The following is a 57671-nucleotide window of genomic DNA, read 5'->3' as shown; positions in this document are numbered from 1 at the left end:
CAGATAAAAGCGCCGCTTGGCGTAAATGTGACGAGCTCCTGGCTTGAGCGTCGCCTCGACCACCCAGACACGATGTTTTTCCCAGCGAACGAAATCCGAAGCCAGATGGTTCGGGGTCATCATCGGCTTCAAATCGTTCTGGTACGTCACACGGTAGGCGTTATATGGAACGATCATTTCCTGCTTGCCCACCAACTTCCAGTCATAGCGGTCCAGCGCACCGTTGAATACAAACGCATCATCCCAGGTGGCGGTGCCGGCGGTACCCGGGTTCGGCGTATCGTAGGCCAGGCTCGGAGCCAGCTTCACGCGGCGTTGCCCTGGCAGGTATTGCCAGCCACGGCGTGGTTGTTCCAGCGGATTGACCGCATCGCGCAGCAGCACAGCCTCACCGGCACGACGGGCCGGACCGGTGTAAGCCAACTTAATCTGATAATAGGTGTCCGAGGCCGCGAGCATCTTGGACAGGTCGTCATAGGCGGCATAGTTGATCTGCGCGCTGCCGGTTGTGGCCAGGCTGGCTACACCGGCCGAGTCGACGTTCCAGTTGTCGTATTTGCTCTGGATGTTGACGCCCTGGTAGCGCAGCAAGTGGTTCCAGATAGCCTCGGCGCCTGTCTTCGGGATCGGAAATGGAATGCCTGGCAACGCATTTTCGATGGTATTGCCGCCGTCGGTCGAACGCGTTGCGGTGGCATTTTTTACCGTGTTGTCCAGCACACCCTGCGGCAATGCGGCAGTACGATGGGTAGGGAAGACTTCGATTTTAAAGCTGGGATAACGCTTGGCCAGTTCGGCGGTCACCGCGGTCAGTTGCCCCTTGTACTGGTCGACATTCCTGGCATCGATCACCACCAGTGGTTTTTCTGCAGCGAACGGATCAGGACGCACTTTGTCGCCCACCTTGAAACCGGCTGGAGGGGTGGTCAAGCCCCCCTCATAAGCCGGAATGGAACCGTCGGCATTACCGGCTTTCTCGGCGCCGATCCGGGTCAACTGGTTACCCAGCCTGGCCGCTTCGGTAGCGTCAACAGCTGCGTGGGAAGGCCCCGCAAGGGCCAGGGCCAAGGAGGCGGCCATCAGGGTGTAGGCGAATTTCATTTTATTGTGCTCCTGCTTGCGCATGGCAATGGGTGGATCAGAAGGTGGTTTTCAGGGTCAGGTAGAGGGCTCCCCGATCCTCGGTGGCACCGGCACCGGAAGCGGACGCATAACCACCCCCGTAGCAGGTGTAGCGCTGTGTGCCATCCAGGGCGTTAGGCGTTGCACCATCGTTTGCGCCGTCGTCGCATTGGGTGGTTTTGCCGAAGGCGTCGACGTACTTGAGGTCGACGTAGTACTGGTTGTAGATGGCAGCGCTGATCCCGACGGCGTAGTTACCGGCATCTTCCGCACCACCTGCTACCACAGGCGAAACGCCGTCGATGCCGACGTTGACCGACATCGGTGCGCTCAGGTCCACGCCGGGAAACACCTGGTACCAGGTCGGCGTGAAGTTGACGGCGATACCCCAGTTGTCTCGGGTAGGTTTGTCGATGCCGCGATAGGTGTCTTCACCCTTGTAGAGCGCCTTGTTTTTGCTATCGAGGCTCAACAGGTTGCTGTAATACAGCTCGCCCAGCAGGCTGGCCGAATCGAAAAACGGAGTGTCGGCGATCGCGACCAGGCCATTGATGGTCCAGTGCAGCGTGTCGCCGGTGGCGGCGAGGCTGTCACCGTCCTTAGGCACATCTGTGATCACGCCGGTAGCCGGACTACGGGCAGGAAGCAGGCCAAGACCTGCCGCCAACCCACCGGCTCCCGGGGCACTGATAATCGCCGGAATGCTGGCCAGAGGCATGTTGTGGCGAATGTTCAAATCACTGCCGATGCTGACACCGCCCACCTCCTTGGACAGACTCAGGCCGTAGATGTCGATGTCATCGCCATAGGCGAATTCATAGGAAGTGGTGCCGATCGAGTTACGCAGCCCAGCGACTCCGCCCACACTGGTCAGGCCGCGGGTGTCCAGGACGGCTTGCGGGAGAATGTCCGAGGTTCTGCGGTAGTAAGCGCCCAGTGTTCCGTCCAGCCACTCGGGCGACCATTTGACCATCAGCCCCCAGTCACCCTGATTGTCCGGAGTGAAGTCATGGCCGCGTCGAACGGTCGTCAGTGTGCCGTTCGGACCCGCCAGTCCCGCGCCACCAGTATGCCCCAGCAGAAACGACTGAGCGCCGAAGCCCACCACATCGGAACCGCTGTAGAAGGTACCGGCCTCAGGCAAACGAGCGCCTTCCCAGTCAAGGAAATACTGGGCACCGAAGGTCAGTTCGGGGGTAAGGGTGAAGGTGGTTGAAATCTGGTTGCGCGGAACGAACAGTTCCTTGGCTTCTGTACCGGGCGATGCTGCCGCCTTGGCCAGATCGAGGGACGCCTGGCCATAGCTCAGCGAATGCACCGGATTGAGAACTGTCTCGCCCCAGAACACATTATGTTGGCCGGCCTTGATACTGAGCTGGGAATCGTCGCCAACCTGGGTGTTGTAGAACACGAAGGCATCAAGGACTTCACCAGAAGGGCCATTGTAGTAACGCTGGGCATAATTGCTCAGGTGCGGGCTACCGAAAATAGCGGGCGCGACGGGACGCCCGCCAAACCCGGAGATCGACGAATAATCATCGTTGCCATTGACGAACGGGTTGGAGTTCGAGCCGGTATTTTCATAAGCCTTGTCGTACCAGCTTGCAGTGCTGACACGAAAACCCGTCTTGCCTTGATAGACCACATCCAGTTCAGACAGTAGATCGACACGGTTGGAGATGTTGGTGCCGGCCTTGCGGAAGTTGAAATCACCGTCGTTACTGTTGGGCGTACCCAAGAGGCGCTTGTCGGCACTTTCCGTACGCACGCCATAGTTGTATTTGACGGTGTTGTCGAAACGGACGGACCAGTCTTCGCTGCCAGTGTCCAACTCGAAAGCGTGGGCGGCCGGCAGGCTCGTGGCCAGGATAGCCGTGGCGAGCAGCTGGCGCCGCGCAGACAGGGGATTGCGACTCTTCATCGGGTGATACACCTTTATTGTTTTTGTTGTGGCTTGACGTCAGGCATGGCGGACGTGCTCCTGCCTTGCAGCAAACGAAGGGTAATAGGGGTTCATGCTACGGGTGGGTACGCGCTGGTCCCGGAACTCACTCTAAGAGCCCGGCCTCGATCCGGATTGACTTATCGGGGCATCGGTTTGACATTTCGGGACGCCGGACAGGCGGTCCGGAAAAACCCGAATGCGGGATGCATACGGACCCGATCAGGCCGGTCGGTATCGGCAAGACAAAAGATCGCCGCCTTCGGCAGCTCATGAAGCTCGTGGGGACCATGCGATATCGGCGGTGAACCCGATCAATGTAGGAGCTGCCGAAGGCTGCGATCTTTTGATCTTGATCTTCTTGCCCCTCGAGAGGCTTCGTTCCGGTTCTGCGCAGTGAGCACCTCGGCATGAATGCCGAGGTAGCCGCGCACGGCCAGGGATGGTCGATCACGGCGGGCCCACGGTGCAGGACCGGAGCGAGGCACCGAACGAAAGGGGCAAACGCGCTTGATTACTTGGCGCTTTTCCAAGTGACCCGCTGTAAAAGCGGAACCAATAGTGGCCGTTACTGCAGGAATGGTTATGGACACCTGACAGGACAAGGCACCTGACAGACCATCGCGAGCATGCTCGCGCCTACAGTACATGGGGGCATTCGCTAGCGACCGGTCAGGTCGACGAATCGCTGGCAACCTGTTTGCTGCGGTTGCGCCATTCCCGGGGCGAACAACCGAATTCGGTGCAAAACCAGCGAGTAAATGACGTCGGAACCGCGTAACCAATCATCATCCCCACTCGTTGCAGGGAATAATTTTTGTTTGCCATGTAGTGCAAAGCAAGTTCGCGGCGCACAGCATTCAGCAGCTCGGAAAATGTCTGGCCGGCTTCGTCAAGTTCTCGTTGCAGAGTTCGCACGCTGACGCCTTTGGCATAGGCAACCTGATGGATGGTGGCGCGCCCGACCGGCATCAACAAATAGATTGCTTTGCGCACATCGAAAATCACCGAAAGCTCACTGGCTCCTGCCATTGAGTCCATGAACTGGCGAGCGTAAATAGCCATCGCCGGGTCGGCTTGCGGATTGAGTTGATCGATATCCGCGGCATTACAGACGATGCCATCGAACTCGGCGTCGAACACCACCCGGCATCGAAAGAATCGCGTGTAGTCCTGCAGGCTTGCCGGGGCTTCATGGCTGAAATGGATGCTGCGCGGATGCCAGCCGCTACCCATAAGCGATTTACAGGTGCGGTGGAGGATGCCAATCGCCAGTTCGGCGGCTTGACGCTTGGGTACGCCCGCCTCGGCCATGATTTCATCGCGGATCAATACCGTGTTTCCCATCGTTTCCAGGTTCATGACCAGCGTCCGATTGAGCAGATGCCGATACTCGATGCTGGTGAGCAGCATATCGCGCAGCGTGCGCTGATGGCTGAACAGCAAGCTGATGGCACCGAGATCCGACAGTCGTCGGGCCTCTGCCATGCGCAGGCCAAAGGTCGGGCAGGATGAACGCTCTGCCGAGATTTCCAACAGCTTGAGCGCCGCCTCCAGCGGCAGCATGCACTCCGGGTCGTTCAGCGTGGCCGGCGTCATACCGACACCTTGCAGCATCTCGGTCGGATTCAAACCAAGGCTCTGGGCCACCTCCCTGTAATTCTTGAGTGTTGCAGCTCTTACGAATGCTCCCATCGCACATTCTCCAGTGATGTCGGCCGCAATATCAGTGAGGCCTGCAATCGACTATATGGCACCGATTGAAAACTCACGCAACGCTGGCGCTGGCACGTAATGAAAGGTTTTTGGCACGCATTGAGAGGTTCTCACCTGTCAGCAGCCTCAAAGTACAAGCCATGAACCCGCGTCATCAACGCCTTGAAAAGCATAAAAACAACAACAGACTGGAGACATGCATGAACTTTCTCGACGGCTCCCTGCACCCCGAAAATCAACAGAAGCTCGTCATCACCGTTGCTCCCTACGCACCTGAATGGATGCCTTCGGATTTCCCTGAAGACATTCCCGTCACCATGTCAGAGCAGGTTCAGATGGCGGTCGACTGTTACAACGCGGGCGCCACTGTGCTTCACCTGCATGTACGCGAACTGGATGGCAAGGGCTCCAAACGACTGTCCAAGTTCAATGAATTGATCGCCGGCGTCCGCGAAGCGGTACCCGACATGATCATTCAGGTCGGAGGCTCGATTTCCTTCGCCCCGGAGCACGATAGCGATGTCGCCCAATGGCTCTCCGATGACACACGGCACATGCTTGCCGAACTCTCGCCCAAGCCCGACCAGGTGACGATTGCCATCAACAGTAACCAGATGAACATCGTCGAACAAATGTGCGAAGCCGATCTCGCCGGCACCAGCATTGCCACGCCCGAGATTTATCGCGCCTACCGCGAGATGACCATTCCAGCCGGCCCGGAATGGGTTGAAGAACACATCAGACGCCTCTCGGCCAATGGCATTCAGACGCAATTTCAGCTCGGCAACATCCCCTCGTTCGAAACGGTCGAACGCATGATGCGCCGCGGCGTGTGCAATGTGCCGCTGGTCCTGACCTGGGTGGCGATTGGTGGTGGCTCCGACGCGCCCAACCTCTACAACCTGGCGAACTTCGTGCGCGCCTGCCCGGACGGCGCCGTGCTGACGTTGGAAACCGCCATGCTCAACGTCTTGCCGCTGAACGTCATGGCGATTGCCATGGGGATGCATGTGCGTTGCGGCACCGAGGACAACCTCTGGACGCAAGGTCGTGATCGCAAGATGAGCAACGTCGAGCAGATCGAGCAACTGGTGCGCATTTCCAGGGAAATGGGTCGCGAAGTGGCCAACGGCAAAGAAGCCCGCGAGATCTACAAGATCGGCACGTTCTACAAGGACGCCGAAGAGACGCTGGCCCAGAACGGTTATGCACCGAACCGCAGACCCGGCCAGAAGGGCTTCACCCAGTTCGGCTGAGTCGAACCTTGCGGTGCGCACGCTTGCAGTACCTGCCTGCGCCCCGCAAACCCTCCTACACGTCATTTCAACAGCTGCGATTGAACGCCGCCGCAACAAGAGGAAAGACTCCGTGACTGTGCATGCGCCAATGGAAGTACGCAGCGACACCTGGCGACGTGTCGCCCGCCCCTACGCCTGGGTGGTCTTCGCCCTGACCTTCGGACTGCTGCTGTCAGACTTCATGTCCCGGCAGGTATTGACGGTGGTTTTCCCGCAGCTCAAGGCTGATTGGGGTCTCTCCGACTCCGAGCTTGGCGCACTCTCCGGTATCGTGGCCCTCGCCGTCGGTGTGCTGGCTTTTCCCCTTTCGGTCGTCGCTGATCGCCTGGGTCGCATCCGCAGCCTCGTCCTCATGGCCGCTCTCTGGAGCCTGGCCACCCTGGTGTGTGGCTTCGCTGCCAACTATCAGGAAATGTTCGTGGCACGCTTCTTCATCGGCGTCGGCGAGGCGGCCTATGGCAGCGTTGGGCTGGCTGTGGTGCTCAGCATTTTTCCGCCGCAGCAACGCGCCACGATCACCGGCGCGTTCCTCGCGGGGAGCATGGTCGGTTCCGTGCTGGGTATTGGGCTGGGCGGAGTACTCGCGACATATTTTGGTTGGCGCGCGTCCTTCGTCGGCATGGCCATTTATGGCACCGTACTGACAGCTGTGTATGCGCTGGTCGTCAGGCCTGCTCGCCTTGAACTGTCTCGTCAGAAAGCTGGCTCGGGTCTGCCCGAAACCCATCCTGCGCTCAAAACCCTGTTCTCGACGTCGTCGGTGCTTAGCGTCTACATCGGCAGTGGTTTGCAGTTGTTCACCGTCGGCGCCTTGCTGACCTGGCTGCCCAGCTACCTGAATCGTTTCCATGACATACCCCTGACGAACGCCGGTGCAATCGCGGCCATTTTCATGCTCTGCACGGCGATCGGCATGCCCCTGTGTGGCGCCATCGCCGACCGGTTGTGCCACGGTTCTCCAACGCGAAAAATCAGGTTGACCATGGGCTACTGCCTGCTTTGCAGTGCCCTGCTCACGCTGGCTTTTCAGCTGCCGGTGGGCATGGCACAACTGGTGATGATTGGCCTGGCCCTGTTCGTTGGCGGTGGCATTGTCGGCCCGTCCGGCACGATGGTCGCCGACCTGACACCGCAAGCCCTGCACAGCACCGCGATGGCCACACTGGCCATTGCCAACAACCTGCTGGGAATGGCCCCCGGCCCCTTCGTCACCGGTTGGCTCGCCGATCGCATTGGGCTGGCCTCAGCGCTGCAATTGCTGCCATTGGTTGGCGTTGCCGCCGCGCTGGTGCTGATGGTGGGGGTGCGTAACTACCACCACGATCTTCAGCGCGTCTGTGCTCAACCCTGTTCCTGAGACAGGTGCCATCGCACGAAGAGGCCTTGCCATTGCATCGAGGTCACCGAGGGCAGTGTTCGAATCGCTCTACCCACCCCTAATCACCCGCCACCAATAACTTCAACAGCAGGTTGATCATGACCCAGACATTCACCGCCGCCCGTCATTGGCAACAGAGTTACGACGCCCGCGTACCGGCTGATATAGACCCCGACGCCTGGCCTTCGGTGGTCACGATGGCCCAGGACGCAATGCAGCGCTATGCCCATCACACCGCATTCCGCTGCTTCAAGCACTCACTCAGTTACGCCGATGTCGACCGGCAGTCCTGCGCATTTGCCGCCTACCTGCAGCACAACGGCGTGCAACGAGGCGATCGGATTGCGGTCATGCTACCCAATATCCCGGCATTTCCTGTGGCCATGTTCGGCATCCTCCGAGCCGGCGCCGCTCAAGTGAATGTCAATCCGACATACACCTCGCAGGAGCTCTTGCACCAGCTCAACGATGCAGGGGTCCAGACCATTGTCATCATCGCCAGTGCGCTCCCGACCCTGGAAGCGATACTGATCGGCACCACCATCAGAAAAGTCATTGTGGTAAACCTCTGCGATACCCTGGCCGGGGCAGTGGCGGGCGGCGCAATGGATATCCAGTCCTCAATGCAGCTGACACGTTTTATCGACGCTTTGCGTGAAGGCTGTACGTTGCATCTGACACCGGTCAACCTGACGGGCGATGACTTGCTCTTTCTGCAGTACACCGGCGGCACCACCGGCCCGTCAAAAGGAGCCGCCCTGTCTCACCGCAACCTGATCGCCAACATCATGCAGGCGCGCGCTTTTCTCCCTGACATGTTCGACACTGACGGCGACAACGTGGTGGTCACCGCACTCCCGTTATTCCACGTCTTTGCTTTGACGATCAATCTGCTGATCTGCTTTTCGGTCGGGGTCGAAAATTGGCTGATCCCCGACGCACGCAACAGCGATGATCTGGTCGACACCCTGATCGGCGCCCGGCCGACACTGCTGACCGGGGTCAATACTCTGTACGCCGCGCTGGTTCGCCATCCACGCATCAGCGAAGTGGATTTCTCGCGCTTGCGTCTGGCCATTGGCGGCGGCGCCGCCGTACTGCCGGCGACTTCGGCACAATGGAAGCACATCACCGGTCAGGAAATCCTCGAAGGCTACGGGCTCTCCGAGACCTCGGCCATTCTGTGTCTGAACGTGATGGGGCGAAGCAAATTTTCTGCGGCAGTCGGTTTACCTTTGCCATCGACCGACATCGTGTTGCTCAAGGACGATGATCAACCCGCCGCGCTCGGCGAGGCCGGAGAAATTTGCGCCAAGGGGCCACAGATCATGTCTGGTTACTGGCAAAAGCCCACGGCCAACGCCAACGCGTTTACCACTGAGGGTTACTTTCGCACCGGTGACATCGGCATTTTTACCGCCGACGGCTTGCTCAAGATCGTCGATCGCAAGAAGGACTTGATCATTGTCTCGGGTTTCAACGTCTACCCCAATGAGGTCGAGGTTGTTGTCGCCAGTTGCACAGGTGTCAGCGAATGCGCCGTGATCGGCAGACCGGATGAACGCAGCGGTGAGTCCGTGTGCCTGTACGTTGTCAAGGTCGCCAATACCACGCTCGATGAAACCATGCTGATCCAGTATTGCCGCGCGCACCTTGCGGCCTACAAAGTGCCCCGCGAGGTGCTGTTCCTGGAAGCGTTGCCCAAATCCACGGTGGGCAAGATATTGCGTAGAGACTTGCGGGCTCTGGCGATATCGGGCGCGTCGACTGAAACGTCCTCGGACAGTTAAGCAACCTGCGTCAGATCCGCAGCGGTTGGCATCAAATGAAAGGTGGCTGGCATCAAATGAGAAGTTCTCAAGCAGCCATCGCCCTAGAGTGAATCATCTCAATGCAGGACTGTTGAGGTAAGTAAGCGAAGGCCGTTTCGGCCTTCGCCTTGGATGGATGAAATCAGTAAGTGCCCTGAACCGGGCCCTCGGCGGCCAGCTTCTGCGCTTCCTCGATAAGTAGTGGCGCGCCGAGCGCCATGCTGTGAATGCCCAGTATCGAGGTCAGTTGCAGCACCGCCAGTATTTCCTCGACGCTGGCGCCAACTTCCAGTGCCTTGCGGATGTGGCGACGGACACCCGGAGCATACATATGGGTGCAGGACGCATCGACGGCGATGGCGATCAGCTCGAAGGTCTTGGGTTCCAGAACCCCCTTGCGGATCGGGTGTGTGGCCATGCCGAGAAACTTTTCCACCCACTCGGCGTCCAGCTCGGTCAGCGAGTCCCAAACGGGATTCCAACTTCCAGCATGACGCATGGCATCGCAGGTAGGCGTGTCGGGTTTGGTCTTGTCTTCATTCATTTGCAGCGCCTCGAGGGTCAGGGGTTGCTTTCAACTGTAGGCGTGCAGACGCCATCAGTATTGACTATAGGGGGCACAGCCATGACATCTCGGGACACGTGCAACGGAGGGGCAAATCCTCAATGAACGGCCTTGTTCGCAGTGCCAGCCTCACCAACTACGCGGAAATAGCCCGCTCGTTAAACGTCGACCCCTTGGAGCAAATGCGCCTTGTCGGTCTTGACCCGCGCTGTTTGCTCCAGCCAGACCTGAAAATATCCATCGAAGCAGTAACACGGTTGCTGGACAGTTCAGCGCGTGAGGCCGGCGTTGAAGATTTCGGCCTGCGCCTGGCAGAATACCGCAGTGTTTCCAATCTCGGCCCCTTGGCCTTGTTATGGCGCGAACCAACGCTGCGTAAAGCGCTGGGGGCGCTCCAGGAATTTCTCTATCTGCACAATCAGGGTTTGGTGCTGGATATCGAAGAAAGCGGCGGCGTGGTGGTACTGCGGCTAGAGCTGGTGACAGCCTGTCAATTGTCTGTGCGCCAATCGGTGGAACTGGCGGTAGCGGTTACCCATCGACTATTGAAGACGTTACTGGACACCCACTGGCATCCTTCCGCGGTCTGTTTCCGTCACGGCGCTGCGATGGACGATAGCCGGCACCAACGTGTGTTCGGTACCGCAGTTCAGTTCAACTGTTTCATGGACGGCATTATCTGCCGCAGCTGCGATCTCGACCGGCCCCTGCCCAGTGCCGATCCGCAAATGGCCCGCTACGTGAATCAATATCTGAAAAGCATTCGCGAAGATTCCCGCACAGCCCTGCGGGCGCAGGTACAGCAGATGATCTGGACATTGCTGCCCACTGGACGCTGCTCGGCAGAGCAGGTGGCGGCTCACCTGGGACGTGACAGACGAACGCTGCATCGGCAGCTTTTGCGCGAGGGCGAGACGTTTTCTTCACTGCTGGATCAGGTGCGTGGAGAACTGGCCACGCGTTACCTGGCAAACCCCCAACATCCTTTGAGCGAGATTGCTGGCGTTCTGGGTTTCTCCGAGCTAAGCGCGTTCTCCCGCTGGTTCAGTCGGCTCTTCGATTGCAGTCCATCAAGCTGGAGAACACTCCCCTCCTCGATAGCCGTAAAAAACCCGAGACCTCAGTTGTTCAATTCGGGAATGCCTGGCATCTAAGTGTGGCGTTAACCAGTCTCGGCTGACACAACTGCAAGGCGTTTCTTGCAGATGTATGGCTCGTACCTGCTCATATGCTCATACAAACTGGAAACGCCGACATTTCGCAGGGTGCCGCCCGGCATTTTGCCCACACATAATGGACTTACAACAATAAAGGGGCTCACCCTGAGGCACGTAAGCCATGTACAAAGACCATATCGTCAAGGCTCGTATGACTGACAGCGCCGTGTTCATGGGTGCGGTCGCTGTCGTCATTTTCATCATCACGCTTGTCTGCGGCGCGGGCGAAAGCCGCCTTTCCAACATGATGGGACCGATCGTTCTTGACCTGAAAGCGCCTCTGGCGCGTGACATTGCAGTCGGGGGCACTTTCACCATCACGGTTGTGCTGAACCTGTTCATCCTTGGCCGGTTCCCCTTGCGAGCGCAGATCATTACGGTCTGGTGCGAATTGCTGGTGCTGTTCCTTTTGTTCTTCGACACCTTCAATCTTTCCTACAGTTTCATCGCGACCAAAGTCGGCTTCATGATTACCCAAGGGGTTTTCACTACCGTCTACGTGTCGGCTATTTCCATTGCCATTGCGTTCGTCCTGGCCTTGTTGGGAGCAACAGCCCGCTTATCTTCCAATGGCTTCGCGATTGCTATCGCCAGTTTCTACACCTCGTTCTTCCGTGGTGTTCCGCTACTCATCCAGATCTATCTCATTTACCTGGGTATTCCTCAACTCGGCTACGTGGTCGGGGCTGTCCCCGCAGGGATCCTGGCGCTCTCGCTTTGCTATGGCGCCTACATGACAGAGATTTTTCGTGCCGGGATCAGCAGTATCTCGAAGGGTCAGTGGGAAGCCTCACGTGCGATTGGCCTGAACCCGTTTCAAACGATGACCCGGGTCATTCTTCCTCAGTCCATGCGCCTGATCATTCCCCCAACGGGCAATCAGTTCATCTCGATGCTCAAGGACAGCTCGCTGGTGTCTGTGATCGGGGTCTGGGAGTTGATGTTCCTGGCGCGGACACAAGGACGTGCCGAGTTCCGGCACCTGGAAATGCTCATCACCGCAGCCGTGCTGTATTGGCTGCTATCGATCGTGCTGGAAACCGTCCAGGCCCGTCTGGAAAAGCACTTCAATCGCGCCCATCGCTGAATCAGGAGCATTACGATGAATCAGCCGTCAGCTGCAGCAGCACCTGCCCCGTCTCCCGCCATATCGATTCAGGACATGCATAAATGGTATGGCGATTTTCATGTGCTCAAGGGCATCGACCTGCACATCTCCAGCGGCGAAATAGTGGTCGTATGCGGCCCCTCGGGCTCCGGCAAGTCCACGTTGATTCGCTGCCTGAATCTGCTGGAAGACTTCCAGAAGGGCAACGTGTTCATCGACGGTAACGAGTTGACCCGTGATGCCTCATGCGTGGCCAACATACGGCGCCAGGTCGGCATGGTTTTTCAACAATTCAACCTGTTTCCGCACATGACGGTCCTGGAGAACCTCATGCTCGGGCCGCGCCTGGTGAGCAAGCTCAGCGAGTCCAAGGCCCGCGAACTGGCCTACGAATACCTTGATCGAGTGCGGATCAGGAACCAGGCAGATAAATACCCGGGCCAACTCTCGGGCGGCCAGCAGCAGCGCGTTGCCATTGCCCGGGCACTCTGCATGCGCCCACGCATCATGCTGTTCGACGAACCCACTTCCGCGCTTGACCCCGAGATGGTCAAGGAAGTGCTGGATGTGATGGGCGAGCTCGCTCAGGACGGCATCACGATGGTATGCGTCACCCATGAGATGGGGTTCGCCCGACGGGTTGCCGACCGAATCATCTTCATGGACCAGGGTTGCATCATCGAGCAAGCCAAACCCAACGATTTTTTTGACAATCCGCAGCACGAACGTGCCCGGGAATTCCTGTCGCAGATTCTCAGCCACTGAGAAGCATCGTCATACCTTCCCAAGTCATCGACAAAAACAACAAAAACCCGCACCCAAGATACCTGGAGGCTTACTCATGATCTCACTCACTCGCTTCTTTACTGCAGCCGCTGTCGCCACCGCCGTCACGATCACCACCGGCGCCGCTTGGGCGGGTTCAACCCTCGACCGAATCCACGAAACCAAGGTGATCAAAGTGGCCACCGCCGCCAACTGGCCACCGCAATCGTTCCTCGGCCCGGACAATAAACTGCAAGGCTTTGACATCGATGTCGCCAGTGAAATCGGCCGGCGCCTGGGCAGCAAGATCGACTTCGTGACGCCTGAGTACGGGATCATCACCGCAGGACGCTGGTCGGGTCGCTGGGACTTGTCGGTCGGCTCCATGACGCCAACCACCGAGCGTGCCCGAGTACTCGACTTCCCCGCCATTTATTACTACACGCCGTATGTGTTCGCAGTGCACAAGGATGCAGCCGGGACTAAACCGGTGGATCTGAACGGCAAGATTATCGGTGTCGAAGCAGGCACGACTTCCGAGGACTATATCAACCGTCGACTTAAGATCGACGCTGCCGATGTACCCCCCTTTACTTATGACGTCACACCCGGCGATGTGCGGACCTATGGCGACAGCATGGGCCCTCTGGATGACCTGCGCATGGGTAACGGCGTCCGGCTGAATGCGACTTTGTCGGCGCTTCCAACCATCGTCGCTGCCGTCAAAAATGGCTATCCCATCGTGCAAGTGGAAGGCAAACCCGCCTACTACGAACCCTTGGCCATCGCCGTGGACAAAGGCGATGAGGCGTTCAATGGCGCGCTGACCAAGATCGTTGCCGACATGAAAGCCGACGGCACGCTGAAGCAACTTTCCGAGAAGTGGTACGGCGCCGACCTCACCCAGGTTCAATAAAACCCATGTAGCGCAGGCGCCCGTCCTCGACGCGGCGCCCTGCATGCCTGCGCCTCGAAAAAGGACAACGGACTTCATGTTCACCTATAACAACAACTACTACACCGCCACGATGCACGACACGACGCAGCGCGCGGCGCTGTCCGGCAGTGCCCAGGCCGATGTGTGCATCATCGGCGCAGGACTGGCAGGGTTGAGCACCGCCTGGGAACTGGTATCGCGCGGGCAGTCGGTCGTGCTGCTCGACGCTGGCCGTGTTGCCTGGGGAGCGTCCGGCCGTAACGGCGGCTTCGTCCTGCAAGGCTGGTCCGAAGGGTTGTCATCCATCGAACGACGCTGCGGAAAACCAACGGCCGCCGCGCTGTTCAAACTGTCGCTCGAAGGCGTCGACATCGTTCGGGATACCATCGCCCGCCATCAATTGCCAGGCTGTGCATCAACACCGGGAAAGCTGAGCGTGGTTCGCTACGAGGATGGTGACAACCTCAAGCGCATGCGCGACAAAATGGCGACTGATTTCGACTTTCACCTCGACTACCTGGATCGCCAGGCCGTGCGCGATAAGCTCAAGACCGACAGATACTTCCAGGCCCTGCGCGATACCCATGGATTCCACTTCCACCCTTTGAACTATTGCCTCGGCCTGGCCCGGCTTATTGAGCGCGGTGGCGGAAAAATCCATGAACAATCGCCTATGGTCCGAGTCGAGAGCCGGGACGGACGGCACCGCGTCTACACCAATCAGGGCACTGTCGATTGCGCCAATGTGGTGTATTGCTGCGGCGGCTATGGAGGCCCTGAGTTCGGAAAATTACGCCGCGCCTTTCTGCCGATCGCGACCTACGCGGTGTTGACCGAACACTTGGGCGAGCGCCTGGCAGATGCCGTCGGCACCACCGATGCCGTGGGCGACAATCGCCGGGCCTCGGACTATTACCGAATCGTCGATGGTGACCGCCTGCTCTGGGGCGGTCGTATCACCACCCGGAACCTGCAAGATGAAAAACGCCTGGGGCAACTGCTGACCGACGACATTCTCGACGTCTATCCGCAATTGCGCGGCATCAAGATCGACAAAGCCTGGTCCGGGCTGATGGGCTACGCGCGGCACAAAATGCCTCACATTGGCCCGCTCGGGAAAGGACTGTGGGCATGTACATCATTTGGTGGCCATGGTATGAACACCGCGCCTATCGGCGGACGCGTCATAGCCGAAGCCATTTGCAGCGAAACAGATCGCTACCGACTGTTTGATGCTTACGGCCTGGAATGGAACGGTGGTCCCCTCGGTCCGGCAGCTGCGCAAACGGTCTATGCCGGCCTGAAGATCATGGACATGTTTCAGGAAACGCGTTCGCAACGCAGGGCAACCCATAAAAACTGAATCCGAACGAGGTCAAGGAAGTGTCCATGGATGCGCAGAATCCCGGTCCATTGTTTAATCTGACCGACAAGGACAGGCAATTGCTTGGCCTCCTGCAGGCCAACGCACGCGAGCCTACCGCTTCACTGGCACGTAAACTCGGCGTCTCGCGCTCTTCGGTGCAAGAGCGAATTACCCGCCTGGAAAAGGCTGGCGTCATCACCGGCTACAGCGTGCGCATCGACCAGGACAAACTCCAGCAGACCATCAATTGTTTCACCATGACCTCCTGCACGAACAAGAGTTACACCGATGTCATGACCGCTCTTCGCAAGATGGACGCGGTTCAGGCCGTATATGCGGTCTCGGGCGAGTCCGACTTCATTATTCATCTCTCCACCTCGACCCTGAGCGAACTCAATGCCGAGCTCACCAGGATTAACATGGTCAAAGGCGTGGCGCATACCGCCTCCCATATTGTGATGGAAACCAAATTCAGCCGGAAATTGACGGTGTGAAGTCTTCTCTGTCATCAAATCGTCACGCCCAGCAAGCACAATGCGATCAGCCAAAGGGATTTGGCCCATCTACAGAAAGCCCGGACTGATTCCGGGCTTTTTCGTTCCTGCGACATGCTTTTCACGAAGTGCTCACAAATCTGAGCGCACATTGAGCAGACAAAAGGATTTGACCCCAACACAAGAAGCCTGGCCCTGCGCCGGGCTTTTTGCATTTAGTGACGCAGGTTCCCCAGGAATCCCCCTGCTCAGAGGGTCAATCTCTATACATTCATGGCACTCGATTCTGGATCGTCACGCTGGGTGACGCGTCAAAATGAGAACGCGGCTTCATCCATAGCCATCAGGCAATGGGCGCCGCCCAGTAAACTTTCACGGTGACCGCTGGCTCGGGGCAGCACGCGGCGCCAATAAAAATCAGCTGCTTGCAGCTTGGCGCGATAGAACGCAGGCTCGTCGGTACCTTCGGCCAATGCTGCATCGGCGCGCATGGCGGCCTGCAACCATAGACCGCCCAGTAGCACGTAACCGGAGTAGGCAAGGAAATCCACCGACATGGCACCGATTTCCTGCGCATCACGCTGACACGCTTCGACAACCTCGACGCCCAGTGCACGCCACTCGGCCAGACGCTGGCCCAGTGCCCCGGCCATCTCTCTGAGCGCCGATTGTGAGGCGGCGGCTTCAACATGCACGGTAAGTTCGTCGATCAAGGCGCCAAGCTCTGCGGCGTTATCGCCCAGCACTTTGCGCCGAACCAGATCAAGCGCCTGAATACCGTTAGTGCCCTCATACAGCTGTGTGATGCGGCTATCGCGCATCAACTGCTCCATGCCCCATTCGCGGATATAACCGTGGCCGCCGTGCAGTTGAACGCCCAGGCTAGCGACCTCCTGGCCGACATCCGTGAAGAATGCTTTGACGATTGGAATCAGCAACGCCGCCCGACGGCCCGCTTGCTGGCGCCCCTGTGTCTGCGGGTCGCCGTGTTCGAGGTCCAGTTGCATGGCGGTATAGGCCGCGAGCATACGGCAACCTTCGCTCAAGGTTTTTTGCGTCAGCAGCATACGGCGTACATCGGGGTGCACGATGATCGGATCGGCACTTTTTTCCGGTGTCACCGGCCCGGTCAGGGCTCGCGACTGCAGACGCTCGCGGGCATAAGCGAGACCGCCCTGGAATGCGGCCTCGGCGATACCGAGTCCCTGTAAACCCACCTGAAAGCGCGCATCGTTCATCATCGTGAACATGCACGCCAGCCCCTGATTAGGCTCGCCGACCAACCAGCCTTGTGCGCCATCGAAATTCATCACGCAGGTGGAAGCGCCCTTGATGCCCATTTTGTGTTCCAGCGCGCCACAGCTCAGCGCGTTGCGCGCCCCCGGTGTGCCGTCATCGGCAGCGATGAATTTTGGCACCAGGAAAAGGCTGATGCCTTTCACTCCCGCCGGGGCATCAGGTAACCGGGCGAGCACCAGGTGAACGATGTTCGAGGTCAGGTCCTGGTCGCCGCCACTGATGAAAATCTTGTTGCCACTGACCTGATAGCTGCCGTCGGCCTGAGGCTGGGCGCGGGTGCGCAACAAGGCCAGATCAGTACCGGCCTGGGGCTCGGTGAGGCACATGGTGCCCGACCATTCACCGCTGACCAGTTTGCCCAAATAAGATCGCTTGAGTGATTCACTTCCATGCCGGTGCAAGGCCAGTACGGCGCCCTCGGTAAGGCCGGAATAAATGCGGAAGGACAAAGACGCGGCCATCAGCATCTCGTGGAAGCTGGCCGAAATCAGCTGCGCAAAGCCCTGCCCCTCGTACTCTTGCGGGCCGGTCATGCTCGCCCAGCCATTGTCCACGTACTGCTGATACGCCTCGCGAAAACCCTCCGGCGTGCTGACGCGTCCGTCGACCAACTGGCAGCCTTGCTCGTCGCTATTACGGTTGAGCGGCGAGATCACCTCGGCCGCGAAACGGGCCGCTTCCTCCAGTACACCGTCAATGGTTTCCCGGTCCAGCCCATTGTTCAAACGCTCGCAGTGGCCGCAGGCGTCGAACAGCTCATGCAGGACAAAGCGCATGTCGCGCAACGGCGCTTGATACTTCATACACGCCCCTCGTTGAAATCGGGAACGTGTTGGCCGGTTTCTGCCAGATACTGGATCACATTGAACGATGTACTCACGGTAAGCACTCCTGCATTCGAGTGGAAAAGACCAGGCCCCACCCTAAACAGGTACTTACTGTTTTTGAAATTTCATTTTCATATGACGGACATTTGCGGGGTGAATGCGAAGAACTCGACCTGAGTCTACGGGGTGTATTCGGCAGGCTGCTGCACGAGGTGATACACGATCGCTTCTTTGTTTGGAAAAAAGCGCAGCGGTGACCGGTTGAAACCCCGTCACCGCCCCGCTTCAATGCCTGGCGACTTACTGCCCGCTTCTGATCATGTCCGCTACCTTTTCACCAATCATGATGCACACCGAGTTAGGGTTCCCCGAAATCAGCGTCGGCATGATCGATGCGTCGGCAACGCGCAGCCCTTCGATGCCGTGCACCTTGAGATCCGGCCCCACGACCGAGCGATCATCCACGCCCATGCGGCAGGTGCCCGACGGGTGCAGCGCTGCGTGAGCCTCTTCGTGGCAGAATTTCTTCATTGCGTCGCGAGACCTGACTGTAACGTCCGGTACATGACGCTTTGCAATGAAGGGTTTGAAGGCGGCCTGGGACATGATTTCCTCACCCACCATGCAACCATCCACCAGGCTTTCAATATCGTAAGGGTCGGAGAAATAGTTGGGCACGATCCGCGGTGGCGACATCGGGTCTGCTGAATAGAGCTCAACATAACCTCTGGACTTTGGACGAATCTGGCCCAGGTTCAAGGTGCAACCATTGCCGCCGGGAACCGAATCAACGCCCTCTTCAATGCCCGCGCCAACCACCATGAAATACTGGATATCCGGATTGGTTGCAGACTTGTCCCCCCACCAGAAGGCCCCGCCTTCAATCAGGTTCGACGCCGCCGGGCCTTGCCTGAACAGGGCGTACTGCAAGCCTGCCATGATTTTCCAATGGGCTTTTTTGTACTTGTCGTAGCTGTGCGGGCCCGTCAACTCATAAACCAGCGACACCTCGATATGGTCCTGAAGGTTCTGCCCCACACCGGGCAGATCCTTGACCACTTTGATGCCATGTTTATCCAGCTGCGCGGCAGGGCCAATGCCGGACAACATCAACAATCGGGGTGAGTTGATGGCGCCGGACGATAAAACGATTTCCTTGTCGGCATGCATCACATGCCTTACGCCCTTCTCGATGTATTCAACGCCAATGGCTTTGCTGCCCTGGGTCAAAATGCGGATCACGCGACAACCCGTCTTGACCGCCAGGTTCTTGCGCGACTTGGCAGGTGCCAGATAGGCCACCGCCGCGCTGCTGCGAAACCCGTTTTTGGCGGTGATCTGATAAAGCCCACAACCTTCGGGTTTACCGGAATTGAAGTCTTCGTTGTACGGCAGGCCGTATTGCTGGCAGGCGCGAAGCCAGACTTTGGTCAATGGATGGACATTGATCGGATCAGAAACACCCAACGGCCCGCCAACACCATGGGCTTCGTTACAGAAGCGCTCGTTGTCTTCGGCTTTTTTGAAGTAAGGCAACACGTCTTTGTAAGACCAGCCGGTTGCGCCCTGCTCGGCCCAACCATCGTAGTCGGCCGGAACGCCGCGGATGTAGATCATTGCATTGACCGAGCTCCCGCCACCCAGCACGCTGGCCTGGACCATTGTCGGGGTTTCGGTCCGGCGCTGGTCTTCGGTGGGCTCCCACGCATAGCGTTTCAACAACGGGCCTTGCGCGGTTTTGTAGTAAGCGCCGGGAATATGGATGTAGGGGTTGCGGTCGCGAGGCCCCTCCTCGAACAGGACGACGGATGCAGATGCGTCTTCGCTCAGTCTCGAAGCCACGGTGCAACCTGTCGAGCCGCCTCCGATTACGATGAAATCCACCATTACGACCTCAAATCTTCTTGGTATTCAAAATAAGGCTGCCTGAAGCAGTGCCCGCCAATAGTTGTGCGCAAGCGTTGACCCGACCACCGCACAGTGACGAACTGATCGAAATCAAACCTGTAAGAAACAGAACTTTTTATCGCATTGAAAAAGCGGCTTATCCGCCTACGAGTCGGCTCAACAGTGCCTGCAACTCTTTGGCGACCTGGTAGCTGTTCTGCTGTTGCTGTTTCTTGCAAAACAACTCACAACTCCACCATCCATCGTACCCGGTCGCCTTCACCGCAGCCGTCCACTCGGCGAGGTTCAAGACCCCGCTTCCCGTTGGCACATCCCTGAGGACGTCTTCATTCGGAATGCCTCCCGCAAAAGGCAGCGAGTCACACACATGCACGCCATAGATCACGTCTTTATTCATTGCGGCAATGTCTTGCGGCTTCACTCCGGATGTAAAGCAATGCCAATAGTCGATGACCATCTTGACGTTACTGCGCTCGGTGCGATCAATCAGTTGGCGCTGATGTTCCAGGCTATTCAAGGGCGTCCATGACAAGGCTTCAAGATAAAGCAGGAGGTCATATTGCTGTGCCAGGTCAGCCAGTAAAGCGAGGTTCCTGGCGGTCAAGGCGTACTGTTCAACTTCATCAAACCCCAGCAAACCCGAGTAATGAATGCTCTTGCCTTGATGCTGAAAATCGATAACCGCCTGAACGTTGATCGGCCCGGTGAGTACTTGCACACCTTTGGCGCCCGCCAGGTTGGCCAGTTGAAACAGACGCTCGGCCTCTTTCAACAAGTCATCCCGTTCGGCGCCCTGCCTCTCGATATCCCGCAGGTAACCGATCCCGGTCACGTGGACATCTTGGAGCAGGTGTTTGAGTTCCGACTCGGAATAACCGGCCTGCAGATAAGCTTCCAGTTTGGCGCTGTTGATCTCCAGCGCGTCGAATCCCACAGCCTTTGCGATGTCGATGTCCATCGCCAGGGTCGAATGCTTTGCGACGGTGGAATGCAAGGCCAGAATATTGTTTTGGGTGTTCATATGACGCTCCTGCCGTTGTAATTCATTGTAGAGCGATCAAATTCGGGCAGTCATTTCGCAGCCACAAGAAATAAGGCGCAACCTGACGCAGTCACTGCGTCAGGTTGCGTGGCTCAAGCGTGCGCGAGGCGATTGGCCAAGGTAGCGACCGCCAAGGCAGCCGCATCCAGTCGTTCCTGGGGCAAGGCCCCACAAGCGACAGCGGCGACAATCGCACGAACGATCTGCGCGATCTCAGGTATTGCCTTTGCGGATATCAGCAACAGATCCGCCCCGGCATTGAGCGCCGCAACCGCCACCTCGCCCAGTGATGAGTTGCCGAGGGTAGAGCGATGGTCCAGGTCAATGGTCATGACCAATCCCTTGAACCCCAGTTCATGCCGCAGCACACCGATGAGCTCGGGCGAAACGGAGCCGGCAATAGGAGGTTCGCACGCCGCAAAAATTGCCGGCCCCATCATCACCGCGTCCGCGCCGGCATCCACTCCAGCCTGGAACGCTGGCCAATACGCCCGTAGCTGGTCCAGTGACTCGGTCACTACCGCTACCTCAGACGACGGTTGTCGCAGCAATACCGGGTGCCCGGGAAAATGCTTGAGCGTACTCGCCACTCCGGCCCGTCGCACACCGCGCACATACGCCCCAACCATGGCGGCAGCCTGGCCGATATCATCGGACAACGTGCGCCCCTGCAACCAGACATTGGTGCCACCCACCACATCGGCGGTCGGCGACAACAACAGGTTCACCCCGGCATGGCGTACGGCCGTTGCCACCTGAAAACATGCCTCTTCCAACTCGGCAAGCTCCATGGCCCTGGCCTGATCAGGCTCAGGCAGCGCCGGGGCAACGCCTTGCAATCGGTGAACGGCGGAAATGTCCGCATCGGCTGCGAGTATCAGCGGCCCGGCGATATTTTTTGCTGTGGCGGTGAATCGTTGCCACTGCTCCAGCGTTTCCGACGCCAGACGGCTGGCGCTCATTTTTCCGCTGCCGTACTCCTGCGCGGTCTCGCCAAAGAGCAGGCTGCGCCCGCCCCTATCGAGAAATCCACGCACGTCGTCACTCATGTCCAGATCAAGCAAAACCGGAAACAGGACACCGTATGCCTTGCTTTCATTTGAGCTCATGATCAGTCCCGGTTTGCAGCGTTCTGGTCGTGCGCCGTATTGGCCAGCTCGCGCACTTTGAATGAGGCGTGCAACAGAACCTGACGGTCCAGAACGCCCTCATGGACGGCCGCAACAATGGCATCGGCGATGGCATCAAGACCTGACTCACTGGACACCAGCAACAGATGTGCGCCTGCCGCCAGCGAAGCAACCGCCGTGTCCGTGATCGAATTGCCGCGCAGAATGGACACCGCATCGAGGTCATCGGAAATGATCAAGCCATCGAAGCCAAGGGTGTCACGCAGAATGCCAATGACTTTCGCCGAGGTAGAGGCCGAGTGATCAGGGTCGATCGCCGGAAACACCGCAGGCCCTGGCATCACCGCTTGCACACCAGTAGCAATGACCTCCTTGAACACTTCTAGGTTGTCATGCAGCAATTCCAGTGGCCCGGGAACTATGGCCTCAGCAATCGCCGGATCAGCTTCAGTGATGTAATGGCCAGGAAAGTGTTTCGCCGTGGCAATCACCCCTGCTCGTTGAACCCCACGGATAAAGGCACAGGAAACCCGGCTGACCTCAATCGGATCGGCGCCCAGATGCCGATTGACCAGCCACGGATTGGCACCGGTCACCACATCGACGATCGGCGCCAGAAACAGATTAACCCCCAGGCTTCGGGCCACCTTGGCCATCTCGAAGCAGCGATGCTCGATGTCCTGTGAACTGAGGTCCTTGAGTTGTTCCCTTGATGCAATTGCAGGCACCAGTTGATGGAGACGTTCGATGCCGCCCAGCTCCTGATCGACCGCTATCAGCACCGCCGCTCCCGCCAACGCTGCAGCCTGGCGCGCGACGTTGATGAAGTCCGCCGGGGATTCCGCGCTTTTTCGTTGCTGGGTCATGGCTCTGCCCACGTATTCATCTCGTGTTTCACCCAGCAAAATGGAAACACCACCACGGCTCAAATAGCGACGGACATTGTCGTCCAGGTTCAAATCCCCGAACGCGGGAAGCAGTACCGAATACGCAGCTCTATGCAGTTCGCTAGACATCGATTTTCCTCAACGGGGTAATTTTGAGCAGACCGCTCACTTTTATTGATGCGAACAAAACCGTTATTTCTCGAAGCAGGACAACTCCCTCGCTGTCGAAATTACGGTCTTAGCTTTTTGGAAAAGGCACCCAGGCACGCCGTCGACTGGACTCGACACACGCCTGGGACAAAATGACGCCGCGCACGCCTTCATAAATATCCGGGAGCGGGATTTTGGTTGCCGTGCGCCAACCCGCGCCGGCATCGAGCGCCTCGGCGAAATCGGCATAGAGAACGGCAAGCGCTTCCAGGTATCCCTCGGTATTGCCCGCAGGCAAACTGGTAAAGCTCAATGTCTGGGCGGCGTTATCACGTTGGCCGCGACGGTAGATGCGTTCGGCAGCGTCGACAGGTGTAAAGCGCAGGGTTTCCGGGGACTCCTGACACCATTCAATCGATGCCTTGCTGCCGATGATCTTGAAGCGCAATCCGTTACGATGACCGGGCGCCGCAAAACTGGCCCACAACAAACCGTCCACGCCGTTCTCAAATTCAAGTTGCACCACACAGGTATCGTCCAGCCCCCAATCGGGAACGACCGTGGTCAATTTGGCATTGAGATTGGTGCAGCGACGCCCGGAGAGGAATTCAAGCATGTTGAACGCATGCGTTCCGATGTCGCCCAAAACACCGGTCGGGCCGGCCTTTTCAGGATCGCCCCGCCACGCCAGGCTTTTGTTCAAGCCGGACACACCGGGGGCCAACCACTCCAGCAGGTACTCGACGTACATGAAGCGAATGTCACCCAGCTCCCCGGCCTGAATACGACTGCGGGCGTCCCGGACCATGGGGTAGCCTTGATAGGTGTAGGTCATCGCAAAAAACGTATCGTACTGTTCGGCAATGCGGCCCAACTCAAAAGCTTCTTGTGGACTGTTGACCAACGGCTTGTCGCAAATAACCGGGATTCCCGCCTGCAAAAACAACTGACAGGGTTCGAAGTGCAGATGGTTGGGTGTGACGATGACGACCGCCTCAATGGGGTCGGCACGGCGCGACTCGGCGGCCGCCATGTCCTCGAACGACAGGTAAATCCTTTCGTCCTCGAGGCCAAAAGCCTGACCCGCCTCACGGCATTTATCCGCATCCGAAGAGAAGGCACCGGCGACGATATCGAAGCGATTACAAAGACGCATGGCCGCCCGGTGATAACTGGCGAAGTAAGCGCCCTGTCCGCCGCCAACCATGCCGACCTTGAATCGCCTTTGCCCAGGAATGTCGCCTGTTAACCTTGCCATCGCCGAAATACTCCAATAAGTAACGCTCACTCGCGCAGCCTTGAGAAATCTTCGTCGTGCCCGTTTCCAACTGCGCGACGTGAAGTATCGACGGCAGTCTTTTCTTTCACCATTTCGCACAACATCGATACATGACGCGAACTGAAGCACTCGTAAATGGCACAAATAGCCAACGCTTCACATTGATTGGCAAATACCTGTTACCGAGGGCCTGGCAAAGTGTTACTTGCCCGCGCCCCGGTAACCGCTGGACGCTCTGGCACGCTGATTCGACCACGATGAATTACGCCTCCTCCAACATTGTCAATGCATGAAGCCTGCGGAAAAGCGCTTACAATTTGACGCATTGACTCATTTGAACGGATTAAACTTGAATATCAGGAGTGGGCATGGAACATGCTTAGTTAAAACATTGAATATTCAAATACTTGAGTCGGCAAAGGGTTATATCCAAGGTTATTTTTGATCATTCTTATATAACCAATACATATAACTTATATAACCACGCACTCTTACGCAGGCCCACATCGAGATAACAAATGCCCAGTCGAGGAGATCCGCCCCCCATGTCGTTAACTGCTGCCACCTCGCACCCCGAGCGCCAACAGGTTCGCAGTGACTTGCAAGCCAACGTGCAAAAAAACCTGAGTACGCTGGTTGAGTCTTGCCGGTCGGTGGCGGACATGTGCCGAAAAGTTGATGTCAATCGCCAGCAGTTCAACAAGTACCTGGTGGGCCAGCACGTTCCTTCACAGAAGATCCTGCAGAAGATCGGCCGCTATTTCATGATGGAAGCCGAAGACCTTTTTCGACCGCCAGCCGAATTCAAGAAATTTTACGAAGGCTACGAAAACGAATTGCCGACAGACTTGCGTGCCTCGGCGCAATTCAATCATTTCCTGCCCTTGGCCAAGCAGTCGGCGGATCTGCTCGAAGACTATCTGGGTGTCTATTACCGCTACCACAACTCATCGATCTATAAAGGCAGGATCCTGCGCTCGGTCACGTGCCTGTATCGGGCCGATTCGATGGTCCAGTACGTCACAGTGGAGCGTTTTCCGTTGCTCGATGGCAGCGGAAAGATTGGCTATTCATTCACTTATCACGGTTTTTGCCTGCTGCTGGGAGATCGCCTGTTCATGGTGGACTTCGAAGGCAAGCAGCGGAACGAGATGACGTTTTCGATTCTGACGCCACAACATCGCCGGCCGATCCGGTTCCTGTATGGCCTGGTCACCGGCGTGGCGTCGTCCTCTTTCCGCCAGCCCTTCTCCACCCGCATGGCGCTGGGACTCGTGGACAAAGGCAAGATCCGTAAACATCACCTGCGCAATGCAACCGCTGTACTTCCCAGCGATCAGTCGCTGCCGCTGGAAGTGCGCGAATACATGACGGGCGACAACGCCACCATCGTCTGGGGCGGTCAGGATTGAGGCCGGCCTGCATTTGCCAGCGCTGACTCAGTGAACGTCGTGGGTCACTAAGCGCCGTGACCCACGCGCGAACCGCGTGCGGTAATGACCTCTACCAACGACGGCCCCTTGCTGTTGAGGGCCTTGATAAACGTCGAATGGAGTTGTGAGGCGTGTTCCACTCGCCACGCATCCAGACCGAAATTTCTGGCAATACCGGCAAAGTCGGGCGAGTACGGTTTGCCATCCGGCAGGTTGAACTCGCGGGTGCGGTGCTGCTCGATCGCAGGGGTTTGCACATCGCTCAATGACACGTACCCGCTGTTGTTGAACACCAGGAATACCACGGGGATGCTGTGCATCACGCACACCGCCATTTCCTGCATCGACTGCAAGAAATCGCCGCTACCCACGGCGCACACCACCTGGCGCGCCGGCATGGCGAGCTTCGCGCCAATGGCCGCTGGCACCGCCCACCCCATGGTCCCGACATTGCCGGCGCAGAGCAGCGTGCCAGGTTCGTAGACGGGGAACATCTCGCGTGCGATTGCCTGAATGCTTCCCGCACCGACCACCACAATGGCGTCTTTTTCCAGGATCGCCCGCAGTTCGGCCAAAGGCCTCTGAACAATCAACGGCGGGACGTCACTGGCGCTCTCGTCGATCCCATGCACCGTTTGCCCTTGATGCAAGGCGGTTATTTTCAGCCGTGGGTCGATCCGCTGCACTTCGCTGGTCGCGCGCAAACTGGCGGGCGCCAGGCTGACGTCAATCGACGCGTTCTGTACCGCCGCCGGCATCGCCAGACTGACCGGACCGACGCGATCACTGAACATCGAATCGAAGGACTGACGCAGGGCCTCCGGTAACTGTTCAATGTGCGCGACGCATACATGTTCTTTGGTGACGCCGCTGGAAGCCGTTACCCGCGGGTCAACTTCGCATTGAGCATCGTCACCACTGATGACCAGCATGGCCGATGACTGCGCCGACGCCGCCGCGATCCCGCCGAGCGCCGTCGAAATGCCCAGCGGGCCCGCAAGTAAAACGGCCATTGGGCGACCGCAGGCACGAAAATAACCGTCGGCAAGATGGACGCAACTTTGCTCCTGCATCACTTGAATGAACGGGATATCCGTTCCGGCGCTCAGCAGTGCCTCTACCAACCCCCATGAGCCATCGCCGGGCATGCCGGCAACGTAGTCGACACCATTGGCTTTCAGCGCTTTCGCAACAATTTGACCACCCGTGAGCTTCACAGAAAAACCCTCATCAAACAAACGCTGGCGTCAGGGCGGATGCCCCTCGCGTCGTCTCAAGACCGTCACCGGAGTATTCGCCGGGAGCCAGCGCGGCTCAATTTCGCACCCCCCGCAAAAGAGACGCACGTTGACGCAGCTGAACACCGCCCATCCCCCGCTCAAGCGGGACTATCGTTATCAAGAGCCAGCTGCGCCGATTAGGTCACTTTGATGCGTCAGAGTGCGTCGCTTTTAAAGATGCTGCGAAATTGAGTGCTCTGCCCGCCAGGCCAATACTCGATCCATGAAAACAACAAGCCGAGCCTATCAAGCGCTGGGCGCGCCACTTGAAGCCTTCACCTTGCTACTTGAGGAAAGCGGCGCGCCTACAGCCAAGGAAGAGTCGATCGGACCAGTGGAGGCCAACTGCGCAATGCTCTCTCTACCAGCCAGCACAGCGCCACAACCTCCCCAGCCGCATGGAAACAACGCTGGCCATAACTCTGCCGATGTACATGACTGCATGCATATGGACATGCCCGGCGACACCGCCGAGCCAGCGCCATTGCAAGTCGCTAATCGTTTGAAAACAACCACCCTGGGCAGGAACTCAAAATGAAAAAAGAAATAGAGACGGGTTATGGATCAGTCGGCATCAAGTTGGACTCGATTAGCCTGAACCGGCGCACGTTTATGCTGGGGGCTGCTGCATCTGCCGCGGGGTTGTACATCAGTTCGTTCGTGCCAAGTGCATTTGCCGCTACCTCCGGCCATCTGGAGATTCTCGGCTGGGAAGGTGAAACCGGTGATGCGGAATTGGCCGATTGGCGCAAACAGCGCGACATCACCGTCCGTTCAAGCTATGCCAGCAACCAGGACGACATCACCGCTCGCCTGGCCGGCTCCGATCCCGTGCAACTTGACTTGACCATGTATGCGCTGGGCTACGAGACCATCTATAAGGAAATGGGCCTGCTCAAGGCGATCGACACGTCGAAGATCCCCAACTACTCGGCAGACAATACCGTCCCGCTTTTCTATAAAGGCAGCCGCTGGTACTGGGATGGCAAGCAATGGGGTGTCCCGCTGTTGTGGGGCATGAACACCATTGTCTACAACCCGAAAAACGTGAAGAAACCAACCGAGTACAAAGACCTGCTCGACCCGAAACTGAAAGGCAGGCTGACCTTTGTCGATGACGGCACCTCGAACTGGTCGCTGATCGCGATCATTGCCGGCTATGGCGACAAGTTCCCCAACTTGACCCGTGCCGAATTCGACGATGCTTTCGAGAAGCTCAAACCTTACCGTGATCAATGCCGAGTCTTTGCAGCTTCCTCGGGAGACGCAGTTTCCCTGCTGGTGTCGGGCGAAGTGGATGCGGTGTTTTCGGCGTCGGCCAACACGCCCAGCGAGACCAAGAAGCGCGGCGTAAATACGGAGCTGTCGGTTCCCAAAGAAGGTGCGGCCCTGTGGTGCGATGCCTTGTTTATCCCGAAAACCGCCAAGGACATACCGCTGGCGCTGGAGTTCATCAACAAGACGCTGGAGCCTGAAACCCAGGCCAAAATGGCAACCACGATGTTCTCTGGTGTCGTTAACACCAAAGCCGTACCGCTACTGCCTGCCGAACTGAAGAACACCTTCGACTACGCGAATCTGGACAGCTTTTTCGAGAAATCAAAACTGTACGGCCAGCCGCCCCTGAGCTCCGACAAGTACGTGACCTATGCTGAATGGATCGATCAGTGGGCGAACTTCAAAGGCTCGTTCTAGAGCATCGGCAACCCGGTGTATTGAAAGGCCTGTTTGAGGGGACTGGACGAGTGAGTGGGTGCTTGCGAGCACGCACTCCTCTGCTCGATGGGGGCTATGGAATGGCCTGTCGACGCCGTTCGAATCGCTCAGGGAAAGCACACGTCACACCGTGTATGTGCGGACCCGGGCGCCCTCGTTATCGAAACAAAAAGCAAAGGCACAATAATCATGAACGTAGTCAACAACAGCGAGCCCATCCTCCTCGATGACAGGGATTCGAAGGCCGGTAAACACGTGAAAATCGACAAGAAAACCCTGAGCGGGTATTTGCTGGCGTCGCCCCCACTGTTCTTCCTGGTCGTGTTCTTCCTCATTCCTTCGCTGCTGCTGCTGGTCGCGAGTTTCTGGACCGCCAAAACCTTCAGCATGGAACCGGCAGCAACCATTGCCAACTATGCCAAGGCATTGAGTGCCAGCGGGTTTTATGACTCGCTATGGATCGCTCTGCAAAACGGCTTCTGGACCGCCGTGCTGTCGACGGTCATCAGCGCCCCGGTTGCCTATTACATTGTTTATCGGACGCGCTCCAACGCCGTTCTGTACCTGGCCTTGATCTCCTGGTTCTCCAGCTATCTGGTACGGGTCTACGCCTGGCGCTCGATTCTGGGCACCAACGGGGTGATCAACTCCACACTGCTGCACTTCGGACTGATCGATCAACCGCTGGAGTGGCTGGTTTTCAGTAAGTTTGCGGTGGTGTTGACCCTGGTCCACATCATGCTGCCTTTCACCCTTCTGCTGCTGGTGTCGGGCTTGCGCGATATCAAGAAGGATTACCTGGAAGCCGCCGCGGACCTGGGCGCCAGCGGTGCCACCATCTTGTGGCGAGTGATCATGCCAATGGCGCACAAGAGCATCGTCAGCTCGTTCATGTTCACCTTCGTGCTTGCCGCCAGTGACTACGTCACCCCCCAGTTGCTGGGTGGTAGAGACGCCATGACCACGGGCCTGGTAATCGCCAATCAGTTTCGCTCGGTCGGCAACTGGCCGCTGGGTGCGGCGATGGCCTACCTACTGCTGTTGGTCTTCATGCTGGTCTATGTGCTGTTGCTGGGTGTGTTGCGGGCTGCAAACCTGGCACCCGGCAAGCGTTACCACGACTGATTGCCGCCAATAAAAAAGGTAACTCGCCATGATCAGGCTATTCACTTACGTTTACATGCTGTTCCTTTATGCGCCCATCGCGATCATCGCGCTGTTCAGCTTTCACTCGTCCGCCTCGCTGTCGTTCCCGTTCGAGGGCTTTTCGACTCAATGGTACGAAGCGCTGTTCAACAGCTCGGACTTCATGACGGCATTGACCAACAGTGCAATCGTCGCCGCGGGCTCGGCCATACTCACCACCGTGCTCGGGACCTTCTCGGCACTGGCGCTGATGCGCATGAAAGGGCGGATCAAATCCGTTTTTGCCTTCATGAACTTCGCCCCGATCGCCTTGCCCGGTTTGTTCCTCGGGATTGCGCTGGTGATTTTCTTCTCGTTGATCGGCCTGCCCCGCTCGCTGCTGACCGTGGTGATCGGCCATACGCTGTTCACCTTTCCGTTTTTCGTCGAGTCCGTGCGTTCACGCCTGGAGTACTTCGATCTGTCGTTCGAAGAGGCTGCTCGTGACCTGGGCGCGTCGCCGCTCAAGGCATTCTGGCTGGTGACGCTGCCCATTATCGGCCCGACGATTGCCGGTGCGGCGATCCTGGCGATTGCCCTCTCCATGGACGAATTCCTGATTACCGTCTTCGTCACCGGCAGCGACACCACGTTGCCACTGATGATCCTTTCGATGATGCGCCGCGCCGTCAGCCCAACCATCAATGCCGCCTCGGTATTCATGCTGGTCGTGACCATCGCCATCATCGTCATTGCCGGCCTGGTCATGACCCTGCGCCGTCGTCGTCTCGAACTTGAACGTGCTGAAACTGCAGAGTAATCACCATGACCAACAGTATTGAACTGACCGGAATCTCCAAGAGCTACGGCAATCTGACCGCCCTCGGCAAAGTCGACCTGACCGTAAAACGCAACGAAATCCTGACTTTGCTGGGCCCTAGTGGCTGTGGCAAGACCACGCTGATGCGCATCATCGCCGGTTTCGAAGAGCCCACCACGGGCAAGGTCGTGATCGACGGCAAAGACTCGACGGCGCTGGCGCCGGAGCATCGCCCCGTCAACATGGTGTTTCAGAAGTACGCCCTGTTCCCGCATCTGGATGTCTTCGACAACGTCGCGTTCGGGTTGCGCCTGAAGAAGAAACCACGGGATGAGATCAAGCGTGAAGTGACCAAGGCGCTGGAGCTGGTGCAGCTTGAAAGCTTCAAGAACCGCTGGATCTCCGAACTCAGCGGCGGTCAGGCACAACGCGTGGCGCTGGCGCGGGCCCTGGTGAATCGCCCCGCCGTGCTGCTGCTGGACGAACCACTGGCGGCACTGGATCTGAAGATTCGTCACCACATGCTCAACGAAATCAAAAGGATCCACGAAGAGACCTCGACCACCTTCGTTTACGTCACCCACGACCAGGACGAAGCGATGATCCTGTCCGACCGTGTGGTCCTGTTGAACAAGGGTGGCATCGAACAGATCGGTGGACCGCAAGAAATGTATTGGTCGCCGCGTACGTTGTTCGCCGCGAAATTTTTCGGTGACACCAATATCGTCAACGGCACCTATGGGCTGGGCGATACCAGCAATGGTTATGTCGAGCTTCCATTCGGGCGTTACGCACACACGGCCAAGACCGGCATGAATGCCGGGCCGGTCAATGTGTCGATCCGCCCCGAAACCATCGGCCTTGAGGCTGCCCAAGGCAACGCACTGGCCAACGGGGCATTCGCCGGGAAGGTCAAAGACACTTCATTCATCGGCAATCGGGTCATTTATCGAGTCGCTGTGGCGGGTGGAACCCTCGATCTCAAATGCCAGCAGTTGCCCACGCCAGGCAGCCACACGTTGCCGCCAGGTTCGGATGTTGCGCTGACCTGCAAGCCAGAGAGTTTCGTGGTGATACCGGCCTGAGCCGCTATCAACTGAACGACGGCCCCTGCTGATTTTCGCGCAGGGTTTGCCCGTAACTTCAACGCTGGATCAGCTCGTCAACAAGAGTCTGATCCGGCGTTTTTTTTGACCAGAGCGATGAACAACAGTGATCCAATATATTGTGGTCGGGGGCGGGTCAGCCGGGTGCGTCGTTGCGGCGCGACTCAGCGAAGATGCACAGGCATCCGTAGTGCTGCTTGAAGAAGGGCCAAGGGACACCAACCCGTTTATTCATCTCCCGGTCGGGTTCTATAAAACCAGCCAGGGCAATCTGGTCGAACGCTACCCTTGGGAACCGCCAGCCGGCTATATCGGTGCAGCCAATCCGACAATGGTCCAGGCGCGGGTACTCGGCGGCGGGAGTTCAGTCAACGCCATGGTTTACCTGCGCGGGCAACCTGCCGATTACGACAGTTGGGCGAAGGGCGGCGCCCAAGGCTGGGCCTATCAGGACGTACTGCCCTTCTTCAAAAAATGCGAAAGCAATGACCGGTTCAGCAACGACGCACACGGTACTGACGGCCCGCTCGGCGTCTGCGATCAACGTTATACCCATCCCTTGACCAAGCTCTGGTTACAGGCTTGCCAACAGGCCGGGCTGGCCTATAACGCCGACTTCAACTCTGGCGTGCAGGACGGTTGCGGCTTGTATCAAATCAACGCCAGGAACGGCCTGCGTTCAAGTACCTCGGTCGCCTATTTGAAGCCCGCCCGGCGACGCCCCAATCTGACGGTAAAAACCAACTGCCGGGTGTTGCGAATCCTGGTCGAGAACGGCCGCGCCATCGGTGTTGAATACCTGGAAAAGAACCGTCGTCATGTCTTGAGGGCCGAACGCGAGGTGATTGTCAGCGCCGGCGCGATCAATACACCCAAGCTGTTGATGCTGTCGGGCATTGGTCCGGGCGGCCACCTGCATGACAAAGGCGTCAAGGTCAGCCATGACTTGCCTGGGGTCGGACAGAATCTGCAGGACCACATCGAAGTGTCATTGATCAATGAACTGCGTCGCCCGTTGAGCTATGACAAGTACAAAAAGCCGCACTGGAAAATCGCCGCCGGCTTGCAGTACGCATTGTTTCGCGAAGGCCCGGTGACTTCAAACGTGGTCGAAGGGGGCGCGTTCTGGCGTACCTCTCTGGCGGAGAATCGTGCGGACGCTCAGTACTGCTTCATGGCCGGGGCCGGCGTGGAAGAAGGCGTCGGTTCCGTCCCCGGTGGCAACGGCTGCACCCTGAACGTGTGCCAGACGCGGCCCCGCTCGACCGGTTCGCTGCAACTGCGCAGCGCCGACCCGATGGACTTGCCGTCCATTGAGCCCAACTACCTGACAGATCCGTTTGATGTGGAGTGCATGGTGCAGGCGACCGAGTTTGGTCGGCACATCATGTCACAGGCCGCGCTGGCCGGGCACATCCTGCGCGAACACGCACCCGCCGAGCCATTGCGCACGCGTGACGACTACCTGAAGTTCGTGCGTCAACACGCCCACGCGGCGCTGCACCCGGTGGGCACCTGCAAGATGGGCAGCGACGACATGGCAGTGGTGGATAACGAGCTGCGCGTACACGGAGTCGATGGCCTGCGCATCGCCGACAACTCCATCGCACCGAGCTTGTGCTCCAGCAACACCAACGCGCTGGCGATCATGATCGGCGAGAAAGCGGCCGACCACATTCGACAGACTTGCTAACCTGATGACCGCAACAGCGCCGCCTCTGTAGGAGCTGGCGCAGCCTGCGATCTTTTGATCCTGGTCTTTAAAACGCCAAGATCAAAAGATCGCAGGCTGCGGCAGCTCCTACAGTTTTAGACCTTGAAGTTGTTCATCAGCACTTGCTGCTGGTTCGCCAGGTCATTCAAGGACTGGCTGATCCGCGCCGACTGATCCGCCTGTTCGACCAAGGCGCCCGTCACATCCCTGATGGCCGAGACGTTCCGGTTCACCTCCTCGGACACTGCACTTTGCTCCTCGGCCGCGCTGGCGATTTGCAGGTTCATGTCGGTGATGATCTCGATGCTCTGGCTGACATGGGCCAGTGCGTCTACCGCCTCAAGTGCCTGCGCTGCGCTGGTATCGGCCTGGCGGTGTTGGCTCTGCATGGCGTTGACCACGTCGCGGGTGCCGCTCTGAAGACTTTCGATGACGCCTTGAATCTCGCTCACGGAATCCTGGGTACGCTGGGCCAAATGACGAACCTCATCAGCGACCACCGCAAAACCCCGCCCTGTCTCCCCTGCCCTCGCAGCTTCGATCGCCGCATTCAATGCCAGCAAATTGGTCTGCTGGGCAATGGTACGGATCACATCGAGTACGCTGCCGATTTTCTCACTGCTGTCAGCGAGCTGGCGGACCCCAGTCATGGCGCCACTCATGTGCGTCGCCAGCAATTGAATAGACTGCGCAGCCGTCTCGATGGTGCCTTTGCAAGAACGGGTAGCGACATCGCCATTGCACGCGGCGGTGGCTGCCATGGAAGCGTTGCGGGCCACCTCTTGCGAGGTCGCGCTCATTTCGTGAGCGGCAGTCGCGACTTGCTCGACTTCTCGCAGTTGCTGTTGCATGCCGCTGCTGGTGCGCGTTGCAATCGAAGACGCCTGGTCCGCAGTGGATCGCGTGTCCAGCACGCTCTGACTGACCTGCGCGATGATGGGCTGCAACTTATCGAGGAATCGATTGAACCCGCCCACCAGCACGCCCATTTCATCCCGTCGCTCGGCGCTCAGTCGCCGGGTCAGATCGCCTTCGCCATTGGCGATGTTTTCCAGCATGTCGGATACCCGCCGGATCGGTCGGGTGACACTCGCCGCCAACAAACCCATCAGCAACGTACCGGCCAAAGTGACGCCAATTCCGGTGGCCACTTGCACCAATACCGACTTCTGATTTGATTGATCCAGCACCTGCTGCAAGGTCGCGACGGAGGCCATCAAAGTAGCGCGCGGTACTTCGATAACCGCCATCCAGTGGCTGGCGTTCGGTATAGGGGAAAACGGCACGACGAGCATGACGTTCGGGTTGCCAGGGTCATCAATGGCGAGGGTTTTTCCGGCTTTCGATCCCTCGAACATCTCGGCCGCTTGCGTGGGGTAAATGTCCTGGATGGATTTCCCCAGCGAAGCAGGATCACCACTTCGCCCCATGATGACGCCGGCGGCGCTGACAAAGGTGAGCAGACCTTGCCCCTCGAACAGTGAGGTACTGGCTTTCTGCGCGATGTTCTGCAGGCTGCTCAGCGCCAGATCGATACTGACCACGCCGATGAATTTACCACCGTCCATCAGCGGTATGGCAATGCTGGAGGTCAGGGTTGGTACGCCATTGAGCAGGAACGAATAGGGCTCGATCAGACACGGTTTGCGTGTTTTTTTCGGACAGTTCCACCATTCTTTTCCCGGATCGCCGTCATCCTGCATTTCCTTTTCTTCAAGGATGAAGTTCTGCATGGAAGAGACATACACCGCAAACCGACCATTGGCATTCCCGGTGAACTCCGCGCCATTGATGCTATCCGAATCGGCGCCATCCAGCGCGTTGGGCTCGAATGAGAGGCCAACGCCGAGTATCTCCGGCGTGGTCGCGACCTGTGCCCGAACCAGGCCGTACAGATCCCCACGCAGTTGTTTGGCAGCCAACCCATTTTGTCGCGCCTGCCGGCGCAGCATGACGACCTGGGTGGCCAGGGAGCGGGTAAACATCATGCTGGTCAGGAACCGCTGCTCAATGCCATTGGCCTGCAAGTGCCCGGTTGCCTCCAGGTACTGCATAGAGGCCAGTGACAATGAACTCGTGCTTGATTCACTGACTACCGTCGACGTGTCACGCATCTGCTGAATTGAAAAGCCCACAAGACAGAGCACCATGACAAACAGGCAACTCCCGGCAGCCAGCGTTATTCTTGTTTTAATCGACAAGGTTCCCATCGCATCGCCTCACTAAATTCAGCCTGGAACAACGATATTTTCTGGCAATCCAAAAAAAGCTCCCCGAATGGGGCAATCCTGTTCACTTAACGCAGTTGTAGGAGCGAGCTTGCTCGCGAAAGACGTGAGGGCGACGCGTTTATCCAGCAAACACGCGTTAGCGCTAACGTCCATCGCGAGCGAGCTCGCTCCTACAAGGGGCAGCGTTTGTTTAACTGAACAGAATTACCCCGAATGGGGAGCCTCAAGACATTTGGCAAAGCGGTAAGGGTGACCAGCGGCCCTGGTGAGATCCGCTGGTTCGAAGTTCGACAGAGAACGCTGTCATCGACACAAACGTTGCGTTCTATAAACAGAAGAAGTCAGACGGACTTCTTGTAACGGCGAATACGGATATCCGCCTGCTCCTTGTGCCCGGCGAAACCTTCCATGCCGCACAGACGGGAGCAGTACTCGCCGACCAGGACAGACGCTTCATCGGTCAGGACACGTTGATAGGTGCAGGTCTTGATGAACTTGCCGACCCACAGGCCGCCGGTGTAACGCGCCGTCCCGGTGGTGGGCAAGGTGTGGTTGGTGCCGATCACCTTGTCACCGTAGGAGACGTTAGTCCGCTCGCCGAGGAACAGCGCACCGTAGTTGGTCATGTGCTCCAGGAAATACAGAGGATCGCGCGTCATGACTTGCACGTGCTCAGAGGCAATCCGGTCAGCCTCCTGAACCAACTCGTCGACGGTGTCGCACAGGATGATTTCGCCATAGTCGCGCCAGGCTACGGAAGCGACTGGCGCGGTCGACAGGATGGCCAACTGGCGCTCGATTTCCGCTGGCAAGGTTTCCGCCAGTACGGCGCTGTTGGTCAAAAAAACCGCTGGCGAGTTGACGCCGTGCTCGGCCTGCCCCAGCAGGTCAGCGGCAATGATTTCGACGTCGGAGCTGTCATCGGCAATCACCAGCGTTTCGGTCGGGCCGGCGATCAGGTCGATACCGATTTTGCCGAACAGTTGGCGCTTGGCTTCTGCAACAAATGCATTGCCCGGTCCGACGATCATATCGACCGGCTTGAAGTCATCGGTCCCCAACGCCAGGGCCGCAATCGCCTGCACGCCGCCGACGCAGTAGATTTCATCGGCGCCGGCCAGGTACATCGCCGTGACGATGGCCGGATGAGGCTTGCCGTCAAACGGCGGAGCCGCTGCAACCACACGTTTTACGCCTGCCACTTTGGCCGTCAGCACGCTCATGTGCGCCGATGCCAGCAACGGGTATTTTCCACCGGGGATGTAGCAGCCCACCGAGTTCACCGGAATGTTGCGGTGCCCCAGGATCACTCCCGGCAGTGTCTCGACCTCGACATCGTGCATCGAGGCTTTTTGCACTTCGGCAAACCGACGTACTTGGGCCTGTGCAAACTTGATATCGCCGATTTCCTGTTCCGAAAGACTGGCGACGCAGGCGGCGATTTCTTCGTCGGTCAGGCGGAAGGTTGCCGGCTCCCACTTATCGAACTTCTTCGAATACTCCCGAACGGCGGCATCACCGTTTTTGGCGACATTGGCGATGATCTGCTCGACCGTATCGCGGACTTGCGAAGCAATCTCGGCTTGAGCTTCGACGGGCTTACTTGTTTTCAGATAACGAATCATCAATTGGCTCCTGGTGGTTCTTGATGCACGCGACATGCACTCAGCATTGGCAACCATCTTTTCCCACCCCCCTGCTCCGGGCAATTTCGCAGCCCCTTTATTGATGACGCGATCTGACGCAGCACAGACGCAATGTTGAAGCACTCTTGTCAGCGCTGGCCGCTCTAGCACGGGCCAGCGCGTTATTCGTATAACCTTTTATTATCAAAAACCATCCGAACGAAACTGTTCCGCAGCCAGTAGAAAACCACCGCTAAGTGCTCACACCCTTCAAACACAGGAACTTTCCAATAAAAAACGATACAGGCATTGACAGCGCCGTTTTGAGTGATAGCTTAAATAAGCGGTTATACGTATAACCTAATAATCACACCCAACTTGAAGAGGTGACCAACCGTGAGTCGAGTCTTGTATCTATACGGTGGCTGGCCCGGCCATTTTCCCTATGAAATTGCCGCCTGGGCCCGGACCGTTTTCCAGGAGCTGGATTTCGACGTTGAAGAGTCGACAGACATCTTCACATTGGACAGGGATTTGACCGGTTACGACCTGATCGTGATTGGCTGGAACAACGCGGTCACCACTGAAACGCTGACGGCCTCGCAGGAAACCCGCCTGCTCGAAGCGATCGAAAGCGGCACCGGCCTGGTGGGTTGGCACGGTGCGGGCGCGGCCTTTCGCGCAAGCCTCAAGTACCACTGGGTGCTGGGCGGATCGTTTCTTGAGCATCCGATGGGCGAAGGCTTTCCCCACCCTTACCAGGTCAACGTCATTGACCACACGCATGAAGTCACTCAAGGCGTCGAGGATTTCGAGGTCCGTTCCGAGCAGTACTACATGCAGGTTGACCCGAACATCCATGTGCTCGCCGAAACCACGTTCGATGGCAACCCGTTCCCATGGATCAAGGGCCACCGCAGCCCGGTCGCCTGGGTTCGCCAGTGGGGCCTGGGGCGCGTGTTCTATCACTCGATCGGGCACGACACCAGCAACCTCGCCGACCCGAATATCCGCCGTCTGACCAAGCAGGGCCTGAACTGGGCAACCCGCGGGCGCGCAGAAGGAAACGGCAAATCCGCCGCATCCACTCCACTTTCATCAACCCAAGGAGTCCTGTCATGAGCAAATTGACCGGCAGCCAGATCGTGGCACAAACCCTGAAAAACTACGGTGTCGAGTATGTCGCCGGTATTCCCGGCCACGGCATCTGGACACTCACCGACGCCTTCCTCGAAGAAGACTCGAAACTCAAGTTCATCCAGGTCTTCCACGAGCAGAGCGCAGTGCACCTGGCGGATGGTTACTACCGGGTTGCCGGTAAACCGATGGCCGCTGTCACCTCCATCGGTGCCGGTGCCACCAACACCATTATCGGCCTGGCCACCGCGTTCACCGACTCCACCAGCCTGATGCTGATCACCGGCGGGCCGCCCACGCACATGCGCGGCCATGGCTTGCTGCAGGAGTTGGAACGCTACACCGACAACGACTTCCCGAAGATCGCCGAAGCCGTGACCAAGCGCCACTGGGTTGCCACTCGCGTGGAAGAATTGCCCTTCATGATGCACCGCGCCTGGAGCGCGATGGTCACCGGCCGGCCTGGTCCGGTGCACATCGAAATCCCGATGGACGTGCAGGCCGAGGCGGCTGAAGTAACCTTGCACGCCCTCGAAGAACGTACCCCGATCGGCAAAAGCTTTCCGGACCCGGCGGCCACCGCCCAGGCCGTGGAAGAACTCAAAGCCTGCCAACGTCCGGTGCTCGTCATCGGCGGTGGCGTGATCACTGGCGAAGCGCATGCCGAGATCCTGGCCCTGGCCGAAGCCTTGAAAATCCCGGTGGTCACTACCTGGAACGGCAAGAGCGGTTTCCCCGAAGACCACGAATTGTTCGCTGGCAGCGTTGGCCAGACTGGCACCTTGTGCGGCAACAAAGTGGCTTCCACCGCCGACGTGATCATCGCCGTGGGTTGTCGTTTCACTGACTGGTCGTCATCGAGCTACGCCAAGGGCGTGACCTTTGCCATTCCGCCGTCGAAGCTGATTCACATCGACATCGATCCGCACGAAATCGGCAAGAACTACCCGGTGACCGTGGGCATCTGCGCCGACGCCAAATACGCCCTGGCCGCCATCGTCGAAGGCCTCAAAGGCTTCAGCGTTGAACGCGAGCAATACATGAATGACCTCGCCGGCTATAAGGACGAGTGGGAAACCAAGCTCGCCGGCCGTCGTGATTCCGACCGTTTCCCGTTTACCTCGCAACGCCCACTCGGCGCACTGCGCAAGATCTTCCCGCGCGACACCATCGTCGTGGTCGGCTCGGGCAACACTCAGGGCGCGGTGAAACAGACGTTCCCGGTCTACACCCCGCGCACGCACCTGACCTCCGGTGGCTTCTCGTCGATGGGTTGGGCAGTCCCTGCCGCAATCGGGGCTAAACTGGCGGCACCGAATCAACCGGTGGTGTGCATCCTTGGCGATGGCGACTTCCTGATGACCTCGCAGGAAATTGCGATCTGTGTGACCAACAACATTCCCGTGATCTTCATGATCCAGAACAATGCCGGCTACATGTCGATCCGCGGTGGCCAGCGCAAGCAGACCAGCCGCCACATCGGCACCGAGTTCAACCACCCGGACGGCACGCCATACAGCCCGGATTTCAAAGCGGTCGGTGAAGCCTTCGGCCTGAAATCCTACCGCGTGGAGCGTCCGGAAGACCTTGAACCGACCTTGCAGGAAGCCCTGGACCTTAACGTACCGGTGCTGATCGAAATCCCGACCGACCGCGATGCGGCCGGGCCGTGGGTGCCGGGCTGGTGGGACTTCCCGATTCCGGAATACATCACTGACGAACGTCAGGATGAGTACCGGGTGTTCCGTCAGTCCGAGCAGCATCTATAAAAACCGGAGCGGCTCAAATGAGTGATGCATTGATTTCGCATCATGCAGAGCTGAATCCACAACCGGGGGTGCCGCGCGAACCGCGCGCCCTCGACGTGGTGACACCTGATGCAGATGGCAATATCAACTGTGATGTAGTGATTATCGGCTCGGGCATGGGCGGTTCGACCTTCGCCCATGCCTTGCGCGATAGCGGGCTAGACATTGTTATCGTCGAACGGGGTGATTTTCTGCCGCGAGAAATACAGAACTGGAGCACCGAATCGGTTTTCGCAGAAGGCCGTTATCGCAACGCCGAGCAGTGGCTGGACGAATCCAATCAACCGTTTTCACCCGGCGTGTTTTATTACGTCGGCGGAAATACCAAGTTCTACGGCGCGATGCTGCCACGGTTTCGTGAAGAAGATTTTGCCGAAATCCGGCACGCCGAAGGCTTGTCCCCGGCCTGGCCGATCAGCTACGCGGATCTGGAACCCTGGTACGCCGAGGCGGAAAAACTCTACCGGGTTCATGGCCTGGCCGGTGTTGATCCCAGCGAGCCCTGGCGTTCGGGCCCTTTTCCGCAGCCCGCGCTCAAACATGACCCCGCCCTGGCCCCGCTGGAACAGAGCATGCGCCGCTCAGGGCTCAAGCCCTTCGTGATGCCGGCCGCGGTGGATTATGGCAATGGTGGTGACTGCGTACTGTGTTCGACCTGCGACGGCTATCCCTGCCTGCTGGACGCCAAGGCTGACGCCGAAGTTTCCGCCTTGCGACCGGCCCTGCGCAGCGCAAGCGTCCGACTGCTGACCCGCACCACGATCAAACAACTGAGAACCGCTGCGGATGGCCGAACGGTCACCGAAGCGCAGGGCCAGATCGATGGCCGCGACGTGACGCTGCGCGCCAAACGCTTCGTACTCGCCTGCGGTGCGGTGAACAGCGCGGCCCTGCTGCTCAAGTCAGCGAACGAACAACACCCCGAAGGCCTTGGCAACAGCTCAGGACAAGTGGGTCGCAACTACATGGTTCACAACAGCACGTTCATGCTGGCGGTCGACCCACGACGCAAGAACAAGGTGATCTTCCAGAAGACCCTGGCCATCAACGACTGGTACAGCGCTGGCGCAGATAACGCGTTCCCCTTGGGTAACGTGCAGATGCTGGGAAAAATCCGCGAACCCATGATCACTTCCATGCGCCCCTGGTTGCCAAAATTCGCTTCGCGCTACATCACCGACCATAGCGTCGACCTGTACCTGACCTCGGAGGATTTGCCGACGCAGGACAACCGGATCACCTATGACAAGCAACGCGATGCGATCAAGGTCCATTGGCAACCCAACAACCTGACAGCCCATGAAGGCCTGGTGAACAAAACCAGTAAGGTCATGCGCGCAGCGGGTTACCCGTTGATCCTGAAAGCACGCATGGGCATTGCCACCAATTCGCACCAATGCGGCACGGCGGTCATGGGCAAGGACCCGGCGTCAAGCGTGCTGGACGTCAACTGCAAGATGCACGACCTGGAGAACGTCTGGGTTGTCGACAGCTCGTTCTTCCCGTCGTCGGCCGCGGTGAATCCGGCACTCACCATCGCCGCCAACGCCATGCGGGTCGCGGCGAACTTCCAGCGCCTGGTGTGTTGAACGGCATGGGGTGAACCGAAAGGCTGCGGTGTAGCGTTTACACCGCAGCCTGGCGAATGAACGCGTTTAAACGTCCTGCACCTTTCGGGTCGAACTGCGCACGATCAGTTTGGTGGGGAAAATCTTCTGCACAGGTTCGAGAGGGGTGTCGGCCGGTGCGTTCAACTGGTCGGTCAAAAGCCTTGCGGCGCACACGCCCTTCTCCACGATCGGCTGGCCGATGGTAGTCAGACCGAGCTGCACCGCCTCGGGAATGTCGTCAAAGCCAATCACCGAAAGCGCTTGCGGAACCTCGCGATTGAGCGCGTGAGCCGTTTTCATGCAAGCGATCGCCATCACATCCGAACAGGCAACTACCGCCGTGATGTCGTTGGACGTCAGCAAGGTGAATGCCGCCGCTTGCCCGGACGTCGAATCAAGCCCGCCGGCTTCGATAATACTCAAGTCCTCGAAGGCCAGGCCAGCCGCGCTCGCCGCCTCCACGTACCCGGTCAGCCGCTCTCTGACAATGCGCTCACTGGCATGTTTGAAGCGATGCTGATCAATCGGCCCCCGATAACCGTCAGGATTCAGACGGTCGATGATGACCCCTATTTTGCGGTGCCCCAGATCCAGCAGGTGTTGCATCTGCGTCTTGGCGGCACCCCGGTCATCAATCCCGACAAAAAAAGCACCTTCCACCAGCGGTGAGTCCATCACCACAAACGGAATGTTCTGTTTGACCACCGCCAACACCGCCGGATGATCATCAGGCAGGGTCGAGATAATCAAACCGTCGACCAGCCCGCGCAGCGCAAGACTGCCGTGATTGGCCGCAGGCGTCCGACCGACAAGCCGGTTGTTATTGAGCGGGAACAGCGTCAGCGCGACGTTCTCCAGCTCTCCTACCTCGCTGATCCCGCGCAACAAGGCAATGGTGCAAGGGTCGGCAAAAGCCAGGGACAACTTGTCCATCATCATCAACCCGATCGCCCCGATCTTGCCCGAGCGCAGGCTGCGCCCCAGCACATTGGGCCCCGGATAGCCCAGGGAAGCGGCTACCTCAAGGATATGCTCACGCTGGGCCTGGGACAGTTTGGATGGGCGATTGTAAGCGTAAGATACCGCCGGCTGAGACACCCCCGCCGCCAGTGCTACATCTTTCATTGAAACGGATGCCATCGCTTGCTTCCCAACCTTTTTGAAAACCTCATGCGAGGTCAGTGAAAAAAAACACCATGCGCTCAGTGTAACCGTTGAGGCGAAACCTTCGGAACCAGTCGCGTGGCGCTGATCATGATCGCGATCATCAGCGAGGCAACGGCAAGCAGCGCCGAAGACAGGCTGGTTGCGTTGGCGACAAAGCCGATGGCTGCCGGCCCCATCAATATGCCGAGGTAACCCAGACTGGTGGCAGCGGCAATGGCCAACTCGCCCGGCATTGTCTGTTGCGCACCCGCCAGGGATAAGTAAACCGGAGCAATATTCGCCAAACCGGTGCCAATGACCGCAAACCCCAGCAGGTTGAGCAGCCAGTCATCTATCAGCACGACCATCAGGAATCCCAGAATGACCACAACACCGCCGCCGATGAGGACCACACGCGAACCCAGTTTCGGCAGAATCCGGTCACCACTCAATCGTCCCAACGCCATCATCACCGCAAACGCCGCGTAACCCAGGCCGGCAATCGAATGTTGCACGCCTCGCACGTCAGCCAGAAACACCGCGCTCCAGTCGAGAATGGCGCCTTCAGCGAGAAAGGCGAACAGGCAAAGCACACCCAGCAGTAATACTTTTCGGGTTGGCCTGACAAAAATCGGGCTGCTTTCGTCACCGCTGCGTCCTAGCAGTTGTCGACCATGTGTCAGGACAAACACGATCAATACTGCAATCACCGCACTGCTTGCCATTAAAGGCGTGGCGCCCAGCCATAACAGTGCGGTGATACCCGCAGCACTGACAATCGCGCCCAGGCTGAACAACCCATGGAAACCGGACATGAGTGAGCGCCCGGTAGCGCGCTCAACCATCACCCCTTGAACGTTCATCGTCACGTCGACCGCCCCGCACCCTGCCCCGAACACCGTCAGGGCAACCATCAATCCAGCAAAGGAATGGGTCGTCGCCAACAGGGGCAAAGTCAGTAATACCAACGCGATACCCACGTGCATGGTAAAGCGGCAACCTCTCCTGGCATTGAGTATGCCTGCCAGCGGCATCATCACCAGCGAACCCAGGCCAAGGCATAGCAACAGTAAGCCTAACGCGCCATCGTCGACCCCGGTTCTCGAGCGCGCATAAGGCACCAATGGTGCCCAAGCCCCCATGCACAGTCCTGACAGCAGGAACGTCGACCGATAGGCGAGCATATGAGGCGTGGAGCACGGCAGTAACAATTCTTGAGACGACACGGAAACCTCGGTGCTCGGATCAATCTGAGTTATACGTATAACTCAAAATCTGACATTCGGCCACAGCACCCGAAAAAACCAGCCTACTTAGCCCAGCGTATACGAAGGCCAAAACGGTAGCTCGATGGTCAATTATCTGGAAACAGTTGACAGCCCTCCAGCGCTCGATGTTATTTTCTGAAAAGTTATACGTATAACTCTTGTTCGCCTTAACTTGCTTTTGCATGAACACCCAACAAAAACAAAAGGGACAATGCAGCGTGATGAACAGCCTTCAACAAACACCGATTCCCCTGCGCATTCGCAAGGCGCGTATCGCGACTTTTCTCGGTTTCATGATGATCGGCGCCATGATGTACATCTGGTCGACCGGGGTAAGCGTCTTCAGAACACAACTAGGCTTTACCGGTGAACTGGGCGATGCGAATTTCGGACTGATCGCGCTCGGGGTCGGCGTCGGTTCCGCTGCGGGTGCACTGCTGGTCGGCCGTTTACTTGACAGCTTCGGTGCAAAACCGGTGATCACGGTGTGCGCACTCGCCTATCCCCTTTCCATTATTCCGCTGGGCTTCGTCAGCGGTTTCTGGTTTGCAATGTGCTTCGGCGTTGTCCTGGGACTGCTGCGCGGCGCCCTGGACACTGCCTTGAACGCCCATGGCGTGCAGGTTGAACGGTTTTACCAGCGTTCGATCATGTCCGGCTTCCACGCGTTTTATTCGCTGGGCGGTTTTCTACTCGGGATGGCCTGCAGTTGGCTGACCGGCTTCTACTCCGACAGCGTGCAGGTGCCGTTTACCGTGCTAGGCATCGCGATGTTGATCGTCGGCGGCTTTTTCACCCGGTGGCTGCTGGGCAAGCATGATGTTCCCGATATGTCAGTCAGCGACTGGCAAGCAGGCGCGCAGTCGTCTGATGAAACAGGCAAGAGCCCATCGGCCAAAACGCTTCTGGTGATGGTTGCGCTCGGTGTCCTGCTGCTGGGCAGCATGATGGGTGAAAATGCGATTGCCGACTGGGGCCAGGAATACATTCGCCGCGAGTTCTCGACATCGACCTCGACCGCGGGCATGGCGGTGTCCATTTTCGTCGGCGCGGCGTTTATCGGACGACTGTTTGGCGATCGGCTGGCAGCTGTTTTTGGTAACTCGCAAGTGATTTTCGGCTGCGGCACGCTGTGTGTGATCGGCATGACCATCACCATCGTTGGCGGCACAGCCGTTACCGGCATCCTGGGCTTCGCGCTGTTTGGCCTCGGCCTGTCCTGCATCGCCCCGCTGATGATTTCCGCTGCCGGCCGCCGAGATCCGACACATGCAGGCCGCAACATCGGCATCGTCAATTGCATCGGTTTTTCCGGGATGCTCGTGGGCCCGGCAGCCATCACAGTGATTGTCAGCAACTTCGGCCTGAGCACGCTGATGTATTTCCCATTGATCATGCTTGGCCTGCTGGCAACGTTTGGCCCCCTGCTGATAAGAGCGCCAAAAGTCGATGCGAGCTCAAAAAAACCAGCAGTGCCTAAATCATCGGCGAGTTACTGACCACGCGCAGTGCCAAGCCTTCGTAGGCATCGAGGGTGATAGTGAATTCACCCTCAGGCGTGAGATCGCCTTCGACCCGTTCGTTGATGATGTCGACCACCGGGCCTGGCGCAATATTGGGCAAGTGCAAGGTTTCGGTGATCGGTGTCGAGCCAAAGTTCAGCGCGGTGATTTGGGTGCCTTTGCCCGCCGGCAATTCGTGAACCATGATCAGCAGCCCAGGGTGCTGAACATCGGGCACCAGAATCTGCCGACTGGCCGCAATATCGTAAGCGCGACGAGCCGCAAGAATTCTTTTCAGATGCGAGGCAAACGAGTCGGGGTCTTTCAATTGAGTGGGCAGGCTGCCGTACAAGGTTTTCGGACGCGGCATCAGGCCCGCCGATAGCGGCGCATCCGGGTTCAGATCAACCAGGTCGTAGGCCCCCCGATGAATCCAGCGCGTATCGCCATCGCTCATCAAATGTGCGACCTGATCTGCCGGCAATGGCAGTGCACCCACAAGGTCCCAACCGGATAACGCGAACACGCCGGGCTGCATCGCGTTGTACATCACCAACAACAAATGAATCTGGCGGATCTGTTGCAGATCCTCGGGCGTAATTGCATCGAGGTCGCGTATCCCGAGTGCTGCGGTGATGATGCTGGCGGTGGTGCACGACACGCCGTTGGTGACAAATTTCAGATTATAGGGCGCGTGTTCGCCGGCCAGGCGTTCGTACATCTGCTCGCGAATATGCTCGCGCAAGATGTTGCCGGGAAATGTCTGGCCTTGAAAAAGGAAGGTGTCATGGGCATGCAGGGTCCAGAAGTGCACCAGTTCCAGGGTCAACTCATCATGGTTCTGCAAGGCATGGATCAGCGAGCCGGGATCAATACCCAGAGCGTGCATCTGACGCAGCATCAAGCGCAGAAACTCCGTATCGCCCATCAACAACGCATGCTGGTAGGCCGGTCGAGTGATGAAGTCGTACGACAGATCGGCGCCGCCGTGGGACATGGCGGCGATGTCGTCAACGGTCAGGTTCAGCTCCTGGAAGCTGAAGCCGCCGGCCTTGCGGATCGCCCCGCCCAACAACTGGTTGCCGGTAATCGATAACGGGTGGCTTTCGGACCAGGCGGTACCATCGAGCTTGCGTTCTACGCCGAGAAATCCGTTGGCGTCGAGGCGCAAGATTTTCGCCCCCATGACGTCGATGGCGTGCAGCGCGTCGCCGATGATCATCTGCTGCGCGGCAAACGTCGGGTCCAGCCAATTCAACGACGGCTGCCCTTCCTTGAAGTAATGCAAATACACCCAGCGTCGCGGCTTGCCATCAACGCCGACCACAATCGGTGTCGCGCTCCAGTCGGTTTCCTTGACCCCGGGCTCGAAGAAAATCACCCGTTGCAACTGGCCGACGATGTAATGCTTGTCGCGCAGAATATCGACCTGCTGCGGGCTGAGGTTCTGCGCGTCGCGCCCTTCAGCAATGTCGGGCAGCAATGGCCAGTCCTCTTCGCGGATTTCCACCATGTGGTAGAGCCCCGGATAGTCTTCATAGGCCATCTCGGCGAGACGAAAATCCGCGCCTTTGCCGGTATGAGACGGAATGACATCATCGATGATGACCGCGTTGTGCGCGGCGGCCATACGGGTCAGCGCCTGAAGCTGCGCTTCAGTGCCCAGTTGCGGGTCGATGTCGAAACTGATGCGGTCGAAATTTCCGTCGATCGTCGGGGTATGTTCAGTCCCCCTCAACCCACCCGACATTTTCAGAGGGCCATTGTGGATGCCCTGGATGCCGATTCTCGACAGCGCATGCCACAGGCTTTCATCACCCAGGGCTTCCAGTACGGTGCCATTTTCACGGGTAACTATGGAGGCCGGATACGCGGTAAACCAGACCGAAGCCAGGGCCGATGCGTCACGGGGCCGGGTATGGGCATAAGGCTGTTGCCACAAGCGACCTTGCCCGCAATAGAGTTTGGCCCGCTGCCTCGCGGTATGCAGCATGGATTGCTCGACCAGCCATGCCACTTGGTTTTTTTCAGCAGTCGTCATAAAAACCATTACCTGTTGTCGGGGTAAAACTGCGATCAGCCATTGCATCCATAGCAATACCAATGACTCCACTCATCTTTGTATGAGGCCAAGGCATGGCATTCGTTGCATTGGGTTTGGCTTGCCAGGTAGTCATGCCCGGTCGATACCGAACAGGTTGGACGGGCGTAATCGAAGGAACCAGCCCCTGTGATTACCTCTTCGTCGATTGCCTTTGAAATTGCGCAACTGCCTGCTCCAGGTTCAGGAACAGGCATGCCTCTCCCAGCGCCGAACCCAAAGGTGCCTTGATGACCATCGCGCAGACGCTTGGACTCATGCCCACCAGCCACAGCGCAATCCCTTTCTCCCCCAGGCGCTGCTGTGCTTGCGTGAGCATTTTCAACGCGGTGTATTCCAGATCGAAGACACTGCGCAGATCGAGAATCACCACGCAGGGTCTTGCCTCTTCCAGGCACGATCGCATCTTCAGGGCAACACGTTCGGCATTTGCGAAGAAGATCCGACCTTCAGGCCGAAGCAAAAGCAATCCGTCAAAATGTTCGTCATCGGCGTGTTCGGCGGACTGCGGACGATACACATTGGTGCCGGGTTTTCGCCCCAGAATATGTACTGGCGGATCGGAGACCTGATAGGCCAACGCCACCAATGAAACGATGATCGCAACGACGATACCCTGCAGCGTACCGAGAAGCATGACCCCGATCATCGCCACGACCGCCCAGATAAATTCCGTGCGGCGCACCGAAAGAATATCGCGAAATTCGGTGGGCTCGATCAGGCCTATCGAATACACAATCACCACGGCGGCAAGCGTGGCATTTGGCATCAATCCAATGAAGGGTGCCAGCAACAGACAGGTGCCCAGCGCCAACATGGCGGTGACCAGCCCGGCCAGTTGCGAGTGAGCGCCGGCCAACCGATTCACCGCCGTCTGGGTGGTTCCTCCCCCTGCGACCATAGCGCCTAGAAACGCTCCTCCCAGATTGGCAATGCCTGTCGCAACCAGTTCCCGGTTAGGTTGCGGTGAAGGCTCATCACTGAGGGCAAATGCACGCCCCGCCGCGATGGTTTCGGTAAAGCTCATGAGCGCTATGCCCAGCGCCGAAGGCCAGAGCTCAGCAACCATCGAGCCGAGGGGTAACGTTAATCCCGGCAAACCAATTGGAACAACACCGACAGCCGACACACCAAAACGCTCCAGGCCGAGCATGCTCATGCCGACAATCCCGATAGCGACCGCAATCAGCGGCGCCGGTAAACGTGGGGTAAAACGCTTCATGCCCATCAGGATCAGCACCATAAAAACGCCTACCGCCACCGTCGGCAGCGAGGCGTGCCCGACCCCTTGGACAGTGGCGAATACGTTGTGAGTGAAGCTGCCTTTTTCGATGTGGATGCCCAGCAATTTCGGCAACTGATCCAGCACGATTACGATCCCGATGCCTGCTTTGAAACCCACCAGCACCGGTTCAGAAATGAAATTGGCAACGAACCCCAGACGCAACAATCCCGCCAACACCAACATTGCACCGACCAACAAGGTGAGCGTGGCGGATGCCGCCATCAACATCCCTGGGTCGCCGGCCGGGCTGATCTGGCTGAGTGCAGAGCCAGCGAGGATGGCAAGGGTCGTGGTGGTGCTGACGCTGAGCGGGCGTGAAGTGCCAAGCAAGGCATAGATGGTCATCGGCACCAGCACCGTATAGAGCCCGACCTGCACCGGAAGGCCCGCAATGGTCGCGTACGCCAAGGCTTTGGGAATGACCACTGCCCCGGCGGTCAGTCCGGCGATGACATCGCCTTTGAGCCAGGCCTGTCGGTAGTTGCCCACCCACTCCGGTAACAACAGGTGACGCGCGGGCACCGCAGACGTCAAACCTGGTGCCTGTTCATCTGGATCGCTGCCTGGTTGATTCATGAATCGCTCCAACCGGAATGGATCTCATGCAGTGACATGATCCGATTCAGCTCATTGCGCAGTATTTCGCCGGCTCGCGCAGCCATTGCAAACCTTTATTGGCTTCGAATCGCAGGTGCCAGCGGCGATCACACCGGTTCGCGGAATTACAAATGTAGCCGGTTTGCGACGCGATCACCGGCATTGCCTGGCAGATTTCAGTCAATTCATTTTTGCCGGGGTAAACTTGATCTATCGTGATAGGCGACCTGCATCTTCTAACCGTCCAGTACAGGGGATTGACACGCCGATAATAAAACACCGATGTGCATGCACTGGAATCAACGACTCAATGAAGCATCCATGGTTAAAAAAGGACTTATCACAGAATGTGGCCACACGCTTCGCCAACCCTTCTGACCTGCATTCTCCAATTGCTGGTAGTAAACGCCAGCGCCAGCGCCTTACAGGATACGCATGAAACACTGACGATCATGGTAGAAGATGCCGCCGCGCCCTGGTCAAACAGCGACGGCACCGGTTATGCCAACGATGTAGTCGTCGCCGCCTTCAAAGAGATGGCCGTGGAAGCCAAGTTGAAAGTAGTGCCGTATTCACGCTGTAAGTACATGGTACTCAGTGGCCAGGTCGCCGCCTGCTTCAACATGAGCTGGCAGCCCGAATTCCAGGGCAAGATCAAGCTGGCTTCGCGACCGATCTTCAAAGTCAGCAATGATGTCTTCGAATCAATCAAAGCCCCCTTGCCGAAACGCCTGGACGGCCAATGTGTTTTACCGCCGGGTACTGTCATTGGTATCACCCGAGACTACGAATATTCGGCCCAGGTAATGGCACTCAAGGCCTCCGGGGTTACATTCGAAAACTCGCTGTCGGACCTGACAAGCCTGCAAAAACTCGCTGCTCAGCGCTTTCAGGCAGCAGTGATCATGAGCAATGACGTTGAGGTCAGGGACCAGAAAGCTAAACAATCGGGCACGGACAATACGGTGCGTTTCGCCTTCAATTGCGGCGTGGTGAACTCGACGATCGGCTTTAGCCTGGTGCATCCAGACGGACTGCGCGCATTGGAAATGTATGACGAGGGCTTTCGACGCATTGAGGCCAACGGTGTGCTCAAGGCGCTTCATCGGCGCTGGTTTCCAACGCTTTAGACCTGGCGACGAGCAGCGAAAAGTTGGATGTTAGAGCAAGGTTACTAGCCGGGGCTCAATCAAAGTCCCACTCACCTCAAGTAACGCCAGCGTCACCGGGAGTTTGAAACGCCTGCGCCCCGCGCTACCCGGATTGAGGAATAGCCGTTCGCCGCGCCATTCGATAAATGGCTTGTGCGAGTGACCGGTGATCACCAGCTTGATGCCTGCTTCAATCGCCACCGGGACATCAGCGATGTCATGCACCAGCAAGGTCTGCCACCCGTTGAGGTTGAAGCGCAGAGCGTCAGAGAGATTCGATGCCCATGGGGAATCCCGGTCATTGTTCCCGCGCACTGCATACAGCGGGGCAATAGCTTCCAATTGGTCGAGAATTTCAGGGGTGCCAATGTCGCCCGCGTGAATGATGCGCTCACACCCTTGCAAGGTGGCGAGAGCTTCTGGACGCAGCAGGCCATGGGTATCGGAAATAACCCCAACTTTCATGCATCGCTCCCGTTATGTCTCAAGACGACAGGCCCATTTTTCAACCTTCTATCAACACGTTCTGATCGCGTTCCCCGCCGGAACATACCCGACCAGACATCATTTATGCCCTCAAGCATAGCCCCCGTTTTCTGTTTGAATCCTTCCAAACTCGGGAACTAGCGGGTGTCCGCCGCGGCTGGATGTCAATCAACAACCGATTATTTCGCCGCCGCAAAAGCGGCGCGCTAGCCTACATTGGTTCAAACGGAGAGTTCCGGGGTACTCACTTAATTAAATGATGGGTCTACTCCTCACTGCTCCGCTGCTACGCTTTTGATTCATCGAATGGAATCGGATGTTCAGTACCAAATACGTTCGCTGGCCAGCTGAGGGCGTGGAATGTGAAAGGCAGATTGATTGCTGGCATTGTCACCATGACAATTCTCGGTGCCGTGGGTTACAGGTTGATCACATGGCATCTCATGGAGAATCAGCAACAGGAAGAGCAGTGCAAAGTGGCACAGCAGCACCTGAAGACCCTGCAGGTCCAAGCGCGGGCAATGGCTTCCGGGCTGACGGTCGAAGGATTTACCGAGGCTGAAGAGGCTGACGTGAACAAGCTCGTCTCCGCTTTGGATACTGCAAAAGATGAAAAAGAGGTGGACGCTGTCATTTCAGAACACTCTGCTGCGGTCGAAGCGCAGATTGCTGCTACCGATGCAGAGGTAAAATCCCAGGGCGACCAACCATTCCTTGGGCAGCAGCGCAAGGAGCAGCGAATAACGACTGACGTAAAACAAGAAATTCAACGTGCCGAGAAGGCTGTATCGGCGGCGTGTAGTTAGCATCAGCCTGGCAATTCGCAGTCTCACGCGCTCCTTTATTTCGTGGTTGGCAGTGGGTTCCCCCTCAATCCTCAGCCTGCGACAAACGCCGAGTCACCTGCTCCAACGCTTGACATTCCGCAGCCCCCCAAAAAACCGCTTGCACCACCGCCTCCCCACAGATCAGCGCAGCGCCGATCAGGTAACCAAACAACAGGCTGCTGCGCCTGCGGGTCAAAAAGATGACCGCGTTGCACCGCTTATCCACGGGGCAACGCGCAGGTGCGTCACTCTTTAATGAAAACACTGGGTTTCCAGCTTTAATCGAAAAACGCTTGCTTGGGACCTCACCCGCACGCCTTTGCCCGAGGCTGTCAGGCCATCGTAAGCGCTTACGCACTTTCTCAATTGACCTTGACTACCGCTGGCGGTGTCCACTGGCGGTTCATGGCCGCGGCTTCAGGCCAATAGGCTCGAACGTAGAGGGAGAAGTCGGCGCCCTTAGGCGCGGGTAGCCAGTTGCTTTCTTTGTCCGCACCCGGGGATTCGCTCTGTACGTACAGCGTCATCGAGCCATCCGCATTGGGTTTGAGCGATTTGTTCTTGGTGCCGAGGGAATAGCGGCCCAGTGGGTTTTCCGCGAAGAAATGCTGTTCGTTATACAAGGTCAGCGACCAGAAGCCCTTGACCGGCGGCAAGGCCGAAAACTCCCAAGCGCCGAGGTGGTCAAGCCGCTGTTGCAGTTCCGCAACTATGGCAAGCTCTCGAAGACAGAGACGGGGCCGACGTAGACACACAACTTCCAGGGCAACACGCCAATAGCACCATAGTCGTTATTGGCACATAACCCTCAAGGCAACTTTTAAATGGCAGAATCCCCTTTAATTGATCGTTTCGGAGACCACCATGCTTCGCGCATTTGAACAAAGGCTCGACCCCTTCCCGCCAGACGAGGTACCGCCGCCGCCCGAAGGTCTGGCTCGGTTCCTTTGGGCGTGCACACGGGGTGCCCGCGGCTATATTCTTGCATTCGCGCTGCTCAGTGCCGGTGTGTCGGTCTACGAAGCGTGGCTGTTTGCTTTCCTCGGCCAGGTTGTGGATCTGCTCTCGACCTGGCAGGCAGGCGGTGATGCGGCTGTGCAGGAAAGTCGCGTGTTATGGGGCATGGGCATCGTAATGGTGACCAGCGTCGGGCTAGTGGCATTACGTACCATGGTGCAGCACCAGATATTGGCGATCAATCTGCCGTTGCGGCTGCGCTGGGATTTCCACCGCCTGATGCTGCGGCAAAGCCTTTCGTTCTTTTCCGATGAGTTTTCCGGCCGCGTCACTACCAAGGTGATGCAGACTGCGCTGGCCGTGCGTGACGTGCTATTCACCCTTATCGAGATCGCCCCCGGCATCGGGGTGTACTTCATCGCGATCATCGCACTGGCCGGCGGCTTTGCCCTGAAACTGATGCTGCCTTTCATTGCCTGGATCGTGTTATTCGGCCTGGCCATGCTCTACTTCGTGCCCCGCTTGGGGAAAGTCGGACAGGAACAGGCCCATGCGCGCTCCTCGATGACCGGACGTATCTCAGACGCCTACACCAACATCACGACAGTGAAGCTGTTCTCTCACTCCAACCGTGAAGCGCACTTCGCGCGCGCGGCCATGGAGGATTTCAAGCAGACCGGTTTTCGCCAGATGCGCCTGGTCAGCCAATTCGAGATCGTCAACCAGGCGCTGGTGGTGGCATTGATCATGGCTGCAGGCGGTTATGCGCTTTGGCTGTGGCACCTGGGTCAGGTCGGCACAGGTGCCGTGGCGGCGATCACCGCCATGGCGTTGCGTATCAACGGCATGTCGCACTGGATCATGTGGCAAATGACCTCGCTCTTCGAGAGCATCGGCACCGTTCAGGATGGCATGGCAACCCTTACCCGCGGCCCAAAGGTGCAGGATGCACCGAACGCGGGCGTGCTGGTACCTTCCGCCGGGGCGGTCACCTTCGACAATGTGAGCTTCAACTACAATGGCGAACGCCAGGTGCTCAATGGCCTGAGCCTGAACATTCGACCCGGCGAAAAAATCGGCCTGGTAGGCCGCTCCGGCGCAGGAAAATCCACGCTCATCAACTTGCTGCTGCGCTTCTATGATGTCGACAGCGGGCAGATCCGCATTGACGGGCAAGACATTGCGCACGTGACGCAAGACAGCCTGCGCAGCGCCATCGGCATGGTCACCCAGGATACGTCCCTGCTGCACCGCTCCATTCGCGACAACATCGCCTATGGCCGACCCGATGCAAGCGACGCACAAATCCGCAATGCCGCCGCCAATGCCCAGGCTGATGAGTTCATCAGCCAACTGAGCGACCGGCAAGGTCACAGCGGCTACGACACCCTGGTGGGCGAGCGCGGCATCAAGCTTTCGGGTGGTCAGCGCCAGCGCATCGCAATTGCCCGAGTGATGCTCAAGAACGCCCCCATCCTGCTACTTGACGAAGCCACCAGCGCGCTGGACTCGGAAGTCGAAGTGGCGATTCAGGAAAGCCTCGATGAAATGATGGAGGGCAAAACCGTCATCGCCATCGCCCATCGGCTGTCCACGATTGCGGCGATGGATCGACTGATTGTCATGGATGATGGACGGATCGTCGAACAGGGCACCCACACCGAATTGCTCGCCAGAAACGGCATCTATGCGCGGCTTTGGCACCATCAGAGTGGCGGGTTCCTGGGTGAGGATCGAGGGGTGGCAGAGGCGTTGGATCAGGCATGAGCGTGAACGGCCCAGGGACGAATTGCATGGGTGAACTGGGTCGATTGCAGCAGGACGTGGAAGGTAGGGTATGCAAGCGGTTGCTGGACAGAATGCTGGTGAGTTTTACGAGCAGGCAAGGACCGGCTTGTCATTTGGTAAAGATACAGTGTGCTTAATCGTCCCGAGAGGGCGGCTAGAACACCTAATGTCACGGTAGGAGCTTATGGAAATCGACCTTACCCGTCCGCCAAAACTTTATCGATACTCGGAACGAAAGTGGTTAGAGCGATCACTCGAGCTTGGAGAGTTTCGTCTTCGGCCGGCATCCGACTATAAGCAGCACGAGGTGGATTCAGCGAGACACGATGATGAGCTGGTTCGTATTAGCAAATCCCCCGCAGGCTCTGTGTACGTCACTCTTGAAAGCACTGGGCAATCTATCAAACCAATCGGTGAGGTCGTCTATAGGTCAGAAGTTGGAACAAACTACTTGACCGTATGTTTCTCAAAGCGTTGGGATGAACATCTATTTGACGAATTTCCTAATACTGACGCCTGTTTAGTCATTCATGACGTAGTAGAGTTTTGTAATCGGTTTCACTCAGCCGCTGAAGTATGTCTTCCTGAGTGGGCCGGTTTTGATGCTGCCGTTTCATATGGGAGACAAAGCAAATTTGGTGCAGTTTTCTCAAAGCCATTCCAATTCACTTTGCAGCACGAGTGGCGTTTTGCGTGGCGTCCGTAGTCACCGATTGAGCACCTAGATTCAGTCACAATCGAAATCGGGAGCATTATTGACATTGCGGAGATCGTCGACAGGCCAGGCAATGTAGCCTCACGTTTCTAAGAAATGGCATCCCATTCGTCCCTGAGCCGACCAGATTCTTCAGTCAATCAATGGTGACCTGAAGTTCCTGCAGAAGATAACCAAGTGAATCCGGCGATGCGCAGTAATTTTTCCCCGAGCGTTGTTCATCCCAGGGCATAGCGTCATCCGTGCAAAAATCGCCAATTCACTCCATGTTCAATTCGGTATCGAGAAGTCCAAGCGGAATCCAGATGTAAGGCGTCTCGCGAAGTACGTTAGGTACGGTTGAACCACATTGGGAGCAAAAGTCATTTCTGTACCCGCTGGGTTTGCGCCAACTGGTGATCGCATCTTGTCCTTCGTCCCATTGAAAGTCGCGAGTGTTGACCAGCGTGGCGAGATTATGGCCGACCCCGGTTTGCTTGCGGCACAGGGTGCAATGGCAACGATAAAAAAATCGTGGCTCAACCCTCAGGGAAAAGCGTACAGCCCCGCAAAGGCATTGCCCTGATCCCACGGGTATCTCTTTTGAAGAAGTCATTAATATTTACCGGTTCTAGTGTAAGAGTCGCCATCATAGTAGTAGCCTCGATTTTTTCGGTCGAACACCTTCGGTCGTTGATCACAAGATGGACTTATCGCAAGCCGTTTCTTACAAGGAGTTTTACTGGTGTCCGAGCAACGCATCCGCCCTCTCGCACTTTGCATTTTTCATCATCGTGGAAAGATCCTGGTTAATCGGTTCTACGATGACGAAAAGCAACTCAGCCTCTACCGCCCCATTGGGGGCGGCATCGAGTTTGGGGAAAGAAGTGCGGATGCCGTTGTCCGGGAGGTGCAGGACGAACTGGGGGCCTGAAGGTCTCCACGACCTGCTCAGGACGCTCTCGCTGCTGGAATAAGTCGTGTGCACCATTTCTCCAGTGGAAGCCTGTCAGATAAAACCAGCCGTGAAACGCCCGCGCAGGTACTCGACGAAAACGCTGACGGCTCTGGGCACATGGGCCGAATAAGGGCGCACCAGATAAATGTCCTCCGGGAAGGCGCCGACTATTTTCCACGTCGGCAGGACCTGCACCAAAGCTCCGCTCTTGAGTCCGGCTTGAGCGCTGAAGTCGGGCAAAAGCGCGATACCCAGATCAGTCAAGGCCGCATCACGCAACGCTTCACTGTTGTTGGTTGCGAAGGTGCCTTTGATGGGAACAGTCAGCCGCTTTTCTGCCCCTTGCGAGGGGCCGGGGCCTTCAAACGCCCAGGCAGGCGTATCGTTGCCTCGCGGGTAGTACAGGCAGTTGTGTTCGATCAGATCCTCTGGGCTTTGAGGTTCACCGAATTTTTCCAGATAGCTGCGGGTCGCAACCAGCACTGAGTGCGTCGCGCACAAACGCCAGGCAACGTGGGTATCCGGGATCTGATTGCTGTGCCGAACCGCCAGATCAAACCCCTCCGAAGCGATGGAAGAAATGTGATCGGAAACGTCCAGCTGCACTTTGACTTCGGGATATTCCTTGAAGAAGCCAGCCAGTTCCGGAATCAATTGCTGACGGGCAAACGCGACCGGAGCCGTCAGCCTTATCAGCCCCCGTGCCGCACCGGCAGAGTCGCGAACATCGGAAAAGCTGCAGGCAATTTGCTCATAGGCACTGCGCACGTCACGTACCAGGGCGTTCCCGGCATCGGTCAAGCGCACACTGCGCGTTGTGCGCAATACGAGACTCAGCCCCGTGGCTTTTTCCAGTTCGGCAATTCGCTGGCTCACCGCTGACTTGCTCACGCCCAGCCTGATCGCCGCCGCGGTATAGGTGCCCTGCTCTGCAAGGATCGCCAACCAGTGCAGGTGGGTCCAGAGCCTTTCGACTTCCACTTTCAGCATGATTTGATTGTTCTCCCAGGCAAACAATTAATTCGAATTTTGCACCTCGTCATGAACAAATCAAGCGCTTAGTGT

43 protein-coding genes and 4 pseudogenes (1 of these 47 cut by a window edge) are annotated in these 57671 nt (G+C 57.8%); 24 read left to right on the top strand and 23 right to left on the bottom strand.

Translation table 11 applies throughout. From position 1 onward, the window contains the following. From KUF73_RS04430 to KUF73_RS04420, 3 genes are all read right to left on the bottom strand, one after another. Positions 1-1101 carry the 5' portion of a DUF1329 domain-containing protein gene (locus tag KUF73_RS04430; RefSeq protein WP_218436809.1) on the bottom strand. It extends 258 nt beyond the left edge of the window, so the window shows 1101 of its 1359 coding nt (coding positions 1-1101); it begins with the start codon at positions 1099-1101; the stop codon falls past the left edge of the window. A 37-nt stretch (positions 1102-1138) separates the two neighbouring features. Beyond that, on the bottom strand, positions 1139-3043 hold the full coding sequence (locus tag KUF73_RS04425) for a DUF1302 domain-containing protein (protein ID WP_218436808.1): 1905 nt from the start codon (positions 3041-3043) through the stop codon (positions 1139-1141). Between the two features lie 693 nt (positions 3044-3736). Further along, on the bottom strand, positions 3737-4759 hold the full coding sequence (locus KUF73_RS04420) for an AraC family transcriptional regulator (RefSeq protein ID WP_218436807.1): 1023 nt from the start codon (positions 4757-4759) through the stop codon (positions 3737-3739). 221 nt (positions 4760-4980) lie between these two features. Here KUF73_RS04420 and KUF73_RS04415 point away from each other — a divergent pair, with 221 nt between their 5' ends. The 3 genes from KUF73_RS04415 (at position 4981) to KUF73_RS04405 (ending at position 9246) form a co-directional block, all read left to right on the top strand. After that, complete coding sequence (locus KUF73_RS04415) at positions 4981-6036, top strand: 3-keto-5-aminohexanoate cleavage protein (RefSeq protein ID WP_218436806.1); 1056 nt, start codon at positions 4981-4983, stop codon at positions 6034-6036. 130 nt (positions 6037-6166) lie between these two features. Continuing rightward, positions 6167-7435, top strand: coding sequence for an MFS transporter (locus KUF73_RS04410; protein WP_218436851.1), 1269 nt, complete (start codon positions 6167-6169; stop codon positions 7433-7435). A 119-nt stretch (positions 7436-7554) separates the two neighbouring features. Next, on the top strand, positions 7555-9246 hold the full coding sequence (locus KUF73_RS04405) for an AMP-binding protein (RefSeq protein ID WP_218436805.1): 1692 nt from the start codon (positions 7555-7557) through the stop codon (positions 9244-9246). A 163-nt stretch (positions 9247-9409) separates the two neighbouring features. Here KUF73_RS04405 and KUF73_RS04400 read toward each other — a convergent pair whose 3' ends face one another. Further along, entirely contained in the window at positions 9410-9811 is a 402-nt protein-coding gene (locus KUF73_RS04400; RefSeq protein WP_218436803.1) for a carboxymuconolactone decarboxylase family protein, read from the bottom strand. Between the two features lie 122 nt (positions 9812-9933). Here KUF73_RS04400 and KUF73_RS04395 point away from each other — a divergent pair, with 122 nt between their 5' ends. The 6 genes from KUF73_RS04395 (at position 9934) to KUF73_RS04370 (ending at position 15719) form a co-directional block, all read left to right on the top strand. Further along, complete coding sequence (locus tag KUF73_RS04395) at positions 9934-10986, top strand: AraC family transcriptional regulator (protein WP_218436802.1); 1053 nt, start codon at positions 9934-9936, stop codon at positions 10984-10986. A 184-nt stretch (positions 10987-11170) separates the two neighbouring features. Then, positions 11171-12136 (top strand): amino acid ABC transporter permease, encoded by a 966-nt coding sequence (locus KUF73_RS04390; RefSeq protein ID WP_218436801.1) that lies wholly within the window; start codon positions 11171-11173, stop codon positions 12134-12136. 15 nt (positions 12137-12151) lie between these two features. Then, positions 12152-12922: an amino acid ABC transporter ATP-binding protein gene (locus tag KUF73_RS04385; protein WP_218436800.1), complete on the top strand. Its 771-nt coding sequence runs from the start codon at positions 12152-12154 to the stop codon at positions 12920-12922. Positions 12923-12998: 76 nt separating this feature from the next. Beyond that, positions 12999-13838, top strand: a complete 840-nt coding sequence (locus KUF73_RS04380) for a transporter substrate-binding domain-containing protein (RefSeq protein ID WP_218436799.1) — start codon at positions 12999-13001, stop codon at positions 13836-13838. Positions 13839-13914: 76 nt separating this feature from the next. Then, positions 13915-15222 carry an FAD-binding oxidoreductase gene (locus KUF73_RS04375; RefSeq protein WP_218436798.1) on the top strand — a complete coding sequence of 436 codons (1308 nt, stop codon included), beginning with the start codon at positions 13915-13917 and terminating at the stop codon, positions 15220-15222. A gap of 26 nt (positions 15223-15248) precedes the next feature. Next, positions 15249-15719, top strand: a complete 471-nt coding sequence (locus KUF73_RS04370; RefSeq protein WP_218436797.1) for an Lrp/AsnC family transcriptional regulator — start codon at positions 15249-15251, stop codon at positions 15717-15719. Between the two features lie 311 nt (positions 15720-16030). Here the strand turns inward: KUF73_RS04370 and KUF73_RS04365 are convergent, their stop codons facing one another. The 6 genes from KUF73_RS04365 to KUF73_RS04340 form a co-directional block, all read right to left on the bottom strand. Beyond that, the gene (locus KUF73_RS04365) at positions 16031-17821 is read right to left on the bottom strand and encodes an acyl-CoA dehydrogenase C-terminal domain-containing protein (protein WP_218436796.1); all 1791 of its coding nucleotides are present in this window, start codon (positions 17819-17821) and stop codon (positions 16031-16033) included. Positions 17822-18145: 324 nt separating this feature from the next. Then, a complete protein-coding gene (locus KUF73_RS04360; protein ID WP_218436795.1) occupies positions 18146-19732 on the bottom strand; it encodes a GMC family oxidoreductase in 1587 nt (528 codons plus the stop codon). 157 nt (positions 19733-19889) lie between these two features. Further along, a complete protein-coding gene (locus KUF73_RS04355; protein ID WP_218436794.1) occupies positions 19890-20774 on the bottom strand; it encodes a sugar phosphate isomerase/epimerase in 885 nt (294 codons plus the stop codon). A 113-nt stretch (positions 20775-20887) separates the two neighbouring features. After that, on the bottom strand, positions 20888-21904 hold the full coding sequence (locus KUF73_RS04350) for a glycoside hydrolase family 3 N-terminal domain-containing protein (protein WP_218436793.1): 1017 nt from the start codon (positions 21902-21904) through the stop codon (positions 20888-20890). Positions 21905-21906: 2 nt separating this feature from the next. Beyond that, positions 21907-22941, bottom strand: a complete 1035-nt coding sequence (locus KUF73_RS04345; protein WP_218436792.1) for a glycoside hydrolase family 3 N-terminal domain-containing protein — start codon at positions 22939-22941, stop codon at positions 21907-21909. 109 nt (positions 22942-23050) lie between these two features. Further along, the gene (locus tag KUF73_RS04340) at positions 23051-24220 is read right to left on the bottom strand and encodes a Gfo/Idh/MocA family protein (protein ID WP_218436791.1); all 1170 of its coding nucleotides are present in this window, start codon (positions 24218-24220) and stop codon (positions 23051-23053) included. Between the two features lie 566 nt (positions 24221-24786). On the opposite strand from KUF73_RS04340, the gene KUF73_RS04335 reads away from it, so the two are divergent. Then, positions 24787-25653, top strand: coding sequence for a helix-turn-helix transcriptional regulator (locus KUF73_RS04335; protein ID WP_110661413.1), 867 nt, complete (start codon positions 24787-24789; stop codon positions 25651-25653). A 47-nt stretch (positions 25654-25700) separates the two neighbouring features. On the opposite strand, the gene KUF73_RS04330 is transcribed toward KUF73_RS04335, so the two are convergent. Then, positions 25701-26891: a thiamine pyrophosphate-dependent enzyme gene (locus tag KUF73_RS04330; RefSeq protein ID WP_218436790.1), complete on the bottom strand. Its 1191-nt coding sequence runs from the start codon at positions 26889-26891 to the stop codon at positions 25701-25703. A 286-nt stretch (positions 26892-27177) separates the two neighbouring features. On the opposite strand from KUF73_RS04330, the gene KUF73_RS04325 reads away from it, so the two are divergent. The 6 genes from KUF73_RS04325 to KUF73_RS04300 all read left to right on the top strand — a co-directional run bounded on the left by KUF73_RS04325 (position 27178) and on the right by KUF73_RS04300 (position 33414). Next, complete coding sequence (locus KUF73_RS04325; RefSeq protein WP_218436789.1) at positions 27178-27492, top strand: hypothetical protein; 315 nt, start codon at positions 27178-27180, stop codon at positions 27490-27492. After that, a complete protein-coding gene (locus tag KUF73_RS04320; protein WP_218436788.1) occupies positions 27489-28649 on the top strand; it encodes a PotD/PotF family extracellular solute-binding protein in 1161 nt (386 codons plus the stop codon). The genes KUF73_RS04325 and KUF73_RS04320 overlap by 4 nt, the downstream gene beginning before the upstream one ends. A gap of 210 nt (positions 28650-28859) precedes the next feature. Further along, complete coding sequence (locus KUF73_RS04315) at positions 28860-29795, top strand: ABC transporter permease (protein ID WP_218436787.1); 936 nt, start codon at positions 28860-28862, stop codon at positions 29793-29795. Positions 29796-29823: 28 nt separating this feature from the next. After that, a complete protein-coding gene (locus tag KUF73_RS04310) occupies positions 29824-30615 on the top strand; it encodes an ABC transporter permease (RefSeq protein WP_218436786.1) in 792 nt (263 codons plus the stop codon). Between the two features lie 5 nt (positions 30616-30620). Continuing rightward, a complete protein-coding gene (locus KUF73_RS04305) occupies positions 30621-31700 on the top strand; it encodes an ABC transporter ATP-binding protein (protein WP_218436785.1) in 1080 nt (359 codons plus the stop codon). Positions 31701-31827: 127 nt separating this feature from the next. Further along, positions 31828-33414, top strand: coding sequence for a GMC family oxidoreductase (locus tag KUF73_RS04300; protein ID WP_218436784.1), 1587 nt, complete (start codon positions 31828-31830; stop codon positions 33412-33414). Positions 33415-33530: 116 nt separating this feature from the next. Here the strand turns inward: KUF73_RS04300 and KUF73_RS31625 are convergent. From KUF73_RS31625 to hisD, 3 genes and pseudogenes are all read right to left on the bottom strand, one after another. Continuing rightward, positions 33531-34067: pseudogene (locus tag KUF73_RS31625) on the bottom strand (methyl-accepting chemotaxis protein); the annotation flags it as partial. A 321-nt stretch (positions 34068-34388) separates the two neighbouring features. Further along, positions 34389-35387, bottom strand: a pseudogene (locus tag KUF73_RS31620) (HAMP domain-containing protein); the annotation flags it as partial. A gap of 620 nt (positions 35388-36007) precedes the next feature. After that, positions 36008-37291 (bottom strand): histidinol dehydrogenase, encoded by a 1284-nt coding sequence (gene hisD, locus KUF73_RS04290; RefSeq protein ID WP_218436782.1) that lies wholly within the window; start codon positions 37289-37291, stop codon positions 36008-36010. 396 nt (positions 37292-37687) lie between these two features. Here hisD and KUF73_RS04285 point away from each other — a divergent pair, with 396 nt between their 5' ends. Genes KUF73_RS04285 through KUF73_RS04275 form a run of 3 tightly spaced genes read left to right on the top strand, consistent with a single transcriptional unit; the run spans position 37688 to position 41825 of the window. After that, a complete protein-coding gene (locus tag KUF73_RS04285) occupies positions 37688-38413 on the top strand; it encodes a ThuA domain-containing protein (protein ID WP_218436781.1) in 726 nt (241 codons plus the stop codon). Continuing rightward, the gene (locus tag KUF73_RS04280) at positions 38410-40197 is read left to right on the top strand and encodes a thiamine pyrophosphate-binding protein (protein ID WP_218436780.1); all 1788 of its coding nucleotides are present in this window, start codon (positions 38410-38412) and stop codon (positions 40195-40197) included. Before KUF73_RS04285 ends, KUF73_RS04280 begins: the two co-directional genes overlap by 4 nt. A 17-nt stretch (positions 40198-40214) precedes the next feature. Beyond that, positions 40215-41825, top strand: coding sequence for a GMC oxidoreductase (locus tag KUF73_RS04275; RefSeq protein ID WP_218436779.1), 1611 nt, complete (start codon positions 40215-40217; stop codon positions 41823-41825). A 66-nt stretch (positions 41826-41891) separates the two neighbouring features. Here the strand turns inward: KUF73_RS04275 and KUF73_RS04270 are convergent, their stop codons facing one another. Both KUF73_RS04270 and KUF73_RS04265 read right to left on the bottom strand, forming a co-directional pair. Then, positions 41892-42986, bottom strand: a complete 1095-nt coding sequence (locus tag KUF73_RS04270) for a LacI family DNA-binding transcriptional regulator (RefSeq protein WP_218436778.1) — start codon at positions 42984-42986, stop codon at positions 41892-41894. A gap of 62 nt (positions 42987-43048) precedes the next feature. Continuing rightward, complete coding sequence (locus KUF73_RS04265; RefSeq protein ID WP_218436850.1) at positions 43049-44176, bottom strand: MFS transporter; 1128 nt, start codon at positions 44174-44176, stop codon at positions 43049-43051. A gap of 305 nt (positions 44177-44481) precedes the next feature. Here KUF73_RS04265 and KUF73_RS04260 point away from each other — a divergent pair, with 305 nt between their 5' ends. Further along, complete coding sequence (locus tag KUF73_RS04260; RefSeq protein ID WP_218436849.1) at positions 44482-45759, top strand: MFS transporter; 1278 nt, start codon at positions 44482-44484, stop codon at positions 45757-45759. Here the strand turns inward: KUF73_RS04260 and treS are convergent. From treS to KUF73_RS04245, 3 genes are read right to left on the bottom strand one after another with little or no spacing between them, the layout of a single operon-like run. Then, positions 45737-47803, bottom strand: a complete 2067-nt coding sequence (gene treS, locus KUF73_RS04255; RefSeq protein WP_218436777.1) for a maltose alpha-D-glucosyltransferase — start codon at positions 47801-47803, stop codon at positions 45737-45739. The genes KUF73_RS04260 and treS overlap by 23 nt on opposite strands. After that, complete coding sequence (locus tag KUF73_RS04250) at positions 47790-47939, bottom strand: hypothetical protein (RefSeq protein WP_218436776.1); 150 nt, start codon at positions 47937-47939, stop codon at positions 47790-47792. The genes treS and KUF73_RS04250 overlap by 14 nt, the downstream gene beginning before the upstream one ends. A gap of 57 nt (positions 47940-47996) precedes the next feature. Next, a complete protein-coding gene (locus KUF73_RS04245; RefSeq protein ID WP_218436775.1) occupies positions 47997-49724 on the bottom strand; it encodes a SulP family inorganic anion transporter in 1728 nt (575 codons plus the stop codon). Positions 49725-50092: 368 nt separating this feature from the next. On the opposite strand from KUF73_RS04245, the gene KUF73_RS04240 reads away from it, so the two are divergent. Further along, positions 50093-50875, top strand: coding sequence for an ABC transporter substrate-binding protein (locus KUF73_RS04240; RefSeq protein ID WP_218436774.1), 783 nt, complete (start codon positions 50093-50095; stop codon positions 50873-50875). Positions 50876-50905: 30 nt separating this feature from the next. On the opposite strand, the gene KUF73_RS04235 is transcribed toward KUF73_RS04240, so the two are convergent. Continuing rightward, positions 50906-51361: a metallophosphoesterase family protein gene (locus KUF73_RS04235; RefSeq protein WP_218436773.1), complete on the bottom strand. Its 456-nt coding sequence runs from the start codon at positions 51359-51361 to the stop codon at positions 50906-50908. Positions 51362-51744: 383 nt separating this feature from the next. On the opposite strand from KUF73_RS04235, the gene KUF73_RS04230 reads away from it, so the two are divergent. Then, positions 51745-52188: a hypothetical protein gene (locus KUF73_RS04230; RefSeq protein ID WP_256345358.1), complete on the top strand. Its 444-nt coding sequence runs from the start codon at positions 51745-51747 to the stop codon at positions 52186-52188. Positions 52189-52571: 383 nt separating this feature from the next. Here the strand turns inward: KUF73_RS04230 and KUF73_RS04225 are convergent. Further along, positions 52572-52868 (bottom strand): annotated as a pseudogene (locus KUF73_RS04225) (DUF1214 domain-containing protein); the annotation flags it as partial. Between the two features lie 205 nt (positions 52869-53073). Between KUF73_RS04225 and KUF73_RS04220 the strand changes: the two are divergent. Continuing rightward, a complete protein-coding gene (locus KUF73_RS04220) occupies positions 53074-54933 on the top strand; it encodes an ABC transporter ATP-binding protein (RefSeq protein ID WP_218436772.1) in 1860 nt (619 codons plus the stop codon). Between the two features lie 995 nt (positions 54934-55928). Here KUF73_RS04220 and KUF73_RS04215 read toward each other — a convergent pair. Next, positions 55929-56264: a GFA family protein gene (locus KUF73_RS04215; protein WP_256345357.1), complete on the bottom strand. Its 336-nt coding sequence runs from the start codon at positions 56262-56264 to the stop codon at positions 55929-55931. Positions 56265-56393: 129 nt separating this feature from the next. On the opposite strand from KUF73_RS04215, the pseudogene KUF73_RS04210 reads away from it, so the two are divergent. Further along, positions 56394-56576 (top strand): annotated as a pseudogene (locus tag KUF73_RS04210) (NUDIX domain-containing protein); the annotation flags it as partial. Positions 56577-56657: 81 nt separating this feature from the next. Here the strand turns inward: KUF73_RS04210 and KUF73_RS04205 are convergent. Beyond that, positions 56658-57596 carry a LysR family transcriptional regulator gene (locus tag KUF73_RS04205; RefSeq protein WP_218436770.1) on the bottom strand — a complete coding sequence of 313 codons (939 nt, stop codon included), beginning with the start codon at positions 57594-57596 and terminating at the stop codon, positions 56658-56660. Positions 57597-57671 lie beyond the last annotated feature (75 nt).

This window comes from Pseudomonas sp. PD9R (genome assembly GCF_019200975.1).
GTDB lineage: Bacteria > Pseudomonadota > Gammaproteobacteria > Pseudomonadales > Pseudomonadaceae > Aquipseudomonas.
This window is presented reverse-complemented; position numbering and strand designations above follow the sequence as displayed.

Coding starts and splice junctions, on each gene's coding strand:
- KUF73_RS04425 (WP_218436808.1), bottom strand. CDS start 3,043: ATGAAGAGTCGCAATCCCCTGTCTGCGCGGCGCCAGCTGCTCGCCACG.
- KUF73_RS04420 (WP_218436807.1), bottom strand. CDS start 4,759: ATGGGAGCATTCGTAAGAGCTGCAACACTCAAGAATTACAGGGAGGTG.
- KUF73_RS04415 (WP_218436806.1), top strand. CDS start 4,981: ATGAACTTTCTCGACGGCTCCCTGCACCCCGAAAATCAACAGAAGCTC.
- KUF73_RS04410 (WP_218436851.1), top strand. CDS start 6,167: ATGGAAGTACGCAGCGACACCTGGCGACGTGTCGCCCGCCCCTACGCC.
- KUF73_RS04405 (WP_218436805.1), top strand. CDS start 7,555: ATGACCCAGACATTCACCGCCGCCCGTCATTGGCAACAGAGTTACGAC.
- KUF73_RS04400 (WP_218436803.1), bottom strand. CDS start 9,811: ATGAATGAAGACAAGACCAAACCCGACACGCCTACCTGCGATGCCATG.
- KUF73_RS04395 (WP_218436802.1), top strand. CDS start 9,934: ATGAACGGCCTTGTTCGCAGTGCCAGCCTCACCAACTACGCGGAAATA.
- KUF73_RS04390 (WP_218436801.1), top strand. CDS start 11,171: ATGTACAAAGACCATATCGTCAAGGCTCGTATGACTGACAGCGCCGTG.
- KUF73_RS04385 (WP_218436800.1), top strand. CDS start 12,152: ATGAATCAGCCGTCAGCTGCAGCAGCACCTGCCCCGTCTCCCGCCATA.
- KUF73_RS04380 (WP_218436799.1), top strand. CDS start 12,999: ATGATCTCACTCACTCGCTTCTTTACTGCAGCCGCTGTCGCCACCGCC.
- KUF73_RS04375 (WP_218436798.1), top strand. CDS start 13,915: ATGTTCACCTATAACAACAACTACTACACCGCCACGATGCACGACACG.
- KUF73_RS04370 (WP_218436797.1), top strand. CDS start 15,249: ATGGATGCGCAGAATCCCGGTCCATTGTTTAATCTGACCGACAAGGAC.
- KUF73_RS04365 (WP_218436796.1), bottom strand. CDS start 17,821: ATGAAGTATCAAGCGCCGTTGCGCGACATGCGCTTTGTCCTGCATGAG.
- KUF73_RS04360 (WP_218436795.1), bottom strand. CDS start 19,732: ATGGTGGATTTCATCGTAATCGGAGGCGGCTCGACAGGTTGCACCGTG.
- KUF73_RS04355 (WP_218436794.1), bottom strand. CDS start 20,774: ATGAACACCCAAAACAATATTCTGGCCTTGCATTCCACCGTCGCAAAG.
- KUF73_RS04350 (WP_218436793.1), bottom strand. CDS start 21,904: ATGAGCTCAAATGAAAGCAAGGCATACGGTGTCCTGTTTCCGGTTTTG.
- KUF73_RS04345 (WP_218436792.1), bottom strand. CDS start 22,941: ATGTCTAGCGAACTGCATAGAGCTGCGTATTCGGTACTGCTTCCCGCG.
- KUF73_RS04340 (WP_218436791.1), bottom strand. CDS start 24,220: ATGGCAAGGTTAACAGGCGACATTCCTGGGCAAAGGCGATTCAAGGTC.
- KUF73_RS04335 (WP_110661413.1), top strand. CDS start 24,787: ATGTCGTTAACTGCTGCCACCTCGCACCCCGAGCGCCAACAGGTTCGC.
- KUF73_RS04325 (WP_218436789.1), top strand. CDS start 27,178: ATGAAAACAACAAGCCGAGCCTATCAAGCGCTGGGCGCGCCACTTGAA.
- KUF73_RS04320 (WP_218436788.1), top strand. CDS start 27,489: ATGAAAAAAGAAATAGAGACGGGTTATGGATCAGTCGGCATCAAGTTG.
- KUF73_RS04315 (WP_218436787.1), top strand. CDS start 28,860: ATGAACGTAGTCAACAACAGCGAGCCCATCCTCCTCGATGACAGGGAT.
- KUF73_RS04310 (WP_218436786.1), top strand. CDS start 29,824: ATGATCAGGCTATTCACTTACGTTTACATGCTGTTCCTTTATGCGCCC.
- KUF73_RS04305 (WP_218436785.1), top strand. CDS start 30,621: ATGACCAACAGTATTGAACTGACCGGAATCTCCAAGAGCTACGGCAAT.
- hisD (WP_218436782.1), bottom strand. CDS start 37,291: ATGATTCGTTATCTGAAAACAAGTAAGCCCGTCGAAGCTCAAGCCGAG.
- KUF73_RS04280 (WP_218436780.1), top strand. CDS start 38,410: ATGAGCAAATTGACCGGCAGCCAGATCGTGGCACAAACCCTGAAAAAC.
- KUF73_RS04275 (WP_218436779.1), top strand. CDS start 40,215: ATGAGTGATGCATTGATTTCGCATCATGCAGAGCTGAATCCACAACCG.
- KUF73_RS04270 (WP_218436778.1), bottom strand. CDS start 42,986: ATGGCATCCGTTTCAATGAAAGATGTAGCACTGGCGGCGGGGGTGTCT.
- KUF73_RS04265 (WP_218436850.1), bottom strand. CDS start 44,176: ATGCTCGCCTATCGGTCGACGTTCCTGCTGTCAGGACTGTGCATGGGG.
- KUF73_RS04260 (WP_218436849.1), top strand. CDS start 44,482: ATGAACAGCCTTCAACAAACACCGATTCCCCTGCGCATTCGCAAGGCG.
- treS (WP_218436777.1), bottom strand. CDS start 47,803: ATGACGACTGCTGAAAAAAACCAAGTGGCATGGCTGGTCGAGCAATCC.
- KUF73_RS04250 (WP_218436776.1), bottom strand. CDS start 47,939: ATGACTACCTGGCAAGCCAAACCCAATGCAACGAATGCCATGCCTTGG.
- KUF73_RS04245 (WP_218436775.1), bottom strand. CDS start 49,724: ATGAATCAACCAGGCAGCGATCCAGATGAACAGGCACCAGGTTTGACG.
- KUF73_RS04240 (WP_218436774.1), top strand. CDS start 50,093: ATGTGGCCACACGCTTCGCCAACCCTTCTGACCTGCATTCTCCAATTG.
- KUF73_RS04235 (WP_218436773.1), bottom strand. CDS start 51,361: ATGAAAGTTGGGGTTATTTCCGATACCCATGGCCTGCTGCGTCCAGAA.
- KUF73_RS04220 (WP_218436772.1), top strand. CDS start 53,074: ATGCTTCGCGCATTTGAACAAAGGCTCGACCCCTTCCCGCCAGACGAG.
- KUF73_RS04215 (WP_256345357.1), bottom strand. CDS start 56,264: ATGACTTCTTCAAAAGAGATACCCGTGGGATCAGGGCAATGCCTTTGC.
- KUF73_RS04205 (WP_218436770.1), bottom strand. CDS start 57,596: ATGCTGAAAGTGGAAGTCGAAAGGCTCTGGACCCACCTGCACTGGTTG.